Below are 51,032 nucleotides of genomic sequence, written 5' to 3'. Positions count from 1 at the left end.
CCGTGCCGCCTGCGACCTCGTCTTCGAAGGCCGCGCCCAGCCCAACGGCTACACCGAGCCGGTCCTCCACAAGCGCAGGTTGGAGCTCAAGGCCAGGGAAAGAGTTTAGAATTCTCGGGTATGATGCCCGATGTGATTTTGACAGCCTGATAGTTATGACAGCGCTCTACGTTGCCCCCCTCTGGCCTGCCGGCCATCTCCCCCACAAGGGGGGAGATCGACCAATCGCGACGGCGCAACCCCTTGCCCATGCTGTCCAGCGGGCGGCGCGTTCAACGCGGCTGATCTCCCCCCTTGTGGGGGAGATGGCCGGCAGGCCAGAGGGGGGCGACGTAGAGCTCCCCATATCCGCAAAGTACCGGGCGCCATGATCCTCCTCGCCATAGACTGTGCCGCAAGCCTCTGTGCCGCCAGTATCCACGATGCCGACGCTGGTCGCGAACTCGGCCGCTGCGTACGCGATCTTGGCAAGGGCCATGCTGAGCACCTGATGGCCGTCATTGAAGAGGCGCTGGCGCAGGCCGGCAAGGCCTATGCCGATCTCGGACGGATCGGCGTGTCCACCGGTCCCGGATCGTTCACCGGCGTGCGTGTCGGTGTCTCAGCCGCGCGCGGCTTTTCACTGGCGCTGAAAATCCCGGCAGTCGGGGTCACCACGCTTGAAGCGCTTGCTTATGAAACATACCAGGCGCTCGGGCCGATGAAGGTGCTGGCAGCCCTCGATGCGGGGCGCGAGGAGCTTCATGCGGCATTGTACGATGCGAACGGAAAGGCTCTTCGCGAACCTGCCGTCTTGTCGCTGGCCGAGGCTGTCGAGATCGCCTCTTCCGCGCCGATGGCGCTAGCAGGAACCGCAGCCCAGTCTATCGCCAATGCGGTCGGAGTGGACAAGGCATTGCAAATCGGCCCGCTCGCGGCGACTGCAGATATCGGCACTTATGCCCGGTTGGCCGCCGCCAAGCAGCCCGGCGACCGGCCCAAGCCCCTTTACCTCAGAGCACCGGACGCCAAGCCGCAAGCCGGCTTCGTGCTGGCGAGGGAACAGAAATGAAATTGCCGTTCTGGCCGCTGCGCCGCGACTTTGCGCTCCTGCCGCTCTCGGTCGACGACAGCGCGGCCATCGCACCCCTGCACCGCGAAGATTTCGTGCGCCCATGGTCAGGCGAGGAGTTTTCGTCGCTGCTCGCACAAGACACGGTTTTCGGTTTTGCCGTCCGTGAGGTCGGCCACGGCGCGGAAGCGCCGGCAGGTTTCGTGCTGGCACGGCTGGCGGCGGGCGAAGCCGAAATCCTGACCATCGCGGTGTCGCGGTCGCATCGTCGCCATGGCCTCGGCTGGCGCCTGATGGACGCCGTGTTGCGTGAATTGCACGCCCAGCGCGCCGAAGCACTGTTCCTCGAGGTCGACGAGACCAATGCGGCGGCGATAGGCCTCTACCGCAAGTTCGGCTTCCACGAGGTCGGCAAGCGCCCGAATTACTACCAGTCGGCGCAGGGGGCGACGGGCGCGCTTGTCATGCGGCTCGATCTTCGCTAGCCAGAGGCCCGTTCGGGGGCTTTGAGGGCTACATGATCGGAAAGATCCGCACGGGGCTCGCGCTCTTCTGGATGGTTGCGGCCTCGCTGGTGCTGGTACCGCTGCAGGTCATCTCGATGAAGACCGGCCTGTGGCCGGAAACGTTCATCCTCAAGATCTGGCATCGCGCCATGCTTTGGGGGCTCGGCATGCGCGTCCGCATCGTCGGCAAGATGGTCGAAACCCGGCCGCTGATGATCGCCGCCAACCATGTCTCGTGGACCGACATCATGGCGCTCGGCTCGCTGGTCGACGTCACCTTCATCGCCAAGTCGGAACTGAACGGCTGGCCGGTCTTCGGCTTCCTGTCGCGGCTGCAGCGCACCGTGTTCGTCGAGCGCGAGCGCAAGCGCAAGTCGGGCGACCAGGCGAGCGAGATCGCCCAGCGCCTTGCCGCCGGAAACGCCATGGTGCTGTTCGCCGAAGGCAGCACCGGCGACGGCAACCTGCTTCTGCCGTTCAAGAGCACGCTGTTCGGCGCCGCCTCGATGGCGATTGCCGAGGGGGCTGCCGCTCACGTCGTCATCCAGCCGGTTTCGATCGCCTATACCCGCATCCACGGCCTGCCGATGGGCCGCCAGCACCGGCCGATCGCCAGCTGGATCGGCGACATGGACCTGGTGCCGCATGTCGGCCAGCTCCTGGCCGAGGGCGGGCTCGACGTCGAGATCCGCTTCGGCGAACCGATCGATTTCTCGGCCAAGTCGAGCCGCAAGGAGGCGACGCGGCTGATGGAGGAGCGGGTGCGGACGATGATGCTGCAATCGCTCGCCGAGCCGCATCCGGCACGCTGAGCATTCGCCGAGGGAAACCCCTGAACGTTCCATCGAATGGCCGACGGCGCCGCAGCTTCGCCTGTGGGGCCTGGATAGCACCAGTTTAGAAAAGCAAAAAACCCCGGCGAGAGCCGGGATCCCCAAGGTCTGACTGTCTTGGAACCTGTACGCGACGCCGAGTCATCAGAGGATCTTCGGTACGCTTCCAATTTGGAGGTTCGTGGCGAGGTCCTTTGTGCTCACGATTGACGAACTTTGGTTTTTTCACCGAGATAGAGCAGCGCCGACAAGGCGCCAACGCCGAAGATCGGGTGAGTGGTCATGCCGGAGTAGGGAGATCACATGCGATCGGTTATCAAGATCACGGCTAGGGCAATGGCCGACGCGGCTGCGGTGATTGCCTGTTGCCATCTCTTATCTCTGGCGAATGACCCTGCAATGATCATGATCACAGGCACGCTGGCTAGTGATGCATACCAAGCGACGAGTTTTAGCGTTTCCATCGATCCTCCCGTAACGATCGGCTGCGTGTAACACTGCCAACGAATATGTTCACCTGGCAAACGACGAGGGATCGTAGGCATACTAAAGGTTGCCGCGGCCGGGTTTTATGGAGGGGGCCTTCAGCCATACCGAACGGGGAAGAGATGGTTAGACTAATGCTTGCCGGAGCGTTGATGCTCGCAGGCTCGATGTCTTTGCTGCCGGCATGGGCGTTTCATTTGATTGGGGTCCGACGAAAAAGTGCCTGGACCCGAAGTCTCCGCCGATTGCACTGTCGAATGTGCCGCAGGGAACGGTAAATCTTGAGATCAAGATGATCGATCAGAATGCAAGCTTCAGCCACGGGGGCGGCAAGGTGGCGTTCAAGGGACAGTCCCAGCTCCCCTATGATGCCTTCAAATACAAAGGGCCTTGCCCGCCTGCAGGCACGCATCACTACAAGATCACGGTGAAGGCGCTTGACGCGAGTGGCAAGGCCTTGGCCAGTGGGTCGGCTACCCAGCCCTTCTCAAAGAAGTAAGCATTAATCCTTGAAAGGATCGCCCCGCTGCCGAAAGGTGGTGGGGCTTTTTGCGTTCCAGGCACAAACAAAAACCCCGGCCGGAGCCGGGGTGTGAGGACGGCGGGAGCGTGCCGATCAGAACTTGTAAGCCGCCCCGATGCGGAAATCGTGTGTTCGGATTCGAGCGACAAGATTCTCATCCGAGGATGGGACAAAGTCCTTGTCATTGAATCGGACGTAACGATATTCGCCACGCAGGATCGAGTTGTCCGACAGCGCGTATTCGGCGCCGCCTCCAATTGTCCATCCCATAAGATCGACTTCGGCGTCGGAATAGAAGGCACCCCCCTCCCGCTCTTCGTAACTCAATCGACCGAATGCCACGCCCCCGGTGACGTAAGGTAGGAACCGGTCGATTGAATAACCAAGACGCGCTCTGATCGACCCGGTCCAATCGAAATCATTCGTGCTGCGATAGAGTGTGGAGCCGACCGGGTTGCCCGATGCACCTGCATTGCCAATAGCGAAATCGCCTTCGGCTCCCAATACGATACGGTTTGCGAATTGTTGATTGTAGCCAACATACAGACCGCCAAACATCCCATCGGGACTGAGATTGTAGCTGCCATTGGTGTCGGTGGCCAATGTGTGATCAACCGAGCCGCCTACCATATAGCCCGCTTGAAGGCCGATGTACCCACCGGTCCAGACGAAGCCGGCTGCCGCCTCCGGAACTGGTTCATAGACGACTGCATCTGCCGCGATGGCACCGCCTGCTACGGCAAGTGAGAATGTCGAAGCGAGAAGAATCGTTTTCATGGCAAGCCCTAAATTAGATTTATGCCGCAGCAGATCATTCGGCTCTGACACGGTCAGATAGTTCCGTCACCATTGCGACCGCACGTTGGGACGCAAAGTCATGAAGATGGGACGCACAGTCATCAGCCGAAAGGCGGTGGGGCTTTTTGCGTTCCAGGCACAAACAAAAACCCCGACTTGAGCCGGGGGCCAGGATGCGATGTGGTGGCCATGCCGTCCAAACGGCTCCCACGTCTTCCAGCCAAGGCTGGCGGCACCAAAGGCGTAAAGCGTCTGTTTTTTGCCGCCGAAAGGCGGTAATAGGCGCGGCATGGAACTCGACGATATGTTTGAAATCATGCCGGCAGCCTCTGGTGAGGTCGCCGCGGCAAGCACCAGCGCTGCCAAGAAGGTCTTCATCAAGACCTATGGCTGCCAGATGAATGTCTACGACTCGCAGCGCATGAGCGATGCGCTCGCGGCTGACGGCTATGCGGCGACCGAGGCCATAGAGGACGCCGACCTCATCTTGCTCAACACCTGCCATATCCGCGAAAAGGCTGCCGAAAAGGTCTATTCGCAGCTCGGGCGCCTGGGCAAGCTCAAGGCGGAGCGGGCGGAAAGCGGCCGCGAACTGATCGTCGGTGTCACCGGCTGCGTCGCCCAGGCCGAAGGCCGCGAAATCCTGCGCCGCGCTTCGGCGGTCGATCTCGTCGTCGGCCCGCAAACCTATCATCGCCTGCCGGAAGTGGTGAAGAAGGCGCGCGGTGGCCAGAAGGTCGTCGAGACCGAGTATTCGCTCGAAGACAAGTTCGAGCACCTGCCGCAGCCAAGGAAGTCCGAAGTCGCCAGGCGCGGCGTCACCGCCTTCCTGACCGTGCAGGAAGGTTGCGACAAGTTCTGCACCTTCTGCGTCGTGCCTTACACCAGGGGGTCGGAAGTTTCGCGTTCGGTCGCCCAGATCGTCACCGAGGCGGAAAGGCTGGCCGAGGCCGGCGTGCGCGAGGTGACCCTGCTGGGCCAGAACGTCAACGCTTGGCACGGCGAGGGCGCCGACGGCAAGGAATGGGGGCTGGGCCGCCTGCTTTACCGTCTCGCCGAAATCCCCGGCATTGCCCGGCTGCGCTACACCACCAGCCATCCGCGCGACATGGACGACGAGCTGATCTCAGCCCATCGCGACCTCGCGGCACTGATGCCCTATCTGCACCTGCCGGTGCAGTCGGGCTCCGACCGTATTCTCAAGGCGATGAACCGCCGGCATACGGCATCGGACTATCTCCGGCTGATCGAGCGCATCCGTACGGCACGCCCCGACATCGCCATGTCGGGCGATTTCATCGTCGGTTTTCCGGGCGAGACGGATGCCGATTTCGAGGCTACGATGGAGATCGTGCGCGCCACCAACTACGCCTCGGCCTATACGTTCAAATATTCGCCGCGTCCCGGCACGCCCGGCGCCGACATGGACGGCCATGTCGAGGAAAAGGTCAAGGACGAGCGCCTGCAGCGGCTGCAGCAGCTGATCACCAAGCAGCAGCACGCCTTCGCCGACGGGCTGGTCGGTATGACGATTTCGACGCTGATCGAAAAGCCCGGCCGCGAGCCCGGACAGATCGTCGGACGATCGCCTTGGTTACAACCGGTTATTGTTGATGAAAAGGCCGGCGAAATCGGTGACATTGTTGATGTGCGAATCACGAAGACAGGTACCAACAGCCTGTTCGCCGAAGCGGTCTGATCGGCCGTACGGCAGATGAGGAGAGACGGTTGAGCGCTGCTGAACTCAAGAACCTGCCCTCCGGGGCGTCTGACATGGCGCACATCGTACTGACCTTCGACAACAACAAGCTAGCCAGTGCGCTTTACGGCCAGTTCGACGAAAACCTGGCCCGTCTCGAACAGAAGCTCGGCGTCGACATTCGCTCGCGCGGCAACCAGCTGACCATCAAGGGCAGCGCCACCGCAGCCGAGCAGGCACGCCGCGCCCTCGACCATCTCTATGCCATCCTGCAGAAAGGCGGCGAATTGGCCCAGTCCGACGTAGACGGCGCCGTCCGCATGGCAGTTGCCCCCGACGATCAGCTGACGCTGCCGACGCTCGAGCGCAAGGGCAAGATGGCCGCCGCCCAGATTTCGACGCGCAAGCGCACGATCTATGCCCGCTCGCTCAACCAGGACGCCTACATGCGGGCGCTGGAGCGCTCCGAACTGGTGTTCGGCATCGGCCCCGCCGGTACCGGCAAGACCTATCTCGCGGTCGCCCACGCCGCCATGCTGCTCGAACGCGGCATGGTCGAGCGCATCATCCTGTCGCGACCGGCGGTCGAGGCGGGCGAGCGCCTCGGCTTCCTGCCCGGCGACATGAAGGAAAAGGTCGATCCGTATCTCCGCCCGCTCTACGACGCGCTCTACGACATGATGCCGGCCGACAAGGTCGAGCGTGCCATTGCCGCCGAGGTCATCGAGATCGCGCCGCTCGCCTTCATGCGCGGCCGCACGCTGGCGCATTCGGCCGTCATCCTCGACGAGGCGCAGAACACGACCTCGATGCAGATGAAGATGTTCCTCACGCGTCTCGGCGAGAACTCGCGCATGATCATCACCGGCGATCCGACCCAGATCGACCTTCCGCCCAACACCAAGTCGGGCCTGGTCGAGGCATTGCGGATCCTGGACGGCGTGCCGGGCGCGGTGACGGTGCGCTTCAACGACACCGACGTGGTTCGCCATCCGCTCGTCGCCGAGATCGTCAGGGCCTATGACCGCGACGGCAAGGTCGCCCGCGGCCTTGGCACCGAGGGTTGACCGGGAACGAATTTGGCAATGCCTGACAAGGATTTACCGCCGTCTTCCGGCGCGGAGGGCGGCCTCGACATCGACCTGATGGTCGAGGAGGGCGCCTGGCCGGGCGAGGATGCGCTCAGGGCGCTGGTCGACCGCGCCGTGCCTGCGGCTTTCGCGGAAGCCGAGGTCGAAGCTGCCGACGGCGTCGAACTGAGCCTGGTCTTCACCGACGACGCGGCGATCCGCAAGCTCAACGCCGAATGGCGCCAAAAGGACAAGCCGACCAACGTGCTGTCGTTTCCGGCCTTTCCGGTGGCGCCCGGCGATCCGCTGCCGCCGATGCTCGGCGACATCGTGCTCGCCTACGAGACGGTGGCTCGGGAGGCCGAGCTTGAAGGCAAGACGCTCGAAAACCACATCACCCACCTCATAATCCACGGACTCCTGCATCTTTTGGGGTATGATCACGAGACCGACGAGGAGGCCGAGGAGATGGAAGCGCTGGAACGCCGGGCGCTGGCGAGGCTTGCCATTCCCGATCCCTACGCGTAACAGGGACGAGCAATCGACCGGAAGAAGATGAACGACAAAACAGAGACTGCCGCCACGCCCGAACCGGGAACCGCGGCAAGGGCCTCCGACCAGACCGAGGACGGACCTAGTACCAGTGCGCCGTTAACCGCGACGCACGACACGCAGGCCGAGCGGCCATCCTTCATCGAGCGGCTGACCAGGCTTTTCCGGCACCGCAGCAACGGCACCAATATCCGTGAGGAAATCGTCGACGCGCTGGCCGAGACCGGCAGCGACGCCGACTCGTTCTCGCCCGGCGAGCGCGCCATGCTCAACAACATCCTGCGGCTGCGCGAAGTGCGCGTCGAGGACGTCATGGTGCCCCGCGCCGACATCGAGGCGATCGAGCTTTCCACCACGCTCGGCGAGTTGTTGTCTGTTTTCGAGCAGTCCGGCCACTCGCGCATGCCCGTCTATGTCGAGACCCTCGACGATCCGCGCGGCATGGTCCACATCCGCGACGTGCTTGCCCACATCACCCGTGGTGCCCGCGTCAAGAAGGGCCGCTCACGCAAGGCACAGGCAGCCGAAGCCCAGCTCGACCTGTCGCAGGTCGATCTCCAGCGCAGCATCGGCGATCTCAACCTCGTCCGGACCGTGCTGTTCGTGCCGCCCTCCATGCTCGCATCCGACCTGATGACCCGCATGCAGGCGACACGTACCCAGATGGCGCTGGTCATCGACGAATATGGCGGCACCGACGGGCTGGTCTCGCTCGAGGACATCGTCGAGATGGTCGTCGGCGACATCGAGGACGAGCACGACGACGACGAGCCGATGATCACCCAGGCCGGCGATGGTGTCTATGTCGTCGACGGCAAGGCTGAGATCGAGGAGGTCGCAAAGGTTCTCGGCGAGGAATTCTCTGCCGGCGAGCATAGCGAATATGTCGATACCATCGGCGGCATGATCTTCAACGCGCTCGGCCGCGTGCCCGCGCGCGGCGAGGTGGTGCAGGCGATACCGGGCTTCGAGTTCCACGTGCTCGACGCCGACCCGCGCCGGGTCAAGCGTGTCCGCATCGTCCACTCCGTCAAGAGCGAGCGCCGCCGCCGCGCCAAGGCTGAACAGGCGTGAGCCTGGCCGGCCGGGGCGGTCCGCCGTTTGGTGCCGCCTCGCGGTGCTGCTACACCTTCGATCCGTGATTCTTGGACGAGGGGACAGGATGGCGCGCCTTGCTGGGCGGATAATTCTGCTGTGGGGATGGAAAAGGGCGCTGGTGGCCTTTCTGGCCGGCGCCCTGGCAGTCCTGGGCCAGGCGCCCTACGATTTCTTCGCCGCCTGCTTTGTTTCGTTCCCGATCCTGGTCTGGCTCATCGACGGTGCCGTCGCCGATAGGCCGGCAGGCTTCCTGCGGCAGCTAAGGCCGGCCTTTGCCGTCGGCTGGTGGTTCGGCTTCGGCTATTTCCTTGCCGGGCTGTGGTGGGTCGGCGGCGCGCTTCTGGTCGAGGCCGACAGTTTTGCCTGGGCACTGCCCCTGGCGGTTGTCGGCATTCCGTTGATCCTGGCCTTCTTCCATGGTTTCGCAGCGGCCTTGGCACGACTGTTGTGGAGCGACGGCATCGGCCGCATTTTCGCGCTGGCCTTTGCATTCGGCCTCGCCGAATGGCTGCGCACCTTCCTGTTCACCGGATTTCCCTGGAACCCGCTCGGTTTTGCCGCGATGCCGGTGCCGCTGCTGATGCAGAGCGTGACGGTGATCGGCGTCGTCGGCATGAACGTGCTGGCCGTCTTCGTCTTCGCCATGCCGGCGCTGCTGGCTGACCGGCGCAATCTCAAGCTCGGTGCCGCGTTGGCCGTGCTGCTCGTCGCTGCTCACGCTGCCTACGGCTATTTCAAGCTGGCAGCGCCCGCCGCGGCGCCGGCGCAAACGATCAACGTTCGCATTGTCCAGCCGAACATCGACCTCAGCGAAAAATGGGATGGCAGCGTCCGCGACCGCATCTTCGCCGGCATGCTGCAGCAGTCGGCCGAAGCGCCGAAGCCGGGCGCCCCGAAGCCGGACCTCATCATCTGGCCCGAAACGTCGGTGCCGTTCCTGTTCACCGAGCGGCCGGATGCGCTTGTGGCGATCGGGGAGATGCTGTCCGCAGGACAGATGCTGATGGCCGGCATCGTCCGCGACGAGGGCGAATCGGTAGCCGGCACGGAAACGCGCTATTACAATTCCGTCGTCAGCATCAACGACAAGGGCGAGATCGTCGGTTCGATCGACAAGGTCCATCTGGTGCCTTTTGGCGAATACATCCCCTTCGCAGGCCTGATGGAGCGTGTCGGCCTGACGCAACTGGTGGCCGGCCCGATGAATTTTGTCGCCGGTACGGACCGGCGGCCGTTCGCCCTGCCGGGCGGCATCAAGGCCTCGGCCTTCATCTGCTATGAAATAATCTTTCCCGCTATCGTTGCAGTTGACGCGGCGTCAACTCAGATTATGGTGAATGTCACCAACGACGCGTGGTTTGGCGATACTCCGGGTCCCTATCAGCATTTCCGGCAATCGCAGGTCCGCGCGGTCGAAAACGGGTTGCCGGTCCTGCGCGCGGCCAACACAGGAATTTCCGGCATTGTCGACCCGAGCGGGCGAGTTGTGGATGCACTTGCGATGAATGTTCGCGGCACCATCGATGTCTCGCTTCCGGTGGCCGCCTCCGGCGCTGCCTCGCCGCCGTTTTCGCGCGTTAACGGTTTCCTGATCATGTTCCTTATTGCCGTAGCGGCAAGTGGCTTGAAGCTCAGACAGAGGCTCAGGGCGAATTGACACTGCTATTGTTAGAAACTCATATGCCACCGCGCGGCTTCAGGCTGTGCCAATCGGCGTTCATGCCCGGACGCTATAAATTGCCCTGAACGGGGCTACCTGCCCAATAATAAGCTGGAAAAATCCGGCGAGGAAAGACAGTGGAAAAAGAGAACAAGAAAAAACCAAACCCGACCGACGTATACGTCGGCGGGAGAATTCGCCTGCGACGCAACATGCTGGGAATGAGCCAAGAGAAGCTCGGAGAAAGCCTCGGTATTACATTCCAACAGATTCAGAAGTACGAAAAGGGGACCAATCGTGTTGGAGCGAGTCGTCTCCAGGCCATCGCCTCGATCCTCAGTGTGCCGGTCGCATTCTTCTTCGAAGACGCTCCAGGGGCCGATGGCGGTGAGCACAAGGGGCTTGCCGAGGACTCTTCCACCAGCTTCGTGGTCGATTTTCTTTCGAGCGCCGAAGGCCTGCAGCTCAACCGCGCCTTTGCCCGGATCTCGAACCCCAAGGTCCGGCGCAAGGTCATCGAATTGGCCAAGGTCCTCGCCGACGACGAAGAGCAATAATGCCAGCGAGCGCCGTGCGTCCGAAAGGGCGCACAACGGGCGCTCCAAGTGCCTGAACTGTGCATCGTGCTCTCCGGAAATCGGTTCCGATTTCCGGCCGATGCGCGAGAGCGGCGGCGGTGCGCCGTCGCCACGCCCTCGCAATAACCGGCCTTCCGCGACGAAAGCCTGCTTGACGAGTTCCGGCAGGCTTCGCTAACACGTGACGCGCCAAACCGATCGGCATAGCGCCGATCCTTTCCAAGAGGGGACATCCCGTGTCGCGGCAGAATTATCTTTTCACTTCCGAATCCGTATCCGAAGGTCACCCCGACAAGGTGTGCGACCGCATTTCCGACGAGATCGTCGATCTCGTCTACCGTGAGGCCAAAAAGACCGGCATGGATCCGTGGAAGGTCCGGGTTGCCTGTGAGACCCTGGCAACCACCAACCGCGTCGTGATCGCCGGCGAAGTTCGCGTGCCCGACACGCTGCTGAAGAAAGACAAGAACGGCCAGATCGTGAAGGACGCCGCTGGCCATCCGGTCGTCAATCCGTCGAAGTTCAAGTCGGTGGCCCGCAAGGCCATCCGCGCCATCGGCTACGAGCAGGCCGGCTTCCACTGGAAGACCGCCAAGATCGACGTGCTGCTGCACGGCCAGTCGCCCGACATCGGCCAGGGCGTCGACAACGCCGCCGACCGCCAGGGCGAAGAAGGTGCCGGTGACCAGGGCATCATGTTCGGTTATGCCTGCCGCGAGACACCGGACCTGATGCCGGCTCCGATCTACTACAGCCACAAGATTCTCGAACTGCTGGCCACCGCCCGGCACGAGAACAAGGGCGACGCCGGCATGCTCGGCCCGGATGCCAAGAGCCAGGTCACCGTCCGCTACCAGGACGGCAAGGCCCGCGAAGTCACGCAGATCGTGCTTTCGACCCAGCACCTCGACGGCAGCTGGGATTCGGGCAAGGTTCGCAAGGTGGTCGAGCCCTACATCCGCGAAGCCCTTGGCGATCTCGAGATCGCCAATGACTGTAACTGGTACATCAACCCGACCGGCAAGTTCGTCATCGGCGGTCCAGACGGCGACGCGGGTCTCACCGGCCGCAAGATCATCGTCGACACCTATGGCGGCGCTGCCCCGCATGGCGGTGGTGCGTTCTCCGGCAAGGACACCACCAAGGTCGACCGTTCGGCAGCCTATGCCGCGCGCTACCTGGCCAAGAACGTGGTTGCCGCCCGGCTTGCCGACCGCTGCACCATCCAGCTGGCCTATGCCATCGGTGTTGCCCAGCCGCTGTCGGTCTATGTCGACCTGCACGGCACCGGCAAGGTTGACGAAGCGGTGCTCGAAGACGCGCTGCGCCAGGTCATGGACCTGTCGCCGTCTGGCATCCGCCGCCACCTCGACCTCAACAAGCCGATCTATGCCAAGACCTCGTCCTACGGCCACTTCGGCCGCAAGGCTGGTCGCGACGGTTCCTTCTCCTGGGAGAAGACCGACCTGGTCAAGGCGCTCAAGGACGCCGTAGCCAGCAAGGAAGCGGTCGCCGCCTGAGGCGACTGTAGGTTACATGGAACAGGAACCGCGCCGCAGCCGCACGACGGAAGCCTTTTTCGGGCGGCGGCGCGGCAAGCCTGTCCGCCCGCATCAGGCGATCGCCCTTGAAAATGGGCTCGCCCGCATGGGCATAGACATCAAGACCCTGGCACCTGACGACCTGCGCACGCTGTTTGCGGCCCCGGTTTCCAGGGTCAGGCTGGAAATAGGCTTCGGCGGCGGTGAGCATCTTCGCCATATCGCCGCGAACAATCCCGACGACGGCTTCATCGGCGTCGAACCCTTCGTCAACGGCATGGCCAAGATGACGACGGCTCTTGACGGCCAGCCGCTCGCCAATATCCGCCTGTACGACGAGGATGCGACCCAACTGCTCGACTGGCTGCCGCAGGCGTCGCTCGCCGGCATCGACCTGCTCTATCCCGACCCGTGGCGGAAGAAGAAGCACTGGAAGCGCCGGTTCGTCAGCCCGGTCAATCTCGACCGCTTCGCCCGCGTGCTGAAGAGCGGCGCGAAGTTCCGTTTCGCCTCCGACATCGACACCTACGTCAACTGGACGCTGCTGCATTGCCGCGCCCACGCTGCCTTCGAGTGGCAGGCGGCCGACGCCGCCGACTGGCACACGCCTTACGAAGGCTGGACGCGCACCCGCTACGAGGCGAAGGCGATCCGCGAAAACCGGACGCCTGCATATTTGACCTTCGTCAGGGTGTAGGCGGCACTTCCCTTCTCCCACAAGGGGAGAAGGGGCTAACCGTCACGCCTCGGCTTTCCCAAACGACACCCGAACCCTGAGCCCGCGCCCATCCGCACCCGCCAGAAGCTCCAGCCGGCCGCCGAACAGCGAGGCGATCTCCTCGACGATGGGCAGGCCGAGGCCGGCGCCGGGTTTGTCGCCCTCCCGCCCACGCACGAAACGCTGGCGTACGTTTTCCAACTCGGTAGCCGGAATGCCTGGCCCGGTGTCTTCGACCTCCAGCACAACGTCGGCACCCTGGTCGAGCACCTTGACTGTCGCCTCCGTGCCTTGGCCCGCATAGGCAAGCACGTTTTCGATCAGATTGCGGATCATTTCGCTGAGCAGCATCGGCTCGCCGCGTACGAACAGAGCCTGTTCGCCTTCGAAACCCAGATCGATCCCTGCCGCATGGGCCTGGGTCACGCGGTCGGCGGTGAGTTGCTGGGCAAGCGCGGTGAGATCGACCGCGTCGAGGCTTTTCAGCCGGTCGGACGCGGCTTCGTCGACCTTGGCGAGCAGCAGGAGCTGGGCGATGACGCGTTCGGCATGGGCCACCGCCTCGTCGCCGATGCGCGCCGCCTGCCGGGCTTCCTCCAGCGAATGTGCGCGTGAGGCGAGCGCAAGCTGGGTACGGATGATGGTCAGCGGCGTGCGCAACTGGTGGCTGGCATTGCCGGTGAAGTGGCGCATCGCGCCGAGCGCCGATCCGAGCCGGCCCATGAAGGAATTGACGGTGTCGACGAGGCCGCGCACCTCCTTGGGCACCGACTGCTCGATCGGATGCAGGTCGTCGGGGTTGCGCTCGGCAATCGCGTCGCGCAGCCGGTAGAGCGGGCGCAGCGAGAAGGTGACGGCGAGCCAGACGATGGCTGCCGCACTGCCGATCAGGATGGCGAGGCGCAGCGCCGAGCGCAGAAGGATCGTCTGCGCCAGTTGGGTGCGGGCAATCGTCGTTTCTGCCACGGTGACCACGAAGGGGATCGAACTCGCGCCCGTCGAGGCGGCACGGGACAGCGAGGTCAGCCGGATCGGCTCGCCGCGGAAACTGGCGTCGGTATAGCCGCTTTCCTCCTGCTCCAGCCCTTCGATGATGGGCAGGGTCTGGTAGCCGGTGATGAAGCCGCTGGGGCCGTCGACGCGGTAGAAAACGCGGTCCTGCGCCGCCGAGGTCAGCATTTCCAGCGCGACATAGGGGATGTCGACCTCCAGCGCGCCATCTTCTGCCACCACCACCCGCTCGGCGATCGCCAGGGCCGAGCCGGCCAGCACGCGGTCGGAGACGGCGTTGGCGGTGTCGACCGCCTCGTTGTAGGTGTCGGCGAGCGCGACTAGGCCCAGGGCGACCAGCGGAACCAGCAGCCAGAGCAGCAGCCGCCTGCGCAGTGAATATGGTTTGGCTCGGGCCATCAGGCGCTGGGCAGCTTTTCGAGGTAGTAGCCGATGCCGCGGGCGGTGCGGACGGTCAGCCCATAGGGCGCCAGCCGCTTGCGCAGCCGGCTGACATACTGCTCGATAGCGTTGGCGCTCAAATCCTCGTCGAAGCCGGCGAGCGATTCGATGATCGCCTGCTTGGCGACCACCTTGCCGGCGCGCATGAACAGGGTCTCGAGCAGCGCCAGTTCGCGCGCCGGGATGTCGATGGCCGCCCCGTGCGACGAGAAGCTGCGCGTGGTGAGGTCGAGCGTCACGTCGCCGAACGACACGGTCGACGCCTTGAGCCCGGCGCGGCGGCGCAACAGCGTGCGCACACGCGCCTCCAACTCGCCGACGTCGAACGGCTTGACCATGTAGTCGTCGGCGCCGAGGTCGAGACCCTTGACCCGCTCGTCGAGCGAATGACGCGCCGACAGGATCAGCACCGCGGCGTCGTGCTGGCGCCCGCGCATGGTGCGCAGCACGTCGAGCCCGTCCATTTCCGGCAGGTTGAGGTCGAGGATGACGAGGTCGAAGCGCTCGGTGGCAAGCACTGCCACGGCAGAGGCGCCGTCGCCGACGACGTCGACGGCATAGCCGCTGCCCTTGAGCACCGCCGCCAGCCCCCCGGCCAGCGTCGCATTGTCCTCGACCACCAGAATGCGCACCCGAATTCTCCTTGCCCGCCCGTTCGAACGATGCCTATTCGCTAGGCAAAGGTCCAGTGCCCGTCATGCGCGTCGATAGCGCTTCGCCGTTGTGCGGCTCGCCCGGCTGTTGCATGGTCTGGCGATCATGCGTCTGGCCATTTTCACCGTCCTTGCCTGCCTCTCATCGCCCGCCTGGGCCGAAGTCACCGTCTTTCCGGCGCTGAATGGCGCCGCCGACGCCCGCACGCTGGTTGTCTATTCGTCGCTCGACGCGCCGTTGGCCAAGCCGATGATCGAAGGCTTCCAGAAGGCAAACCCCGGCGTGGCGGTGCGCTACGAGGATCTGCAGACGGTCGACATCTATGACCGCGTCGTCGCCGAGACGGATGCCGGCAAGGGCACCGCCGACATCGCCTTTTCCTCGGCCATGGACCTGCAGGTCAAGCTCGCCAATGACGGCTATGCCCAGGAAAGCCGGCTGCCGCTGTCGGATCGCTGGCCGCGCTGGGCCAACTGGCGCGACACCGCCTATGCGCTGACCTTCGAGCCGGCGGTGTTCGTCTACCACAAGCCGAGCTTCAAGGACGCGCCGCCGCCGGCGACGCGCGGCCAGTTCGTCGAATTCCTCAAGACGCAGGGCGACAGGTTCTACGGCCGCATCGCCACCTACGACATCGAGCGTTCCGGCGTCGGCTTCATGTTCATGGCGCGCGACCAGGAGCAGTACCCCGACATCTGGTCGGTGATCCGCGCCATGGGGGCGGCGGGCGTGAAGCTCTATTCGACCAGTGGCGCCATCCTCGAGCGCATCGCCGACGGCCGTTTCGTGCTCGGCTACAACATCTTGGGCTCCTATGCCGCCGACTGGGCGGCGCGGAACCCCGACGTCGGCATCGTCCTGCCCAAGGACTACACCGTCGTCATGTCGCGCATCGGCCTGGTGCCGGCTGCCGCCAAGTCGTCGGATCTCGGCCGCCGCTATCTCGAATATTTCATGTCGGCCGAGGGCCAGACGGTGATGGCGCGGCAATTGCATATCGCAGCCGTCAATCCGGAGGTCTCGGGCGAGAATACCGCCAACCGCATGCAGGAGGTTCTTGGCGGGCAGTTGCGCCCGGTGCCGGTCAGCCCGGGACTGATGGTCTATCTTGACCAGGTCAAGCGCTCCCGTGTCATCGAGCGCTGGAACGAGGCGCTGCGCAGCCCGTGATTCCGGCGATGTTCCCAAGCTGTTGCATCGGTGTCAGTCTGATGTCAGGTTGCTGCGATAGGGAAGTTTTGGCCCATCCGTTGGAGGCGGCGAGGCTCGGAAAGTTCGGGAGGATTTCGAACACGTTTCCGCAACGGCTACCCGACGGCGATCCTATCGCCGGGCAGAGGGGCCGGGAAACGCTGCTCTGATGGCAGGCCCCTTGGCCGGCCAGTTCCTTCCCCCGAAATGCCGAGACGCTGCCCTGGCGCTGGCCTCGAAACTGAAAAGCATCTGCCCCGCGCATGCGGGCAAGGGAGGAACAGCAATGAAGCAGTTCGTATTGGCCACCATCGTCGCAGGCGCGCTCGCCCTGCCGGCTGCGGCCGCCGACTACAAGATCATGGCACCTGCGGCCCCCGGCGGCGGCTGGGACCAGACCGCGCGCTCGATGCAGACCGCGCTCCAGGACGAGAAGATTTCCGCCTCGGTCCAGGTCAACAACGTTCCGGGCGCCGGCGGCACCATCGGCCTCGCCCAGTTCGTCAACCAGGCCAATGGCGACCCGGCCCAGCTCATCGTCGGCGGCTACGTCATGGTCGGCGCGATCCTGACCAACGCCTCGCCGGTGACGCTCGACCAGGTCACCCCGATTGCCCGCCTGACCGGCGAGTTTGAGGCGCTTGTTGTTCCGGCCGCTTCCGACATCAAGGACATGGCTGGCCTCGTTGCCAAGCTCAAGGCCGATCCGGGCGCGGTTTCCTGGGGCGGCGGCTCTGCCGGCGGCACCGACCACATCACGGCAGGCCTGATTGCCAAGGCCGTCGGCGTCGACCCGACCAAGGTCAACTACATCGCCTATTCCGGCGGTGGCGAGGCTCTTGCCGCCATCCTCGGCGGCCAGGTGACGGTCGGCATTTCCGGTTACGGCGAGTTCGCCGAGCAGATCAAGGCCGGCACGCTCCGCATCATCGGCATCTCGTCCGACGCCAAGGTCGAAGGCATCGACGCACCGACCTTCAAGGAAGGCGGCGTTGACGTCTCGATCCAGAACTGGCGCATGGTCGCTGCCGCTCCCGGCATCTCGGCCGAGCAGAAGGCGGCAGTGCTCGCCGACGTCGAAAAGATGGTCACCTCGGCTTCGTGGACGAAGATCCTCGCCGACAAGGGCTGGGCCAACACCTACCTCGCCGGCGATGACTTCGCAGCGCAGCTGAAGAAGGACACTGAGTCCACCGCAGCGATCCTGAAAGACATCGGCCTGGTGAAATGAGCCTGGACAACCAGCAACAAGAAAGGCGCCGCCCCGATTGGGCGGCGCTTGTCATCGCCGCTCTGCTTATGGCGGTGTCTGTCGTCATCGCCTGGAGCACCGCCAGCCATGGCGCCGGCGCCAGCTATGCCCGCGTCGGCCCGACAACCTTTCCCTACGTGATCGCCGTGGCGTTCTTCGGCCTGTCGATCTGGACGGTTTTCGAAGCTTTCCGCGGTGATTTCCCCGAGCGCGAGAAACAAGAGATCAGCCCGATCCTGTGGATCGTCGGCGGTCTTGCCGCCCAGATGCTGCTGCTCAAGGCAGCCGGCTTCTCGATCGCCACCGGATTGCTCTTCGCCGCGACAGCACGCGCGTTCGGACGCGGGCCGCTGTGGAAGACGATCCCGATCGGCATCGTGCTTTCGTTCGTCGTCTGGGTCATTTTCGCCAAGGGATTGCAGCTCTCGCTGCCCGCCGGCCCGCTCGAACACCTGCTGTTCTGAGCGATCATCAAGGGAGCTCGGCTCTAAATGGATACCTTTGGTCTGCTCGCGCAGGGGCTGCTCACGGCACTCGAGCCGATGAACATGCTCTATGCGCTGATCGGCGTGACGCTCGGCACGGCTGTCGGCGTTCTTCCCGGCATCGGCCCGGCACTTACCGTCGCCCTGCTTTTGCCCGTCACCTACAAGCTTGATCCCGCCGGTTCGCTGATCATGTTCGCCGGCATCTATTACGGTGGCATGTATGGCGGCTCGACGACGTCGATCCTGCTCAACACGCCTGGCGAAAGTGCCTCGATCGTCACGGCGCTCGAAGGCAACAAGATGGCGCGCGCCGGGCGTGGCGGCCCGGCACTGGCAACCGCCGCCATCGGCTCGTTCGTCGCCGGCCTGATCGCCACCATAGGTCTTGCCTTCGTTGCGCCGACTGTCGTCAAGATGGCGCTGTCCTTCGGTCCGGCCGAATATTTCGCGCTGATGATCCTGGCCTTCATGACCGTGTCCGCCGCCTTCGGCGACTCGACGCTGCGCGGACTGACGGCGCTGTTCATCGGCCTTGGGCTCGGTCTGATCGGCATCGACCTGCAGACCGGCCAGGCGCGCCTTGCCTTCGGCATTCCCGACCTGCTCGACGGCATCGAGGTGACGACGCTTGCGGTTGCGCTCTTCGCCGTTGGCGAGGCGCTCAGCGTCGCCGCCAGCAAGGGCGGCGATTCGACCATCCAGGCGATCAAGGGTTCGGTGTGGATGACTCGCGAGGACTGGCGCCGTTCATGGAAGCCATGGCTGCGCGGCACCGCGATCGGCTTCCCGATCGGTGCGATGCCGGCCGGCGGCGCCGAAATCGGCACCTTCTTGTCCTATTCTGTGGAAAAGAACCTGGCGCAAAAGCCTGAAGAGTTCGGCCATGGCGCCATCGAAGGTGTCGCCGGCCCCGAAGCGGCCAACAATGCATCGGCGGCCGGCACGCTGGTGCCGCTGTTGACGCTCGGCCTGCCGACCACGGCGACCGCCGCGATCATGCTCGCCGGCTTCCAGCAGTTCGGCCTGCAGCCTGGGCCGCTGTTGTTTGCGACCAACCCGCAACTGGTCTGGGGCCTGATCGCCTCGCTGCTGGTGGCAAACCTGATGCTGCTGGTGCTCAACCTGCCGCTGATCGGCGTCTGGGTCAGGCTCCTGACCATCCCGCTGCCCTGGCTCTATTCGGGCATCCTGCTGTTTGCGACGCTCGGCACCATCGGCGCCAATCCGTCGACTTTCGAGCTCGGCATGCTGCTGGCATTTGGCCTGCTCGGCTACGGCCTGCGCCGTTTCGGCTATCCGATTGCGCCCGTGGTGGTCGGTCTGATCCTTGGACCGATGGCGGAGCAGCAGCTACGCCGCGCGCTGGCCATCAGCCAGGGCGACCCGATGATCCTGGTGCATTCGCCGATTGCGATCGTGCTGCTGCTCTTGGCGGCAACGGCGGTGCTGCTGCCGCTCTACCTGCGCGCCCGTGGCCGCGGCAAGGTGCTGGCCCAGCTGGGCGCCAACGAGGACTGAGGCCTCTCGGTTGCGAAACAAAAAAAGCCGAGGCCCGGAATTCCGGCCTCGGCTCTTTCTTTGCCTCGACAGCGAGGCGGGATACCCAGGGACAGAGCGACGGTCAGATTGACCGGCCGCTCCGGAGCACCGCCCGGCTGGCAACGCCTTGGCAAGCGCCAATGACGCGGTCAGCGGTGCGCTCTCTACCCTGAATGCCTGTAATCAGTATTTGCGAATGCGGTCGAAGTGGAGCGGGTCGATGCCGAGCATCACCAGGTCCTGGTTGGTTGGGCGATGACCGCGCTCGACGGCTGCTGCGGCAGCGACGGCGCTACCAAAGGTGCGGACCAGTTCGCCAATGCGGCCAAGGGGCTTGCGGGTGTTCATCTCTTTATCCTCTTTTGCGCTGCATCATCATTTCTTGTGCAGCGCAACAAATATAGGTGACGCAAAGGGAAGCGGTAGGGGCATCTGCGCATGCTTGCCATGCATCCGCTGCATTGGTCGGCTAATTTACCGGTCGTGGACGCAACCGGCCACGGGACTTGAAAGGCGCGCCGCCTTCGGCTATATCAGCCTCAAATTCTTGGTCGGTATGACGAAGAGTGGGTCCACCCGGTCCCGCTCTTTTTTGTTACCTGCCGACCGTCTGGAGATTCTATGACCGAAAACGCAGTCGAACAGACAGGCGACGACCGCATCATCCGCGAGACCGGCATCGACGCCCGCATCGCCTTGATCGTCCAGCCCGTCCTTCGTGCGATCGGCTTCCGCCTCGTTCGCATCCGCCTTTCGGGGCAGAGCGGGCTGACGCTGCAGATCATGGCCGAGCGCGAAGACGGCACCATGACCGTCCAGGATTGCGAAGAAGTGAGCCGCGCGGTTTCGCCTGCTCTCGATGTCGATGATCCGATCGAAAAAGCGTATCATCTCGAAGTGTCGTCGCCGGGCATCGACCGGCCGCTGGTCCGCAAGTCGGATTTCGGCAACTGGATCGGTCACATCGTCAAGATGGAGACCTCGGTCATGGTTGCCGACCGCAAGCGGTTCCGCGGCAAGATCGCCGAGGTCGATGAAGAAGGCATCCTGATCCAGCGTGACCAGGCTGCCTACGGCGAGGAGCCGACCGTGCGCGTGCCTTTCGAGGCGATTTCCGAGGCGCGGCTGATCCTTACCGACGATCTCATTCGCGATGCCCTGAGCAAGGACAATCAGGCGCGCAAGGAAGCACGGAAACGTCGCGGCGAAGACGAAGATGCGCCGGAAGACGAAGAAACCGAAACGGAAGATTGATAGAGCCGCGCGGCTGGACCAGGTTCGGCCGAACGCTCCGGGAGAAAGACAATGGTTGTAAGCGCCAACAGGCTCGAACTGCTGCAGATCGCCGATGCGGTCGCCCGCGAGAAGTCGATCGACAAGTCGATCGTCATCGCCGCGATGGCCGACGCGATCCAGAAGGCAGCGCGCTCGCGCTATGGTCAAGAGACCAACATCCGCGCCGACATCAACCCCAACACGGGCGAGATGAAGCTGCAGCGCCTGATGGAAGTTGTCGAAAAGGTCGACGACTATGCCATCCAGATCGCGCTGAGCTCGGCTCGCGAACGCAACCCCGACGCCCAGCTCGGCGATTTCATCGCCGAACAGCTGCCGCCGATGGATTTCGGCCGCATCGCCGCCCAGTCGGCCAAGCAGGTCATCGTCCAGAAGGTGCGTGAAGCCGAGCGCGACCGCCAGTACGACGAATACAAGGATCGCATCGGCGAGATCGTCAACGGCACGGTCAAGCGCGTCGAGTATGGCAACGTCATCGTCGATCTCGGCCGCGGCGAGGCGATCATCCGCCGCGACGAGCTGATCCCCCGCGAAAACTACAAGTACGGCGACCGCGTTCGCGCCTATGTCTACGACGTGCGCCGCGAGCAGCGTGGCCCGCAGATCTTCCTGTCGCGTACCCATCCGCAGTTCATGGCGAAGCTGTTCACCATGGAAGTGCCGGAAATCTACGACGGCATCATCGAGATCAAGTCGGTTGCCCGCGATCCCGGTTCGCGCGCCAAGATCGCCGTCATCTCGCGTGACAGCTCGATCGATCCTGTCGGCGCCTGCGTCGGTATGCGCGGCTCGCGCGTCCAGGCCGTCGTCGGCGAGCTCCAGGGTGAAAAGATCGACATCATTCCGTGGTCGCCCTCGGCCGCTTCCTTCATCGTCAACGCCTTGCAACCGGCTGAAGTCGCCAAGGTCGTTCTCGATGAGGACGCCGAGCGCATCGAAGTGGTGGTTCCCGACGACCAGCTGTCGCTGGCCATCGGCCGTCGCGGCCAGAACGTGCGCCTGGCTTCGCAGCTGACCGGTTGGGATATCGACATCCTGACCGAGCAGGAAGAATCGGAGCGCCGCCAGAAGGAATTCGTCGAGCGTTCGACGCTGTTCATGGAATCGCTCGACGTCGACGAGATGGTCGGTCAGGTGCTGGCTTCCGAAGGCTTCACCTCGGTTGAGGAAGTGGCTTACGTCGATGCCGACGAAATTGCCTCGATCGACGGTTTCGACGAGGACACCGCTTCCGAGATCCAGACCCGTGCCCGCGAGTATCTCGAAAAGATCGAGGCCGAGCACGACGAGAAGCGCAAGACGCTCGGCGTGCAGGACGAACTGCGCGAAATCCCCGGCATTACCACCGCGATGCTGGTGGCGCTCGGCGATGACGGCGTGAAGACGATCGAGGACTTCGCCGGCTATGCCGCCGACGACCTCGTCGGTTGGAAGGAACGCAAGGACGGCGAGACCAAGTTCTTCCCGGGCGTGCTCGCCGACTACGGCGTGTCGCGCACCGATGCGGAACAAATGGTCGTTGCTGCCCGCCGCATGGTTGGTTGGATCGCCGAGGACGAAGTCGTGTCCGAGGAAGAGCCAGCCGACGTCGCCGGTGAGTGACGTGAGGCCGGCCGGAGAATCTGTTGGACGAGATGAACGATCGCACCTGCATCGTCACGCGCAAGAGCGCCGAACCGGATGATCTGATCCGTTTCGTCGTCGGCCCGGATTCGACCGTTTTTCCGGACCTCAAGAGAAATCTGCCCGGCCGCGGTTGCTGGGTGACGGCCGACCGCCTACATATCGACAAGGCGGAGGCCAAGGGCATGTTCGCCCGCGCTTTCAAGGCGCAGGTCGTCGTGCCGCCTGAATTGGGCGCCATGGTCGATAATCTGCTCGCCAGATCGGCGCTTGGCGCGCTTGGGCTTGCCCGAAAGGCCGGTCTGGTGGCACTAGGTGCCGCCAAGGTCGACTCCACGGTCCGCGCCGGCAAGGCGCTTCTTGTACTCCATGCTTACGAGGGTGCTGAAGACGGCGTCCGCAAGATCACCCAGGCCCGCAAGGCCACAGTGCATATCGGCGGGCCTGCAACGCCTGCCTATAAACTTTTTTCGGAAGCCGAATTGGGTTTGGCATTGGGTGCAACAAATGTGATACATGCTGCCGTCCTCGCGGGAGAAGCGGGCAAGGCGGTCGCGAAGCGCATGGTTGCGCTTGACCGATATCGGGGCGGATCCCCGGATGATCTGGCAATGATTGCGGCGATTGCCTACGACGATGATGCCGCAGAGGATATGGAATGAGCGACACTAAATCGGGCGATGACAACACGTTGAGCGTCACTCCGAAGAAGACCTTGACGCTGAAGCGCCCGGGATCGGAGCAGGGAACCGTACGCCAGAACTTCTCGCACGGCCGCACAAAGCAGGTCGTCGTGGAGACCAAGAAGCGTAAGTTCTCCATGCCCGGCGACAAGCACGAGCCGACACCGGCTGCAGCCGTCTTTGCGCCCAAGCCTCAGCCCGCAGCTCCGGTGGCCGTAGCTCCGGTGGTCGCAGCGCCAGCGCCAGCGCCCGCGCCGGTCGTCGTGCGCGAAACGCCGCGGCCCCAGCCCGAGCGTTCGGGCATGGTCCTGAATGAATTGTCGCGCAGCGAGATGGATGCGCGTCGCCGCGCGCTCGAAGGTTCTGTCGCTCGCGAGCACGAGGAGCGCCAGCGCGCTGCCGACGACGCACGCCGCCGCGCCGAGGAAGATGAACGCCGCGGCCGCGAGCGCGAGGAATCGGCTCGCCGCCAGGCGGAAGAGGAAGCCCGTCTCAAGGCGGAGTCGGAATCGCGCCGTCGCGCCGAGGACGAAGCCCGTCGCCGCGCCCCCGCTGCAGCGCTCGAAGCCAATGTACCCGACGAGGTGGACGCCAAGCCGAAGGGCCGCGTCGGTCCCGGCGTCGCTGCTGCAGCGCCGATCCGCCGCATTGCGACCCCCGAGGTTGCCCGTCCGGCCAAGACCAAGACGGAAGACGACCGCCGTCGCGGCAAGCTGACGCTCAATACGGCGCTGACTTCCGGGGATGGCGACGCCCGTTCGCGTTCGCTGTCGGCGATGCGTCGTCGTCAGGAGAAGTTCAAGCGTGCGATGCACCAGGAAACGCGCGAAAAGATCGTGCGTGAGGTTATTCTTCCTGAGACCATTACCATTCAGGAACTGGCCCAGCGCATGTCCGAACGCGCCGTCGAGGTCGTCAAGTTCTTCATGAAGCAAGGCCAGATGTTGAAGCCGGGCGACGTCATCGACGCCGATACGGCTGAACTGGTCGCTTCCGAATTCGGCCACACGGTTCGCCGCGTTGCCGAGTCCGACATCGAAGAAGGCCTGTTCGACATCGCCGATCACAGCGCGACCCTGGTTTCGCGTCCGCCTGTCGTCACCATCATGGGCCACGTCGACCACGGCAAGACCTCGCTGCTCGACGCCATCCGCAATGCGAATGTGCAGTCGGGTGAAGCCGGCGGCATCACCCAGCACATCGGCGCCTACCAGGTCGAGAAGAACGGTCAGAAGATCACCTTCATCGACACCCCCGGCCACGCCGCCTTCACGGCGATGCGTGCTCGTGGTGCCCAGGCGACCGACATTGCGATCCTCGTGGTTGCGGCCGACGACAGCGTCATGCCGCAGACGATCGAGTCGATCAGCCATGCCAAGGCTGCCGGCGTGCCGATCATCGTGGCGATCAACAAGATCGACAAGCCGACGGCTGATGCCCAGAAGGTCCGCACCGAGCTGCTGCGCCACGAAGTCTTCGTGGAATCGATGGGCGGTGAAGTGCTCGACGTCGAGGTTTCGGCCAAGAACGGCACCAATCTCGACAAGCTGCTCGAGGCGATCCTGCTGCAGGCCGAAGTGCTCGACCTCAAGGCCAACCCCGACCGTACGGCCGAAGGTGTCGTCATCGAAGCCAAGCTCGACAAGGGCCGCGGCCCGGTCGCGACCGTCCTGGTCCAGACCGGTACGCTGATGCCCGGCGACATTCTCGTCGCCGGCAACCAGTGGGGCCGTGTCCGCGCGCTGGTCAATGACCGTGGTGAACACCTCGAAGAGGCGCCGCCGTCCATGCCGGTCGAGATTCTCGGCCTCCAGGGCACGCCTCAGGCTGGCGACCGCTTTGCGGTGGTCAACAACGAGGCCCGCGCTCGCGAGATCACCGAGTACCGCCAGCGCCTGGCGCGCGACAAGGCTGTCGCCAAGCACGCCACCCAGCGCGGCTCGCTCGAGCAGATGATGTCGCAGCTGCAGTCGTCCGGCCTCAAGGAGTTCCCGCTCATCATCAAGGGTGACGTGCAGGGTTCGGTCGAAGCGATCGTGGCTGCCCTCGACAAGCTCGGCACCGACGAGGTGCGTGCGCGCATCGTCCATTCGGGCGCCGGCGCCATCACCGAGAGCGACGTCACGCTCGCCGAAACCTCGGGTGCGGCGATCATCGGCTTCAACGTGCGCGCCAACGCGCAGGCGCGCCACGCCGCTGAACAGTCCGGGATCGAGATCCGCTACTACAACATCATCTACAGCCTCGTGGATGACGTTAAGGATGCGATGTCGGGCCTGCTGTCGCCGGAACGCCGCGAAACCTTCATCGGCAACGCCGAAATCCTCGAAGTCTTCAACATCACGAAGACCGGCAAGGTTGCGGGTTGCCGCGTCACCGAAGGCAAGGTCGAGCGTGGCGCAGGCGTCCGCCTGATCCGCGAAAACGTTGTCATCCACGAAGGCACGCTCAAGACGCTCAAGCGCTTCAAGGACGAAGTCTCCGAAGTGCCGGTCGGCCAGGAATGCGGTATGGCCTTCCAGAACTACGAAGACATGCGCCAGGGCGATGTCATCGAGTGCTTCCGCGTGGAGATGGTGACCCGGAGGCTCTAAGCCTCTGGCATTTGTCTCATCGTTTGGACGGTGGCCGGTCGGCCGCCGTCCGTTTTCGTGCAGCAGGAAGCGCGGTCCCATTCCGCCTCCTGCGACATATGGATTTTCAGGACCATGTCGCGTTTTCAGAGTTCAGGCCCGTCACAGCGCCAGCTTCGCGTCGGCGAACAGGTGCGCCATGCGCTTTCCGAAATGCTCCCGCGCGGAGAGATCATCGATCCGGTGATTGAAACGACTGTCATTTCGATCACCGAGGTGCGCATGTCGCCAGACCTCAAGATCGCCACCGCCTTCGTGTCGCCGATTGGCGCCAAGGATCCCGATACGGTCATCGAGGCGCTCAACAAATACGCCAAGTTCATCCGTGGCCGCGTTTCCTTTGCCTTGCGGCAGATGAAATACATGCCGGAATTCCGTTTCCGGCTGGACACCAGTTACGACAATTTCGCCAAGATCAACGATCTGCTGCGCTCGCCCGAAGTGGCGCGTGACCTCGACGGCGAAGAAGACAAGGAAGACTGACATGTCGCGTCGCGGCAAGAAGAAAGGCCGGCCCGTCTCCGGCTGGCTGGTGCTGGACAAGCCCGTGGGCATGGGCTCGACCGAGGCTGTCTCCAAGATCAAGTGGCTGTTCAATGCCGAAAAGGCCGGTCACGCCGGAACCCTCGACCCGCTGGCCTCCGGCATGCTGCCGATCGCGCTTGGCGAGGCGACCAAGACGGTGCCTTACGTCATGGACGGCGCCAAGGTTTACCGCTTTACCGTCTCCTGGGGCGAGGAGCGTTCCACGGACGACCTCGAAGGCCCGGTGACCAAGAGCTCCGACAAGCGTCCTTCCGAGGACGAAATCCGTGCCATCATGCCGAACTACACCGGCGTCATCATGCAGACGCCGCCGCAGTTTTCGGCGATCAAGATTGCCGGCGAGCGCGCCTATGACCTTGCCCGCGAGGGCGAGACGGTCGACATTCCGGCCCGCGAGGTCGAGATCGGCCGCCTCGAGATCATCGAAAACAGTGCTGATCGCACCGTTTTCGAGATCGATTGCGGCAAGGGCACCTATGTCCGGTCGCTCGCGCGCGACATGGGCCGCGATCTCGGCTGCTTCGGCCATATCTCCGAGCTTCGCCGCACCGAGGTCGATCCGTTCACTGCCGAAGACTTCGTCACCATCGCTGAACTCGAAGCTGCTCGCGCCGCCGGCCAGCCGGACGGCGAAGAGGGGAGCTGGGATTTCACCGCTATTGACGAGTTCGTCGTCGACACCGCCGCAGCGCTCGATTGCCTGCCGCAGGTCGCCGTGACCGACGAGGCTGCCAACAAGATCAGGCTTGGCAACCCGGTCATCGTGCGCGGCCGCGACGCGCCCGTGGAGGCCGAGGAGGCCTGCGCCACCGCGCGTGGCAAGCTGGTCGCCATCGGCGCCATCGAGCAGGGCATGTTCAAGCCCAAGCGCGTCTTCACCGCCTGACACTTGTACGCGGCTGCCGTTTCCGCTTGGATCGTCCCAGGTGATTCCGCGGGCGGAACGCGAATGGCAGGGGCTGAGACGATAGCAGTACGTCCATCACGACACGTGCGGCGGGCCCCTGTAGGGGCCTCGCCTGGCACGTTGATTGCCGATCCGTCCGCACGGCAATCGGCGCTCAACCTGACGCTGATTTCGCCCGACGCGTGCGAATTCATTAACAACGCCAGTCTGGACGATGTCGCGGCCGCTTGCGAGAAATGGCCGCTGATCTGGCTCGACTGCGTCGGTCTCGCCGACATCGCGCTGATCGAGGAAATCGGAAACATCTTCAGCCTGCACACGCTGGCGCTCGAGGATGTGGTCAACACCGGCCAGCGCCCGAAGGCCGACTTCTTCGACGACCATGCCTTCTTCGTGCTCAGCATGATCGACGATGCCAAGAGCGGCCGCTACGAGCAGATTTCATTCTTCTTCGGCGAGAACTTCGTCGTCACCTTCCAGGAGCGTGAGGGCGATCCGTTCGAACCGGTGCGCCAGCGCATCCGCATCTCGAACCCGAGCCGGCTGCGCCATCGTAAGGCCGACTATCTCGCCTATGCCCTGATCGACGCCGTCGTCGACAGCTACTTCCCGATCGTCGATGCCACCGGCGACAAGGTGGATGCGATCGAGGACGAACTGCTGGCCGCCCCCAGGAAGCAGCACATCAGCCAGTTGCACGGCCTGCGTCGGGCGACCAATCTGCTCAAGCGCACGCTTTGGCCGCTGCGCGATGCCCTGACGACCCTCATCCGCTCCGACGCCGCCTTTATCTCGGCCGAGACAAAGGTCTATTTCAACGACACGCTCGACCACTCGATCAGGTTGGCCGAGACAGTCGAATCCCAGCGCGAAACGATGATCGGCCTTATCGAAATGCAGTTGTCGCTGTCGCAATCGCGCACCAACGAGATTATCGGCGTGCTGACGATCGTCTCGGCGATCTTCATCCCGCTGACCTTTCTCGCCGGCATCTGGGGAATGAATTTCGACCCCACCATATCGCCCTGGAACATGCCCGAGCTGTTGTGGCCTTATGGCTATCCCGTGGCCCTCGGCTTCATGGCCCTGGTCGCGATCTCGCTGGTGTTGTTTTTCCGCTGGCGGAAATGGCTCTGAACCCCGGCCCGGAGCCGGCTTGCGAAATAGCTGGCATTTGCCGCCAAATTCCACTATATGCGCCGCAACATCGCGTCTTTTGCCGCTTTGTTCATCGGCCCCAGCTGGACGACATCCCGGCCGTGGGCGTCCCGTTTCCTCCAGATCGAAAGGAAAAACACGATGTCGATCACTGCCGAGCGCAAGTCGGAACTCATGGGCGAATTCGCAACCGTCAAGGGCGACACCGGTTCTCCGGAAGTCCAGGTTGCCATCCTCTCCGAGCGCATCAAGAACCTGACCGAGCACTTCAAGGACCACAAGAAGGACAACCACTCCCGTCGTGGTCTTCTGGCGCTCGTCTCCCAGCGTCGCAGCCTGCTTGATTACCTCAAGCGCAAGGACGACGCACGCTATCAGACGCTGATCGAGAAGCTCGGTCTGCGCCGCTGACGAATTGACCGGCGGGCTCTCCTTGTGGGAGCCCGCCGGTCGCGCATTCAGGGCCATCAACCGGATGGTCCCTCGGCCCGATCCTGCCACAGGGTGCGGTCGCGTCGAAAAGGTTCCGGAGCGCCAAAGGGAAGCGCCCGAACCGCCCATGGACGGTCATGGGGCAGGATTGCAGGACGTTCGGTCGGCCGCCTTCGCGGCCAACATCCACCACCGAGCTTCTTGTTGTCTTGCCCGTGGCTGGCCAAACTGAAGCCAGGCACATGATCAGGAAGGCCCTGTGGTTTTCCCGGATCCCGTGCCTAACAAGCCAGGGAATGGGCGCGCCGCCGAGCGGCGTTGCCACTCCCGCTACGAAGGACAAGATATGTTCAAACACCACAAAGTCGAAATCGAGTGGGCCGGCCGTCCGCTCATCCTCGAGACCGGCAAGATCGCGCGTCAGGCTGACGCCGCCGTTCTCGCCACCTACGGCGAGACCGTCGTTCTCGCGACGGTCGTTTCGGCCAAGGAGCCGAAGCCCGGCTTCGACTTCTTCCCGCTGACCGTCAACTACCAGGAAAAGACCTACGCAGCCGGCAAGATCCCCGGCGGCTATTTCAAGCGTGAAGGCCGTCCGAGCGAAAAGGAGACGCTGGTCTCCCGCCTGATCGACCGCCCGATCCGTCCGCTCTTCGCCGCCGGCTACAAGAACGACACCCAGGTCGTCATCACGGTTGTCCAGCACGACCTCGAAAACGATCCTGATATCCTGTCGATCGTTGCCACCTCGGCTGCCTTGACGCTCTCGGGCGTGCCTTTCATGGGCCCGATCGGCGGCGCGCGCGTCGGCTACATCAACGGCGAATACGTGCTCAACCCGCACATCGACGAGATGCAGGAATCCAAGCTCGACCTCGTTGTCGCCGGCACCGATGCCGCCGTGCTGATGGTCGAGTCGGAAGCCAAGGAACTGGCCGAAGACATCATGCTCGGTGCCGTCATGTTCGGTCACCGTGGCTTCCAGCCGGTCATCGACGCCATCATCAAGCTGGCCGAAGTGGCCGCCAAGGATCCGCGCGACTTCACCGCGCCGGACTATTCCGAGCTTGAAGCCGAGATGCTGAAGATCGTCGAAGGCGAACTGCGCGACGCCTACAAGATCACCGACAAGCAGGCCCGCTACACCGCCGTCGACGCGGTCAAGACCAAGGTCAAGGCAGCCTTCGCCGCTGAAGGCGAAGAAGCTCCGAAGTGGTCGGCCGACAAGGTCGCAACCGTGTTCAAGGAACTCCAGGCCAAGATCGTGCGCTGGAACATCCTCGACACCGGTTCGCGCATCGATGGTCGTGACCTCAAGACCGTCCGCCAGATCGTTTCCGAAGTCGGCGTCCTGCCGCGTACCCACGGTTCGTCGCTGTTCACCCGCGGCGAGACCCAGGCGCTTGTCGTTGCCACGCTCGGCACCGGCGAAGACGAGCAGTATGTCGACGCGCTGACCGGCATGTACAAGGAGAAGTTCCTCCTTCACTACAACTTCCCGCCCTATTCGGTTGGCGAAACCGGCCGCATGGGCTCGCCCGGCCGCCGCGAAATCGGCCACGGCAAGCTCGCCTGGCGCGCTGTCCGCCCGATGCTGCCGGCTGCCGAGCAGTTCCCCTACACGCTGCGCGTCGTCTCCGAGATCACCGAGTCCAACGGCTCGTCGTCGATGGCCACCGTCTGCGGCACCTCGCTGGCGCTGATGGATGCGGGCGTTCCGCTGCAGAAGCCGGTTGCCGGCATCGCCATGGGCCTGATCAAGGAAGGCGAGCGCTTCGCCGTCCTGTCGGACATCCTCGGCGACGAGGATCACCTCGGCGACATGGACTTCAAGGTTGCCGGCACGACCAACGGCATCACCGCGCTGCAGATGGACATCAAGATCGACGGTATCACCGAAGAGATCATGAACATCGCGCTCGGCCAGGCCAAGGACGGCCGCCTGCACATCCTCGGCGAAATGGCCACGGCCCTGTCGGAAGGCCGCTCGGAACTGGGCGAATTCGCTCCGCGCATCGAGGTCATGCACATCCCGACCGACAAGATCCGTGAAGTCATCGGCTCGGGCGGCAAGGTCATCCGCGAGATCGTCGAAAAGACCGGCGCCAAGATCAACATCGAGGACGACGGCACGGTCAAGATCGCTTCGTCGAACGCCAAGGAAATCGAAGCGGCCAAGAAGTGGATCCACACCATCGTGGCTGAGCCGGAAGTCGGCGAGATCTACGAAGGCACGGTCGTCAAGACCGCTGACTTCGGCGCCTTCGTCAACTTCTTTGGCCCGCGCGACGGCCTCGTCCACATCTCGCAGCTTGCCAACGACCGCGTTGCCAAGACCTCGGATGTGGTCAAGGAAGGCGACAAGGTCTGGGTCAAGCTGATGGGCTTCGACGAGCGCGGCAAGGTCCGCCTGTCGATGAAGGTCGTCGACCAGGAAACGGGCAAGGAAATTGCTCGCGACAAGAAGGCTGAAGGCGAAGAATCCGCCGCCTGATAGCCTGATAGCCTGATAAGTTGATAAGAAGCGGGCGCGCCGTAAGGTCGCGCCCGTTTTCGTTTGTTGTGCGTCTTTCGAGGCTCGCTTCGCTCACACCTCAGGATGAGGTAGGTAGCGGCTCGGTGGCAGCATGACAGGTTCCATCAAGCCACAACATCTCCGGTTGGTGGCGCCACCAACCCTCATCCTGAGGTGCTTGCCGAGGGCGAGCCTCGCAGGACGCACGACTAGGATGCCAGAATGCGCGATGCCCTGAAAACCCTGTTCTATCCCTTCGAGGCCGACGTCCTGGCGATGCCGGGGCAGGGCGCGCGCGTGCTGTTCATCGGCGCCGAGCCGGGCTTCAGGACGCCGCAGGGCTTCGACGCAAAGCTTTCCCTGGTTCAGGGCTTTCGACCCCACGTGCTGGCCTTGGCGGCCGCGGGACATGATGTGACGGCCCGCGCCGAGGAAGACGGCTTCGACACCGCTCTCGTGCTCGCTGGCAGGCATCGCGGCCTCAACGAATTGCGAATTGCCGAGGCGATCGAGCGCGTGGCGGCCGGCGGCCTGATCGTTGTTGCCGGCGGCAAGGACGACGGCATTGCCAGCCTGCGCAAGCGGCTTGGCTCGATGGTCGAGATCGAGGACCATCTGCCCAAGTATCACGGCACCGCATTATGGTTTCGGCGCACCGCGCAGGCGGACGCTGCCGCTGCCACCTTGCGCGCTGACAATCCCGAGCAACTGGTCGAGGACCGCTTCCGCACCGCGCCCGGCATGTTCTCGTTCGAACGCGTCGACGCCGGCTCGCGCCTTCTGGCCGACAACCTGCCGTCCGACATCAAGGGCAAGGTCGCCGACTTCTGCGCCGGCTGGGGTTATGTCGCCGCCGAGGTGGCCGCGCGCGCCAAGGAACTCAAGGCGCTCGACTTGTTCGAGGCCGACTTCGACGCGCTGGAGGCGGCCAAGGCCAACGTGCCCAATACCCCTGTCCAGCCCGCGTTCCACTGGCAGGATCTCGCCAAGGAACCGGTCGAGCGGCGCTACGATTTGGTGGTGATGAACCCGCCGTTCCATCAGGATCGCGATGCCGATCCGGAGATCGGCCAGCGCATGATCAAGGCGGCATCTGCCGCGCTCAAGCCGGGCGGCAGGCTGTTCATGGTGGCCAACCGCCATCTGCCCTACCAGCCCGTGCTGGCGGCAACATTCTCATCGGTTCAGGAAATAGCCGTCGACAGCGCCTTCAGGGTCTATTCCGCCAAGCGCTGAGCGTACGTTTTCAGTGCAGGCTGGTGGGGCGGTCAGCGGGAACGACAAGCCCTGCGTCACCAATGACCAGCGGCGCCGGCCGTCCGAAGAAATAGCCCTGCACCACCTGGCAGCCAGCCGCCCTGAGCAGGGTGGCCTGGTTTTCCGTCTCGACGCCCTCGGCAATGGTGCGCACGCCGAGCGCCCTGGACAGGCCGACGATGGTCGAGACCACGGCGCCGGAATTGCTGTCGGTTTCCATGCGGCTGACGAAGGAACGGTCGATCTTGAGCTTGTGGAACGAGAAGTCGATCAGGTAGGCGAGGTTAGAGTAGCCGGTGCCGAAATCGTCGACGGCCACCGAAATGCCCATCGCCGTCAGCTGCTTCAAGATCAGGGCGGCGCGGTCGCGGTCCTGCATCATCGCCGATTCGGTCAGCTCCAGTTCGAGCCGCTTGGGCGCGATGCCGGTTTCCTTGATGATCTTCTCGACGATGCCGACGAAGTCGCGGGTCATGAACTGGACCGGCGAAATGTTGACCGCCACGAAGCAGTCTTCCGGCAGCAGGCGCGCATCGGTGCAGGCCTTGCGCAGCACCCATTCGCCGATCGGGGCGATCATGCCGGTTTCTTCGGCGACCGAGATGAACTCGTTGGGCGCGATCATGCCGCGCTCGGGGTGGTTCCAGCGGATCAACGCCTCGTAGCCGACGACGCGGCCGGTCGGCAGGTCGAGCTGCGGCTGGTAGTGAAGGTCGAAGTCGCCGCGCTCGAAGGCGACATGCAGTTCCGACTCGACCCACTGGCGGTGATCTGCGACGCGGCCCATCTCGGGCTGGAAAACGGTCCAGGCGCCGATGCCGCTGGCCCGCGCGTTCTGCAGCGCCAGGTTGGAGCGGCGCAGCAGCGTCACCGGATCGTAGCCGTCCTTGGGCATGGCGACGACGCCGACGGACACGTTGACCGACTGGAGATGCGATGCCAGCGGGTAAGGCCGCATGAGATCGTGGATGACGCGGTCGATGAGCGCTTCGAGCGACCCGTGCAAGGCCTGGTCGGGATAGAGGATGGCGAATTCGCCGGCGCCGATGCGGCCGACGACCACGTCGCGCGGCAGCGCCGCCTTGAGCCTTGCGGTGAAGGCACGGATCAGCGCGTCACCGTTGCTGTAGCCGATGGCATCGTTGATCTGCTTGAAGCGGTCGATGTCGATATCGATGAGGAACACCGGCTTGCCGGTTCGTGCCGTGGCCGACGCCGCCTCGGCGATCTTGCCGACCATTGCGGTACGGGCCAGAAGCCCGGTCAGCTTGTCGAAATGGGTCTCGTTGAAGACGTAATCGGCCGATTCGTCGATGCCGGCGAAGAACGACATGGCTGCAATCGACGCAGCGAGCGCGCAAAGCGCGGCGATGACCGCGCTGGCAACTTCCGTGGGCATGCCGCCGATGTTGTCGCCAAGGGCGAACTTCAGCCCCCACATGCCCAATGTGAAACTGCCCAACCCCGAACTGGCGATGGTGACGAGCCGAAACAGCGGGCTTCGACGGGGATTCCTGACGGCAGGCATGCGTGACTTTCCTAACTTGCGTGGCATCACTACCGATTCGCTCGTTAAGATCGCTTGCGGCGATTGTCTACAATTTTAATTTGGGCAAGAATTTTCACCCCGCCGCAAGTCTTCCCATAAGCGCAAAAGACGCTGCAAAAGCATGAATAGGTACATGGGATTTGCCGGAAATCGAATCCGATTTCCGGATACTACTCGCGGCCACCGTCCATCTGCTTGAGCTCGTCGAGCGTCGGCATCGAGACGATGTGATAGCCCGAATCAACGTAATGGATCTCGCCGGTGACGCCCGACGACAGGTCCGACAGCAGATACAGCGCCGAACCGCCAACCTCGTCGAGGGTCACGGTACGCCGCAGCGGCGAGTTGCGCTGCTGGTAGGAGAACATGTGGCGGGCATCCGAGATGCCAGCACCTGCCAGCGTGCGCACCGGGCCGGCCGAGATGCCGTTGATGCGGATGCCGCGCGGGCCGTAGTCGTTGGCAAGATACCGGACACTGGCCTCGAGGCCTGCCTTGGCGACGCCCATGACGTTATAGTTGGGCATGACGCGCACCGACCCGGCATAGGTCAGGGTGATCATCGAGCCGCCGTCGTTCATCAGGGCCGCAGCGTGCTTGGCGACTTCGGTGAACGAAAAGCACGAGATCACCATGGTGCGCACGAAATTTTCGCGCGTGGTGTCGGCGTAGAGACCCTTGAGCTCGTTCTTGTCGGAGAAGCCGATGGCGTGGACCAGGAAGTCGATGCCGCCCCACTTTTCCCTGAGCGTGTCGAAGGCGGCAGCCACCGAGGCGCTGTCCTCGACATCGCAGGGCACCAGGATCTCCGCGCCGACCTTCTCGGCCAGCGGCTTGACGCGGCGGCCAAAGGCCTCGCCCTGATAGGTGAAGGCAAGCTCGGCGCCGTGCTGGGCGAGCTTCTGCGCGATACCCCAGGCAATGGAGTGGTCGTTCGCGACGCCCATGATGAGCCCGCGCTTGCCCTTCATCAATCCATCCATGTCGGTGTCCCTATGCGGAGAGGCGCTGGAAAACGAGCGTGGCGTTGGTGCCGCCGAAGCCGAAGGAATTGGACAGCACCGTGTCGATCTTGGCGTTGTCGATGCGCTTGCGCACGATCGGCATGCCTTCGAATTCCGGGTCCAGCTCTTCGATATGGGCGCTCTCGCCGATGAAGCCGCCCTGCATCATCAGGATCGAGTAGATCGATTCCTGCACGCCGGCAGCACCCAGCGAGTGGCCGGTCAGCGACTTGGTCGAGGTGATGTTGGGGAGCTTGTCTGCAAAGACTTCGCGGATCGCGCCCATTTCCTTCGAATCGCCCACCGGCGTCGAGGTACCATGGGTGTTGATGTAGTCGACCGGACCCTTCACCGTCGACAGTGCCTGGCGCATGCAGCGCATGGCGCCTTCGCCCGACGGCGCGACCATGTCGTAGCCATCGGAGGTGGCGCCGTAGCCGACCAGTTCGCAATAGATCCTTGCGCCGCGCGCCTTTGCGTGTTCGAGCTCCTCGAGCACCAGCACGCCCGCGCCGCCGGCGATGACGAAGCCGTCGCGGTTGGCGTCATAGGCGCGCGAGGCGACCGAGGCGCGGTCGTTGTACTTGGACGACATGGCTCCCATGGCGTCGAACAGGTTCGACATGGTCCAGTCGAGGTCCTCGTGGCCGCCGGCGAACATGACGTCCTGCTTGCCCCACTGGATCATCTCGGCGGCGTTGCCGATGCAATGCGCCGAGGTCGAGCATGCCGACGAGATCGAATAATTGACGCCGTGGATCTTGAACCAGGTGGCGAGCGTTGCCGATGCTGTCGAAGACATCGCCTTCGGCACGGCGAATGGCCCAATGCGCTTGGGGCTGTTGTTCTTCAGAGTGATCTCGGCGGCTTCGACGATGGTGCGGGTCGAAGGACCACCCGAACCCATGATGATGCCGGTGCGTTCGTTGCCGGAAATGACGTTCTCTTCGAGACCGCTGTCGGCGATCGCCTGCTTCATGGCGACATGGTTCCACATGCCGCCCTGCGACAGGAAGCGCGCGGCGCGACGGTCGACAAGCTCGGTCGTGTCGAGATTCGGCGCGCCCCAGACCTGGCACTTGAAGCCATGTTCGGCAAAGGATTCGGAAAAGCTGATGCCGGACTTGGCGTCACGCAGCGAAGCCTGAACCTCGGAGGCGTTGTTGCCGATGGACGATACGATGCCAAGGCCAGTTACGACGACACGTCTCATGAGAATCTCCGGTCCAGTGTATGGGGCCGATCAGACGGCCGAGGCTTCCTGCTTCGAGAGCCCGACCTTCAGGTCGGTAGCCTTGTAGATAGGTTCGCCGTCAGCCTTCAGCCAGCCATCGGCGATGCCGAGCACCAGGCGGCCGCGCATGACGCGCTTGAAGTCGATGCCGTATTCGACTTTCTTCACCGAAGGCGTGACCATGCCCTTGAACTTCACCTCGCCGGTGGAGAGCGCCATGCCCTTGCCGGACTCGCCGAGCCAGCCGAGGAAGAAGCCGGTCAGCTGCCACATGGCGTCGAGGCCGAGGCAGCCCGGCATGATGGGATTGCCGATGAAATGGCAGGGGAAGAACCAAAGGTCCGGCTTGATGTCGAATTCGGCGCGGACGAAGCCCTTATCGAACTCGCCGCCGGTCTCGCTGATCTCGGTGATGCGATCGAACATCAGCATCGGCGGGGCCGGCAACTGGGCATTGCCGGGTCCGAACAGCTCGCCGCGGGCACATGCCAGCAATTCTTCGTAGCCGTAGCTGGATTTCTGATCGGCCATGAACACCTTCCCCGTAATAGTTCTCGGGCGGTGCCACGCCCTTCTTGTGTGCTCTCACTAGCACAGACTGTTTGCAGCCGGAAACCGGCGTTTGCGATTAACGTGCCCGTCCGCCTGGGTCAATGCGCGCTATTGATCGCATTTGAACGACAGAATATATGTCAGGCATAGCTTGCCGGCGTTCCATTCGGATTTGAGAGCGCCTGGCGGATATTATTGAGGCGAAGGCCAACTTCGACGAGGCAAACCGAGTGGATTCCCGCAAGGCCAGTATTGCTGTGGAAGCGCGTGTCCGCGACGCGGGGCTGAGGCCCACGCGGCAGCGCATCGCGTTGGCCGAACTCCTGTTCGCAAAGGGCGACCGCCATCTCTCGGCGGAGGAGCTGCACGAAGAGGCGCTGGGCGCCGGCGTGCCGGTGTCGCTGGCGACCGTCTACAACGCGCTGCACCAGTTCACCGAGTCCGGGCTGCTGCGTATTCTCGCGGTCGAAGGTTCGAAGACCTATTTCGACACCAACACCTCCGACCACCACCACTTCTTCATCGAAGGCGAAAACCGCGTGTTCGATATCGAATCGGGCCCGGTCACGGTCACCAACCTGCCGGAGCCTCCGGAAGGCATGGAAATCGCCAATGTCGATATCGTGGTGAGGCTCAGGCCCAAGCGCCAGGCCTGAGGTCGGCGATCCCGGCTGCGGCAGCCGGGAAGATAACTCAGTTCTCGATGCTTTCGCCGGGATATGCACCCCAGACCTGCGACTGGTTGAGCCAGCCGCTCGTGCCGGCAAAGGTCATCTCGCACCATTCGCCGTTGCACTGCTTGATCGAGCCGATCACGCCTGGGTCGATGACGGCGACGGTGCGCGCGCCCTGTTCGGGTTTGGCCAGCAGGTTGAGCTGTGCCGGCTTGCCGCGCTGCCAGGGAGCCGTCATCGCCGTGCGGTGGCCCGACAGCAGCGACTGGTTGATCCAGCCCTCGGCACCTTCCGAGTCGCGCACGCGGCGCCAGTTGTCATATTCCTGGATGATTTCCATCGGCAGGCCCGGCTTGAGATAAAGCCAGTCGACCGGATAGTTGACGCCGGGGCCGATGCGCGAATTGACCTTGCCGGATTTCAGGCTGACGAATCGCGGCAGCGGCAGCCCGCTCGGGCCGAGCCTGACGTCCTGGGCCGCCACGGCGGGGCCAACCAGACCGGCATTCGGCGAAACGAAAGCAATGCCGATCAGTGCTGCGCTGACGGCCAGGCGGAGCGACGCGAAACCAGACACTTCCGTAACCTCTGTTTGAACCTGGTGTCCTTTTGGCGGGCACCCTTTTTCTTTGTCTTCGGCGGCACTGCTTGTTACACAGATTACCGCTCAGTGATCGGTTCCCAGTTTCGCCGGTCTTGGTTAAAGAGGTCTCAACGAGATCTTCGTCGAGGATAGAATGGCCGGTCGAAAAAAGCCTCTCGTCGTCATTACGCGCAAGCTGCCCGACCAGGTCGAGACGCGCATGCGCGAATTGTTCGACGCGCGCCTCAATGTCGACGACCGACCGATGACCCAGCCGGAACTGGTGGCGGCGGTCAAGGAGGCCGACGTGCTGGTGCCGACGGTCACTGACACCATCGACGCAGCCCTGATCGAGCAGGCCGGGCCTAATCTCAAGCTGATCGCCAATTTCGGCAATGGCGTCGACAAGATCGATGTCACCGCTGCCGCGAAACGCGGCATCACCGTCACCAACACGCCGAATGTCTTGACCGAAGACACGGCCGACATGGCGATGGCGCTGATGCTCGCCGTGCCGCGCCGCCTGACCGAGGGCGCGAGCGTTCTCACCGGCGACAAGAAATGGGCTGGCTGGTCGCCGACCTGGATGCTCGGCCGCCGCATCGGCGGCAAGCGTCTCGGCATCGTCGGCATGGGCCGCATCGGCACCGCCGTCGCCCGCCGCGCCAAGGCTTTCGGCCTATCGATCCACTATCACAACCGCCACCGCGTGCTGCAGTCGGTCGAAGACGAACTGGAGGCGACGTACTGGGAAAGCCTCGACCAGATGCTCGCCCGCATGGACATCATCTCGATCAACTGCCCGTCGACGCCGGCGACCTTCCATCTGCTGTCGGGGCGCCGGCTGGCGCTGATGCAGCCGCACGCCTACCTCGTCAACATCGCCCGTGGCGACATCATCGACGAGGATGCACTGGTCAAGATGCTGCAGGATGGCAAGCTTGCCGGTGCTGCCCTCGACGTCTTCGAGCATGAGCCGGCGGTCAACCACAAGCTGCTCAAGCTCGCCGCCAAGGGCAAGGTGGTGCTGATGCCGCATATGGGCTCGGCCACCATCGAAGGCCGTATCGACATGGGCGAGAAGGTCATCATCAACATCCGTGCCCATGTCGACGGGCATCGCCCGCCGGATAGGGTACTGCCGCTCAGGACCTGATCAGCGAGGGCGCTGCACGTTCGCTGCGTCCTTCGAGGCTCGAAGGACGCACTGATGAATTCAGTCCGTCAGGTCCGAACCCCGAATCGTCACCTCGCCGTCAGCCCCGACCCGCACTTGCTGGCCTTCGAAGGCGCTGAACGCGTCGCGCGGCAACTTCACCGCCACCGGGGTCATCCAGCCCATCTCGCGCGCCACGATCAGCCCGAGCAGCAGGATGGCGTCGGGCTCGTGCAGCACCAGCGCCGTCGGCGCATGGCCGGCATGCACCAATTCCATCAGCACCGCCGACGCCGACGACGAGCCGATGGTGCCGGGCAGGAACAGCACTTTGCCGGCGATGCTCTCTCCGCATTCAGGATGGCGCACGTCGGCAATGCGTCCGGATTTCGGATCGACCCCACCCCAGAAGCTGATCGGCGCCGACAGGATCAGTGCCGGGCCTTCGCCCGCCTGGCCTGGTACCAGGATTGCGGCCTGGCTCATCGTCCGATCTCCGCAAACCGCGGCCTGCCGGCGACGGCGCTCTCGACGCAATCGGCGAGCGAGCCATAAAGCACGGCATAACCGGTATTGCCGGGCGCATAGTGGGCGAACTTGCCGGAATTGGTCATCAGCACGCCGCCCGACCGGTCGGGCAGGATCGGCGTCACGACCACGCAGGTATCAGCGACGATGACCACGCCCAGGTCTTCCAGCGCCTTGCGCCTGCCGTCGCGGTCGAGTTCGCCAAGAACATGCCGGCCGGTGCAGGCGTGGATCGGCACTGTGAGTCGCCGCCCTGATATCAGCCGCTCCAGCGCGTCGAATTCCGCCAGCGACAAATGCGGGCTGCCGATGGCGACGGCGTCGATTCGGTCGGTGCTTTCAGCGGTCGACAAGCGCGCCTGCGCCTCGGCGACCATGTCCGGCGTGACGCGGATCACAGTTTCGGCCTCCACGTCGCCCAGCGCCGTCTCGGCATCGGGTGCTTCCGGCGTCACGCTTGCGATATGAAACAGCCCGACCGCGCCCGACGAGGCCGCGGCGGCACCGAATGCCTTGAGCGCGTCCTCGCCGGGATCGCGCGCAACGCCTGCGACCACGCCGATGGCGTCGCCGACCTCGCGGCCATAAAGGCTGCCCAGCACCGGCCAGGCGATCTCGGAAGCCATGAAGGCCCGGGGCAGGGCGGAGACGTCGAACACCAGCCTGGCCAGGCGATTTTCCGGCCGGTGCAGGCCATAGTCGGGCGCCCGGCCCGATATGGCGCAGGCGATGTCGAGGAAATCGCCGTAGCGGTTGGTGCGCGCGCCGAGGACCGAATTGCAGAATACCACCGCGTTCGATTCGCCCCAGGCGACATCGGTGCCCAGAGTGGGCCGGTGGCCGGCCTGATAGGGAGCGCAGGTCCAGCTCTGTTCGCAGCCGAGCTTGCGGTAGGCCTCCATCATCCGCCGCGCCATCGAGCGTTGCGGCTCTTCGAGGCGCACGCGCGCGCAGCCCATGAGGTCGAGCGCGCCGACATTGAGCGTCGAACGCACCGCTACCCGCGCGCCGCCTTCGACCAGTCTTTCTGCGAACAGCGTGCCCGAATCGCCATGGTAGAGCGCGCCGTCGATATGCGCCGATGCGATCGGGAGCAGCCTGGGGGCGCCGAGCAGGGCGGCACTTTCGGCGACGATGCGCATCGCCATCGCCGCACCATCGGTGCCATTGGCGATTCGCCGCTCGTCGGCTGTGAGTTTAAGGCTCAATTGAGCGTCTTTCGGTAGGTGATCGAGGTCGGGCGGCCGTAACCTTCGTGTGCCGTGCGCTCGAATTCGACGAAACCCATCCGTTCGAAGGTCGCGTGATTGGCTTCGAGCTCGATTCGGGTCTGCAGTTCGAGTGTGGGTTTGCCTTGCGCGACGGCATGGTGTTCGGCCGCCTGCATCAGCGCCCGGCCGATGCCCATCCCGCGGGCACTGTCATCGACCGCCAGCTTGCCGACATAAAAGGCGTCGGCGCGCTCGGCGGCGAAGATGCAGCCGGCGAGCCTGCCGTCCAGCGTGGCGATGAAACAGATCTCGTTTCTGGCCTTGTCGCGAAGGTTGGCCGGCGTCAGCCGATGCGCCGAGGACGGCGGGTCGATGACACCGTCCATGTAGGCGAAGGACCGCATGATCAGGTCGTGCAATTCGGCCCAGGCCGAAAAATCCTCGGGGAGGCGGGTGACGATCAGGCCGGTCATCGTCAGGGCGCCTTGTAGCGGACCGTGTCGAACCGGGCGCCGAGCGCATCGTAGAGCAGCAGGCGGCCGACCAGCGGTTCGCCGATGCCGGTGATCAGCTTGATCGCCTCCATTGCCTGCAGCGTGCCGATGACGCCTGTCAGCGCGCCGAGCACGCCTGCCACCGCGCAGGAGGGCACAAGTCCCGCCGGCGGCGGTTCGGGAAACAGGTCGCGGTACGAGGGGTTTCGGCGTCCGTCGGCGCCGGACTCGAACGGCTTCAGCACGGTGATCGAGCCGTCGAAACGACCGACCGCGGCATGCACCAGCGGCCGTTTCACTTCGGCGCTGGCGTCGGCCACGGCGTAGCGTGTCTCGAAATTGTCGGAACCGTCGATGACCATGTCATAGCCGGCGATCAGATCCGCCGCATTGTCGGGCGTCAGCCTGAGCTTGTGCAGTTCGACCGTCACATGCGGGTTGATGCGCAGGATCGCGGTCCTTGCGCTTTCGGCCTTGGAGATGCCGATCGACTGGGTGTCGTGGATCACCTGGCGCTGCAGGTTGGACAACGAGACATGATCGTCGTCGACGATGCCGAGCGTGCCGACGCCTGCCGCCGCCAGATATTCAAGAACCGGCGCGCCGAGCCCGCCGGCGCCGATCACCAGCACGCGGGCGCGCTTCAGCTTCTGCTGGCCCGGGCCGCCGATCTCCGGCAGCACGATGTGGCGGGCGTAGCGTTCGAGTTCTTCTGAAGAGAGCGGGGCCGACTGGTTCATGACGCAACCATATCGCCGCGAGTTCTGCTTGTCAGTCCGGTAGCGGCGCGATCTATAGGTCCATGCCGTCCGGAGCGACTGTCGCTCGAACGCTGCCGTGGTCGACGGTCAGGAACTGCGCCCGCCCAGCAAGGCTCGAAAACAGGCTGGCTTCGGTGCCGGTCATAAAGGCCTGGCAGTTGAGCTCCTCGAGAATTTCGAACAGCGCCGCGCGGCGTCCGGCGTCGAGATGGGCGGCGATCTCGTCGAGCAGCAGGATGGGGGCGGCGCCCGCCATCTCGCCGGTCAGGCGCGCATGCGAGATGACGATGCCGACCAGCAGTGCCTTCTGCTCGCCGGTCGAGCACAGTTCGGCCGGCATCGATTTCGGCCGATGGCGGACCAGGAGGTCGGAGCGATGTGGGCCTTCCAGCGTGCGCCCCGCCGCACGGTCGCGGTCGCGGCCGCTGGCGAGCGCCTGGCGGAAGCGCTCTTCCAGTTCCACCGCCGGCATGTTGCCGATGCTTTCCTCCAGCGTTCCGGAAAGCGCCAGCTCGGCTTGCGGAAAGGGACCGGTCTCGGGCATGCGGCCGATCATGGCGGTAAGCAGCCGCACCATCTCGACGCGGGCGGCGGCGATAGCCGCACCGGTCTCGGCCATCTGGATCTCGATCGCATCGAACCAGGCGGTGTCGCGGCGGTCCTCTGAAAGCAGCCGGTTGCGGCCGCGCATCGCCTTTTCGTAGTCGAGCGCGCGCTGACCGTGTGCCGGGTCGATGGCCAGCACCAGCCGGTCGAGGAAGCGCCTGCGGTCGCCGGTCGGCCCGGTGAACAGCGCGTCCATCGACGGCGTCAGCCAGACCACGCGCAGCCAGTCGAGCATCTCGTCGGCCGACTTTGCATTGGCGCCGTTGATGCGAACGCGCCGGCCAGCTTCGTTGGCGGCTTCCGGTGCGGTGCCTGTGCCGATCTCGACATCGCCGAACGATCCTTCGATGCCGGCATGCACGGCAAAGCCGCCGGCACTGCCTTCGCGCGCCACGTCAGGATAGGGCGCACGGCGCAGCCCGCGCCCAGGCGTCAGAAACGAAATCGCTTCGAGCAGGTTGGTCTTGCCGGCGCCGTTGTCGCCGGTGAACACCACGGCACCGGGCCTGAGGTCGAGCGCAAGCGAGGCATAGTTGCGGAAGTCCGTAAGCGTGAGCTTACGGATATGCGTCGAGGGGGTGCGTTTTCGCTCGCCCCCCGGTTCCTGGTCTGGCACGGGCGTCGGGGCGCTACACGCGCATCGGCATCAGCACGTAGAGAGCGTTCTCGTCGGCTGTGTCGTGGATGAGCGTGGGGGAGCCGGCATCGGCCAGCATGAAGCGCGCTTCGCTGCCCGAGAGCTGGGCGGCGACGTCGAGCAGGTACTTGGCGTTGAAGCCGATCTCGATCGGGTCCGACGAGTAGTCGGCGGCGAGTTCTTCGGTCGCGCTGCCCGAATCGGGGTTGTTGACGGCAAGTGTCACCTGGCCGTCGGCGATCGTCAGCTTCACCGCGCGGCCGCGCTCGGACGAGATCGTCGAGACGCGGTCGACGGCCGCGGCAAAGCTCTGCCGGTCGATGATCAGCTGCTTGTCGTTGCCGCTCGGAATGACGCGCTGGTAGTCGGGGAAGGTACCGTCGATCAGCTTCGAGGTCAGGATCACGCCGCCGATGGTCAGGCGGATCTTGGTATCGGAAAGCTCGGTCGTCACCGCCACGTCGGGCGTGTCCATCAGCTTCTGCAACTCGCTGACCGTCTTGCGCGGGATGATGATGCCCGGCATGCCTTCCGATCCGGCCGGCGCCTCGACCTCCGCACGGGCGAGGCGGTGGCCGTCGGTGGCAACCGCACGCAGCATCAGCTTGCCGCCGCTCTCATGCGTGTGAAGGTAAATGCCGTTGAGGTAGTAGCGCGTCTCTTCGGTCGAGATGGCAAATTGCGTCTTGTCGATCAGGCCCTTCAGCGCCTGGGCGTCGAGCCGGAAGATATGCGAGAAGGTGCCGGCCGAAAGCTCCGGGAAGTCCGACTGCGGCAGGCACTGCAGCCGGAAGCTCGAACGGCCCGACACCACCGACATGGCGTTGCCGTCTTCGTCGGTCCTCAGCATCACTTCGGCGCCGTCGGGCAGCTTGCGCACGATGTCGTAGAGCAGGTGGGCGGGTACGGTGGTCGCGCCGCCTTGCTCGATATTTGCCGGCGTAGCTTCAGAGATCTCAAGGTCGAGGTCAGTGGCCTTGAGTTCGAGGCTTGCGCCGTTGGCCTGGAGCAGCACGTTGGAAAGAATCGGGATCGTGTTTCGCCGCTCCACCACGCGGTGCACGTGGTTCAGCGACTTCAACAGGTTGGAGCGTTCCAGGATAACACGCATGACGAAACAGGCTCGCTTATTTGAAGGTGCGGGCTCACGGGCTCGAATGCGCCCGGGAAAGCCCGCAACACGATCGGAATTGCGCCGAGTCTGACAGTAAAAACTATGGAAAGGCAAGCCCGCGCAGCCATTCCAGGGCGGTTGCGCGGGCGTTCTGGGGATAAGTGGCGGACGTCGATCGGTCGCCGCCGCCACCGAGCCGTCAGGCCTGGTCGTTGATCAGCCTTCTCAGCAGCTCGAGTTCCTGCGCCAGCGTGTTGTCGCCGCCCGAGAGGTCCTCGATCTTGCGCACGGCGTGCAGCACGGTTGTGTGGTCGCGGCCGCCGAAGCGCCTGCCGATCTCGGGCAGCGAGCGCGGCGTCATCACCTTCGACAGATACATGGCGATCTGGCGCGGCTTGACGATGGTGCGGGTGCGGCGGTTCGAAAGGAGCTCCGTCTTCGACACGTTGTAGTGGCGCGCGACGACGCGCTGGATGTCTTCGATACGCACGCGCTTGGGCTCGCCCGAGCGATAGATATGGCCGAGGATCTCGTCGATCCGCTCGATCGACAGCTGCGGTTCGAACGACTGGCGGAAGATCAACTGGTTGAAGGCGCCTTCCAGTTCGCGGCCGCTGCCGGTGACCGTGCGGGCGACATGGGCGAGGATCTCCTCGTCGATGGCAAGGTTCGGGTCTTCGTTCTTGGCGCCGGCAAAGCGCATCTTGAGCATGCCCAGGCGCATGCCGAAGTCCGGCGCCGACATTTCGAGCGCCACGCCGCCATTGAGGCGTGAGCGGACGCGGGGTTCGAGCGATTCCAGTTCTGCCGGCGGGCGGTCGGCTGCCACCACGACCTGCTTGGCCGAGTCGAGCAGCATGTTGATGAGATGGCAGAACTCGTGCTGGATCGACTTGCCCTGCAGGAACTGCATGTCGTCGATGATCAGCAGGTCGATGTCGCGCAGCTGTTCCTTGAGCGTCAGCGCGTTGTTGTCGCGGATCGCGGTCGCAAAACGCCACATGAAGTATTCGGCCGTCAGGTAGACGACACGCGACTTCGGGTTCTGGCGCAGCGACTCCGCGGCGATCGCCTGGAGCAGGTGCGTCTTGCCGAGACCGACGGTGGCGTGGAGGAACAGCGGGTTGAAGCGCGAGTTCGATTCCGCAACCGCACGGGCGGCGGCCAGCGCCACGCGATTGGACGGGCCTTCGACGAAGGACTGGAACGTGTAGCGCGGGTCGAGCGGCGAGCCGAGAACGCTCTGCTTGAACTCCGCATCCGCCGTGCCGTTGCGGGCAGGGGCGGGGCGTTCGGTGCGTCCGGCAGCCACGGTGCTGGTGGCCAGGGCCGTCTGAGCCTGGCGCACCGGCTTGCGCAGTGCTGCGGCCTCGGCTTCGACGCCGGGACGCATCTGGCGGGTGGCCGTGCGGATGATGATTTCGAGCTTCAGGAGCTCGGGTTCTTCCTGCCGCCAAAGCTCGGAAATCAGATCCAGATAGTGGCTGTTGATCCAGGAACGCAGGAAGGCCGTCGGCACCGAAAGGCGCACCACGCCCTTCGAAGTCTCGGCAAGCTTCATGCGGCCGAACCAACTCGAGAATACTTCGCTGCCCAGGCGAACCTGCAGCTGCGTCTTGACCCGGTCAAAATTCTTCTCTGCGGCGCTGGTTGCTGCCACTTCGTTCCCCTCGATCAGTTCGCCGGTAAAAAGAAAGCCCGCATTTGCTTCCCTTTCGATGCCGCTTTGCATGTCGCAATCCCTAACCTTCGGTCCTCGTTGCCGTATGGGGATGCGCCGCTCGCATCTCCACCGGTATGTTCATTCGGGATGCTGCCGTTTCCGGCGAGGCCCCGTATCGCCTTCCTCGGCGCCGTCAGGCGCTTTCGGAAGGCTGGTGCTGCGGGGGCAGCAGCACCAGGCAAATGCGTAGCCCTCCGGCGAAATCGCCGGTGCATTGCAAAGTCACCATGCCGTGTATCCCCACACGCCCCAAGTATAGCTCGAAGTGAGCACGCCTCCCCCGATCGCGGATTCCATCCACGCCGAGAACGCCGCCGATTTTTAGGCTTGGCAGAGGGCTTGGTGCCCGTCCCTTCGATGAAAAGACCTTACAAAAATCGCTGTGGACAGGGCAAGGCCGAGTCTAACGCGTTTTTAATGAATCTGCTTAGCCCCCGCCCGGATTCAAAGCCCGTTTGTGTCCCTCGCGCGGCCAAAGCCTTTGTGATTCAAACCCTTTTCCGGGGATCGAAAAAAACCGGGCCCTGCTGGAAAAAATTATAAAAGAATCCGCTTGACACCAACTTGTCCCCCAAGCCCCGTGGGTGACGTGAACAAGCTGTGGATGACCGTTCACAACTCTATGAATTTACAGGAGAATTTCTGCCAGGGTGAGTCTGCGGGGGAGGCCGCTTGCTGCAGTTGTACTTATGAGAATAGCCGCATATGCCGGCAAAGAACTTGGTGCCCCAAGGGTATGCTCGCACGGCCATTGCGGACTGCTTTTCCGGCTGTTTTCGGACAAAAGAAAAACCCGGCTGGTGAGGCCGGGTTGATCAGAAATCCAATTGCTTGCAGGGCTTAGGCGGAAAGCGCCTTGAGCCGCTGAGCCAGGCGCGAAACCTTGCGCGAGGCGGTGTTCTTGTGGACCACGCCCTTGCTGGCGGCGCGCATCAATTCCGGCTGAGCGGCGTTGAAGGCGGCTTCTGCCTTTGCCTTGTCGCCCGAGGCCAGTGCCTCTTCGACCTGGCGGATGTAGGTCCGGACGCGCGAACGGCGGTTCTTGTTGACCGCAGTGCGGGCGGCAATCTTGCGGGTAGCCTTCTTGGCCGAGGAGGTATTGGCCATGGTGCCTCTCTTTGATCTATGGTGGGCGCGAGCAGCTTCCCGCAAAGCGCAGAAATCATTCGGGCGTCCCTAGGGGCGCCTCGGTTGGTGCGGCTTATAGTTCAGCTTACTCCCAACGTCAACGCGATTCCGGTCAGCGGTTGCGGAAATTCGCAGTCCTCTTCTCCGCAAAAGCCGCCATGCCTTCCTTCTGATCTTCGAGTGCGAACATCGAATGGAACAGGCGGCGCTCGAAGCGCAGCCCTTCCGAAAGCGTCACTTCATAGGAGCGATTGACGGCCTCCTTGCACATCATGACCGCCGGCAACGAGAAATCGGCGATCTTGGCCGCCGCCTTCATTGCCTCTTCCATGAGGTCGGCCGCCGGTACGACGCGCGATACCAGCCCCGAGCGCTCGGCTTCGGCCGCATCCATCATCCGGCCGGTCAGGCACATGTCCATTGCCTTGGACTTGCCGACGAAGCGGGTGAGTCGCTGCGAGCCGCCCATGCCGGGCATGACGCCGAGGGTGATCTCGGGCTGGCCGAACTTGGCCGAGTCGGCGGCGATGATGAAGTCGCACATCATGGCGAGCTCGCAGCCGCCGCCCAGCGCATAGCCCGCGACAGCCGCGATCATCGGCTTGCGGTTGCGCGTGAAGGCTTCCCAGCCGGAGAAGAAATCCTCGAGATAGGCCTCGACATAGGTCTTGGCCTGCATCTCCTTGATGTCGGCACCGGCGGCGAATGCCTTTTCCGAGCCGGTGATGATTATGGCGCCGATGCCGTGGTCGGCCTCGAAGGCTGCGGTGGCGGCCAGCAGTTCGCCGAGCACCTGCGAATTCAGCGCATTGAGCGCCTTCGGTCGATTGAGCGTGATCAGCCCGACCTTGCCGCGTGTTTCCACGATGATCGTTTCATAGGCCATCTCAGGCTCTCCCTGTCTCGCAGCACCACCAATGAGACTTGATCTAGCTTAGCGCTGGCACTGGCGGCAATAGAAGGTTGATCGCCCACTCTGCACTATGCGCTCGACATGGCCGGCACAGCCGGTGTGCGGGCACGGGTCGCCCTCGCGGTCATAGACGGAGAACGAGTGCTGGAAGTATCCCAGCGAGCCGTCGGTGTGGACGTAGTCTCGCAGCGAGGAGCCGCCCGCCGCGATCGCATCGGCAATCACCTCGCGCACGCTGGTAGCGAGCAGCGCGGCACGTTCGCGTGCCACCTTGCCCTTGCCGGCGAGGGTGCCGGCAGCGCGCAGCGGCGACAGGCCGGCGCGCCAGAGAGCTTCCGAGACATAGATATTGCCGAGCCCGGCAATCAGGCGCTGATCGAGCAGTGCCGCCTTGAGCGGCGTCTTCTTGCCTTCGAACAAGCCGCCCAGCAATTCGCCGTCGAGCGTGTTGCCGGTCGGCTCGACCCCGAGGCCGGACAGCATCGGATGCTCGGTGCCGTTGCGCTCGGCAAACAGCATGAAGCCGAAACGCCGGGGATCGTTGAAGACGACGCGCGCCGGGGCGCCTCTTTGATCTGCGACGTGGAAGACGACGTGATCGTGCGCTTCCGACTTCGATCGTTCGTGGTGGAACTGGCCCGGCGTCGTTCCATCCTCGTCGGTTTCGACGCGGAACGAGCCGGACATGCCGAGATGGCAGATCAGCAGCGGGGCATCCTCGACATCGGCGAGCAGATATTTGGCGCGGCGGCCGAGCGAGGTGATCTTCTTGCCCGCAAGGCGTTCGCCGAAATGTTCGGGGAAGGGGTAGCGCAGATTCGGCCGGCGCGTTTCGACCCGTTCGATGCGCGCGCCTTCGAGCACCGGCTGCAGTCCGCGCCGGACGGTTTCGACTTCGGGCAACTCAGGCATGGGTGGCGATCGTTTCGAGGAAAGAGGCGCCGTGGCGCCCGCGCGGCAGGCCAAGATGCTCGGCGACGGTCTCGCCGATGTCGGCGAATGTCGGCCTGAGGCCGATATCGCCGCCGCGATGGCCCTGCACAACACCGATCACCGGGATGCGTTCGCGGGTGTGGTCGGTGCCGCGCCAGGTTGGGTCGTTGCCGTGGTCGGCGGTCAGGATCAGCAGGTCGCCCGGTTTCAGCCGTGCGAACGCTTCCGGCAGGCGCCTGTCGAAGGCTTCCAGCGCTGCGGCATAGCCTGGCACGTCGCGGCGGTGGCCGAATTCGGTGTCGAAGTCGACGAAGTTGGCGAAGACGAGATCGCCGTCGCCGGCATCGTCCATGGCGCCGAGTGCTGCGTCGAACATCGCCATGTTGCCGACGCCCTTGCGAATTTCGCTGATGCCGCGATGAGCGAAGATGTCGCCGATCTTGCCGACGGCGATGACCTTGCTGCCACGCTCGGTGAGCCTGTCGAGCAGCGTCGCCTCCGGCGGTGGCGTGGCATAGTCCTTGCGGTTCGGCGTGCGCTCGAACGTCTCCTTGCTTTCGCCGACGAAGGGTCGGGCGATGACGCGGGCGATGTTCAGCGGGTCGACGAGCCGGCGGACAGTCTTGCAAAGCTCATAGAGCCGCTCGAGCCCGAAGTGCTCTTCGTGCGCGGCGATCTGCAGCACGGAATCCACCGATGTGTAGCAGATCGGCTTGCCGGTGCGGATGTGTTCCTCGCCGAAGCGCTCGATGATCTCGATGCCCGAGGCGTGGCAATCGCCAAGGATGCCCGGCACATTGCCTTCGCGGGTGATGGCTTCGGTCAGCGATGCCGGGAAGGCCGGCACGGTCTGTGGAAAATAGCCCCAGGCGAAGGTGACCGGCACCGCGGCGATCTCCCAATGGCCCGACGGCGTGTCCTTGCCGCTCGAAATCTCTTGGGCGGCGCCGTGGAAGGCGCCGGCGCGCAGCTTGGCGTTCGCTTCGAATTCAAAGCCGGTTGCCAGCCTTGCCGCGCGGCCGAGCCCGAGTGCCGTCATGTTCGGAAGGTCGAGCGGACCTGAGCGCAGACCTTCGCGATTGCCGCGGCCCTCGGCGCAGGCGGCTGCTATGTGGCCGAAGGTATCGGACCCGACATCGCCGAAACGTTCGGCGTCGGCCGCGCCGCCAATGCCGAAGGAATCCAGGACGAACAGGAATGCACGCGCCATCTATGAAGGGCTCTCGGTTGCCAGCTTGCCGCACAGACATAGGATCAGTCGCGGTCGTTGGCAATTATCCCGCAAATGGCAACTGACGAGAGCAGATGGACCGGCTACCTAGATTTCGCAACCGGTGCAGGGGATCGTCTGGCTCATGCGCGGCCGCAGATAATAGGTCTCGTCCATCGTGATCGGATCGATTGCGGCAGCGAGGCCAAGCACGGGCTTGCTTTCGGCGGCCCAGGTGATCATCGGCTTGTAGTCGAGTTCGCTGACGACCCGGATCAGGAAG

At 64.0% G+C, this 51,032-nt stretch carries 50 protein-coding genes (1 of these 50 running past the window's edge); 28 read left to right on the top strand and 22 right to left on the bottom strand.

Annotated features, from left to right (window positions below):
* Positions 1-367: 367 nt before the first annotated feature.
* From tsaB to olsA, 3 genes are read left to right on the top strand one after another with little or no spacing between them, the layout of a single operon-like run.
* Positions 368-1,051, top strand: coding sequence for a tRNA (adenosine(37)-N6)-threonylcarbamoyltransferase complex dimerization subunit type 1 TsaB (gene tsaB / locus GGQ99_RS22055; RefSeq protein WP_183264181.1), 684 nt, complete (start codon positions 368-370; stop codon positions 1,049-1,051).
* On the top strand, positions 1,048-1,536 hold the full coding sequence (locus GGQ99_RS22050) for a GNAT family N-acetyltransferase (protein ID WP_108605416.1): 489 nt from the start codon (positions 1,048-1,050) through the stop codon (positions 1,534-1,536). Before tsaB ends, GGQ99_RS22050 begins: the two co-directional genes overlap by 4 nt.
* 32 nt (positions 1,537-1,568) lie before the next feature.
* Positions 1,569-2,369, top strand: coding sequence for a lyso-ornithine lipid O-acyltransferase (gene olsA / locus GGQ99_RS22045; RefSeq protein WP_183264180.1), 801 nt, complete (start codon positions 1,569-1,571; stop codon positions 2,367-2,369).
* 320 nt (positions 2,370-2,689) lie between these two features.
* On the opposite strand, the gene GGQ99_RS22040 is transcribed toward olsA, so the two are convergent.
* On the bottom strand, positions 2,690-2,854 hold the full coding sequence (locus GGQ99_RS22040; protein WP_159091502.1) for a hypothetical protein: 165 nt from the start codon (positions 2,852-2,854) through the stop codon (positions 2,690-2,692).
* 206 nt (positions 2,855-3,060) lie between these two features.
* Between GGQ99_RS22040 and GGQ99_RS22035 the strand changes: the two genes are divergently transcribed.
* Positions 3,061-3,375: a YbhB/YbcL family Raf kinase inhibitor-like protein gene (locus GGQ99_RS22035; RefSeq protein WP_183264179.1), complete on the top strand. Its 315-nt coding sequence runs from the start codon at positions 3,061-3,063 to the stop codon at positions 3,373-3,375.
* Between the two features lie 117 nt (positions 3,376-3,492).
* Here the strand turns inward: GGQ99_RS22035 and GGQ99_RS22030 are convergent, their stop codons facing one another.
* Positions 3,493-4,176, bottom strand: coding sequence for an outer membrane protein (locus tag GGQ99_RS22030; protein WP_183264178.1), 684 nt, complete (start codon positions 4,174-4,176; stop codon positions 3,493-3,495).
* A gap of 310 nt (positions 4,177-4,486) precedes the next feature.
* On the opposite strand from GGQ99_RS22030, the gene miaB reads away from it, so the two are divergent.
* The 8 genes from miaB (at position 4,487) to trmB (ending at position 13,092) form a co-directional block, all read left to right on the top strand.
* Positions 4,487-5,896, top strand: coding sequence for a tRNA (N6-isopentenyl adenosine(37)-C2)-methylthiotransferase MiaB (miaB, locus tag GGQ99_RS22025; RefSeq protein WP_183264177.1), 1,410 nt, complete (start codon positions 4,487-4,489; stop codon positions 5,894-5,896).
* 74 nt (positions 5,897-5,970) lie between these two features.
* A complete protein-coding gene (locus GGQ99_RS22020; protein WP_404801294.1) occupies positions 5,971-6,963 on the top strand; it encodes a PhoH family protein in 993 nt (330 codons plus the stop codon).
* A gap of 18 nt (positions 6,964-6,981) precedes the next feature.
* Positions 6,982-7,494: an rRNA maturation RNase YbeY gene (gene ybeY / locus GGQ99_RS22015; protein WP_183264176.1), complete on the top strand. Its 513-nt coding sequence runs from the start codon at positions 6,982-6,984 to the stop codon at positions 7,492-7,494.
* 27 nt (positions 7,495-7,521) lie between these two features.
* The gene (locus GGQ99_RS22010) at positions 7,522-8,592 is read left to right on the top strand and encodes a hemolysin family protein (RefSeq protein WP_108605409.1); all 1,071 of its coding nucleotides are present in this window, start codon (positions 7,522-7,524) and stop codon (positions 8,590-8,592) included.
* Positions 8,593-8,680: 88 nt separating this feature from the next.
* The gene (gene lnt / locus GGQ99_RS22005; protein WP_183264175.1) at positions 8,681-10,273 is read left to right on the top strand and encodes an apolipoprotein N-acyltransferase; all 1,593 of its coding nucleotides are present in this window, start codon (positions 8,681-8,683) and stop codon (positions 10,271-10,273) included.
* A gap of 140 nt (positions 10,274-10,413) precedes the next feature.
* Positions 10,414-10,833, top strand: coding sequence for a helix-turn-helix domain-containing protein (locus GGQ99_RS22000; protein WP_055980869.1), 420 nt, complete (start codon positions 10,414-10,416; stop codon positions 10,831-10,833).
* Between the two features lie 257 nt (positions 10,834-11,090).
* Positions 11,091-12,374 carry a methionine adenosyltransferase gene (metK, locus tag GGQ99_RS21995; protein WP_108605407.1) on the top strand — a complete coding sequence of 428 codons (1,284 nt, stop codon included), beginning with the start codon at positions 11,091-11,093 and terminating at the stop codon, positions 12,372-12,374.
* 16 nt (positions 12,375-12,390) lie between these two features.
* Positions 12,391-13,092, top strand: a complete 702-nt coding sequence (gene trmB, locus GGQ99_RS21990; RefSeq protein WP_108605406.1) for a tRNA (guanine(46)-N(7))-methyltransferase TrmB — start codon at positions 12,391-12,393, stop codon at positions 13,090-13,092.
* Between the two features lie 42 nt (positions 13,093-13,134).
* Here the strand turns inward: trmB and GGQ99_RS21985 are convergent, their stop codons facing one another.
* The gene (locus GGQ99_RS21985) at positions 13,135-14,523 is read right to left on the bottom strand and encodes a sensor histidine kinase (protein WP_183264174.1); all 1,389 of its coding nucleotides are present in this window, start codon (positions 14,521-14,523) and stop codon (positions 13,135-13,137) included.
* Positions 14,523-15,197 (bottom strand): response regulator, encoded by a 675-nt coding sequence (locus GGQ99_RS21980; protein ID WP_183264173.1) that lies wholly within the window; start codon positions 15,195-15,197, stop codon positions 14,523-14,525. Before GGQ99_RS21980 ends, GGQ99_RS21985 begins: the two co-directional genes overlap by 1 nt.
* A 127-nt stretch (positions 15,198-15,324) precedes the next feature.
* Here GGQ99_RS21980 and GGQ99_RS21975 point away from each other — a divergent pair, with 127 nt between their 5' ends.
* From GGQ99_RS21975 to GGQ99_RS21960, 4 genes are all read left to right on the top strand, one after another.
* Positions 15,325-16,389, top strand: a complete 1,065-nt coding sequence (locus tag GGQ99_RS21975; RefSeq protein ID WP_183264172.1) for an ABC transporter substrate-binding protein — start codon at positions 15,325-15,327, stop codon at positions 16,387-16,389.
* A 307-nt stretch (positions 16,390-16,696) separates the two neighbouring features.
* Entirely contained in the window at positions 16,697-17,641 is a 945-nt protein-coding gene (locus GGQ99_RS21970; RefSeq protein WP_108605403.1) for a Bug family tripartite tricarboxylate transporter substrate binding protein, read from the top strand.
* Positions 17,638-18,126, top strand: coding sequence for a tripartite tricarboxylate transporter TctB family protein (locus tag GGQ99_RS21965; protein ID WP_183264171.1), 489 nt, complete (start codon positions 17,638-17,640; stop codon positions 18,124-18,126). Before GGQ99_RS21970 ends, GGQ99_RS21965 begins: the two co-directional genes overlap by 4 nt.
* Before the next feature lie 27 nt (positions 18,127-18,153).
* Positions 18,154-19,668, top strand: coding sequence for a tripartite tricarboxylate transporter permease (locus GGQ99_RS21960; protein ID WP_108605401.1), 1,515 nt, complete (start codon positions 18,154-18,156; stop codon positions 19,666-19,668).
* Between the two features lie 204 nt (positions 19,669-19,872).
* Here the strand turns inward: GGQ99_RS21960 and GGQ99_RS21955 are convergent, their stop codons facing one another.
* A complete protein-coding gene (locus GGQ99_RS21955) occupies positions 19,873-20,037 on the bottom strand; it encodes a hypothetical protein (protein WP_165916076.1) in 165 nt (54 codons plus the stop codon).
* A gap of 273 nt (positions 20,038-20,310) precedes the next feature.
* Between GGQ99_RS21955 and rimP the strand changes: the two genes are divergently transcribed.
* The 10 genes from rimP to GGQ99_RS21905 all read left to right on the top strand — a co-directional run bounded on the left by rimP (position 20,311) and on the right by GGQ99_RS21905 (position 32,718).
* Entirely contained in the window at positions 20,311-20,943 is a 633-nt protein-coding gene (gene rimP / locus GGQ99_RS21950) for a ribosome maturation factor RimP (RefSeq protein ID WP_108605400.1), read from the top strand.
* Between the two features lie 51 nt (positions 20,944-20,994).
* A complete protein-coding gene (nusA, locus tag GGQ99_RS21945) occupies positions 20,995-22,587 on the top strand; it encodes a transcription termination factor NusA (RefSeq protein WP_108605399.1) in 1,593 nt (530 codons plus the stop codon).
* 32 nt (positions 22,588-22,619) lie between these two features.
* Positions 22,620-23,270 carry an RNA-binding protein gene (locus tag GGQ99_RS21940; RefSeq protein WP_183264187.1) on the top strand — a complete coding sequence of 217 codons (651 nt, stop codon included), beginning with the start codon at positions 22,620-22,622 and terminating at the stop codon, positions 23,268-23,270.
* On the top strand, positions 23,267-25,885 hold the full coding sequence (gene infB, locus GGQ99_RS21935; RefSeq protein ID WP_183264170.1) for a translation initiation factor IF-2: 2,619 nt from the start codon (positions 23,267-23,269) through the stop codon (positions 25,883-25,885). The genes GGQ99_RS21940 and infB overlap by 4 nt, the downstream gene beginning before the upstream one ends.
* Positions 25,886-25,999: 114 nt before the next feature.
* Positions 26,000-26,407, top strand: coding sequence for a 30S ribosome-binding factor RbfA (rbfA, locus tag GGQ99_RS21930; RefSeq protein WP_108609539.1), 408 nt, complete (start codon positions 26,000-26,002; stop codon positions 26,405-26,407).
* 1 nt (position 26,408) lies between these two features.
* Positions 26,409-27,356, top strand: a complete 948-nt coding sequence (truB, locus tag GGQ99_RS21925; protein ID WP_108605397.1) for a tRNA pseudouridine(55) synthase TruB — start codon at positions 26,409-26,411, stop codon at positions 27,354-27,356.
* Between the two features lie 63 nt (positions 27,357-27,419).
* Positions 27,420-28,514, top strand: a complete 1,095-nt coding sequence (corA, locus tag GGQ99_RS21920) for a magnesium/cobalt transporter CorA (protein WP_108605396.1) — start codon at positions 27,420-27,422, stop codon at positions 28,512-28,514.
* Between the two features lie 57 nt (positions 28,515-28,571).
* On the top strand, positions 28,572-28,946 hold the full coding sequence (rpsO, locus tag GGQ99_RS21915) for a 30S ribosomal protein S15 (protein WP_275543110.1): 375 nt from the start codon (positions 28,572-28,574) through the stop codon (positions 28,944-28,946).
* Between the two features lie 367 nt (positions 28,947-29,313).
* Positions 29,314-31,461 (top strand): polyribonucleotide nucleotidyltransferase, encoded by a 2,148-nt coding sequence (pnp, locus tag GGQ99_RS21910; protein ID WP_108605395.1) that lies wholly within the window; start codon positions 29,314-29,316, stop codon positions 31,459-31,461.
* A 243-nt stretch (positions 31,462-31,704) separates the two neighbouring features.
* Positions 31,705-32,718 carry a class I SAM-dependent methyltransferase gene (locus tag GGQ99_RS21905; RefSeq protein ID WP_108605394.1) on the top strand — a complete coding sequence of 338 codons (1,014 nt, stop codon included), beginning with the start codon at positions 31,705-31,707 and terminating at the stop codon, positions 32,716-32,718.
* 10 nt (positions 32,719-32,728) lie between these two features.
* Here GGQ99_RS21905 and GGQ99_RS21900 read toward each other — a convergent pair whose 3' ends face one another.
* The 4 genes from GGQ99_RS21900 to fabA form a co-directional block, all read right to left on the bottom strand.
* Entirely contained in the window at positions 32,729-34,267 is a 1,539-nt protein-coding gene (locus GGQ99_RS21900; protein WP_183264169.1) for a putative bifunctional diguanylate cyclase/phosphodiesterase, read from the bottom strand.
* A 191-nt stretch (positions 34,268-34,458) separates the two neighbouring features.
* On the bottom strand, positions 34,459-35,271 hold the full coding sequence (fabI, locus tag GGQ99_RS21895) for an enoyl-ACP reductase FabI (RefSeq protein ID WP_183264168.1): 813 nt from the start codon (positions 35,269-35,271) through the stop codon (positions 34,459-34,461).
* 10 nt (positions 35,272-35,281) lie between these two features.
* A complete protein-coding gene (gene fabB, locus GGQ99_RS21890) occupies positions 35,282-36,505 on the bottom strand; it encodes a beta-ketoacyl-ACP synthase I (protein ID WP_183264167.1) in 1,224 nt (407 codons plus the stop codon).
* 30 nt (positions 36,506-36,535) lie between these two features.
* The gene (gene fabA / locus GGQ99_RS21885; protein ID WP_108605390.1) at positions 36,536-37,057 is read right to left on the bottom strand and encodes a 3-hydroxyacyl-[acyl-carrier-protein] dehydratase FabA; all 522 of its coding nucleotides are present in this window, start codon (positions 37,055-37,057) and stop codon (positions 36,536-36,538) included.
* A gap of 251 nt (positions 37,058-37,308) precedes the next feature.
* Between fabA and irrA the strand changes: the two genes are divergently transcribed.
* Positions 37,309-37,734 (top strand): iron response transcriptional regulator IrrA, encoded by a 426-nt coding sequence (gene irrA, locus GGQ99_RS21880; protein ID WP_183264166.1) that lies wholly within the window; start codon positions 37,309-37,311, stop codon positions 37,732-37,734.
* A 37-nt stretch (positions 37,735-37,771) separates the two neighbouring features.
* On the opposite strand, the gene GGQ99_RS21875 is transcribed toward irrA, so the two are convergent.
* Positions 37,772-38,329, bottom strand: coding sequence for an SH3 domain-containing protein (locus GGQ99_RS21875; protein ID WP_108605388.1), 558 nt, complete (start codon positions 38,327-38,329; stop codon positions 37,772-37,774).
* 160 nt (positions 38,330-38,489) lie between these two features.
* Here GGQ99_RS21875 and GGQ99_RS21870 point away from each other — a divergent pair, with 160 nt between their 5' ends.
* A complete protein-coding gene (locus GGQ99_RS21870; protein WP_108605387.1) occupies positions 38,490-39,491 on the top strand; it encodes a 2-hydroxyacid dehydrogenase in 1,002 nt (333 codons plus the stop codon).
* A 60-nt stretch (positions 39,492-39,551) separates the two neighbouring features.
* Here GGQ99_RS21870 and GGQ99_RS21865 read toward each other — a convergent pair whose 3' ends face one another.
* From GGQ99_RS21865 to GGQ99_RS21810, 12 genes are all read right to left on the bottom strand, one after another.
* Positions 39,552-39,977 (bottom strand): aconitase X swivel domain-containing protein, encoded by a 426-nt coding sequence (locus tag GGQ99_RS21865; RefSeq protein ID WP_183264165.1) that lies wholly within the window; start codon positions 39,975-39,977, stop codon positions 39,552-39,554.
* Positions 39,974-41,227: an aconitase X gene (locus GGQ99_RS21860; protein ID WP_183264164.1), complete on the bottom strand. Its 1,254-nt coding sequence runs from the start codon at positions 41,225-41,227 to the stop codon at positions 39,974-39,976. Before GGQ99_RS21860 ends, GGQ99_RS21865 begins: the two co-directional genes overlap by 4 nt.
* Entirely contained in the window at positions 41,224-41,703 is a 480-nt protein-coding gene (locus GGQ99_RS21855) for a GNAT family N-acetyltransferase (protein WP_183264163.1), read from the bottom strand. Before GGQ99_RS21855 ends, GGQ99_RS21860 begins: the two co-directional genes overlap by 4 nt.
* Positions 41,704-41,705: 2 nt before the next feature.
* Positions 41,706-42,464, bottom strand: a complete 759-nt coding sequence (locus GGQ99_RS21850; RefSeq protein WP_108605383.1) for a molybdopterin-synthase adenylyltransferase MoeB — start codon at positions 42,462-42,464, stop codon at positions 41,706-41,708.
* Positions 42,465-42,516: 52 nt separating this feature from the next.
* Entirely contained in the window at positions 42,517-43,707 is a 1,191-nt protein-coding gene (recF, locus tag GGQ99_RS21845; RefSeq protein WP_183264162.1) for a DNA replication/repair protein RecF, read from the bottom strand.
* 13 nt (positions 43,708-43,720) lie between these two features.
* On the bottom strand, positions 43,721-44,839 hold the full coding sequence (gene dnaN, locus GGQ99_RS21840; protein ID WP_183264161.1) for a DNA polymerase III subunit beta: 1,119 nt from the start codon (positions 44,837-44,839) through the stop codon (positions 43,721-43,723).
* A gap of 202 nt (positions 44,840-45,041) precedes the next feature.
* Positions 45,042-46,574 carry a chromosomal replication initiator protein DnaA gene (gene dnaA / locus GGQ99_RS21835; protein ID WP_108605380.1) on the bottom strand — a complete coding sequence of 511 codons (1,533 nt, stop codon included), beginning with the start codon at positions 46,572-46,574 and terminating at the stop codon, positions 45,042-45,044.
* An 831-nt stretch (positions 46,575-47,405) separates the two neighbouring features.
* A complete protein-coding gene (gene rpsT, locus GGQ99_RS21830; protein WP_055980783.1) occupies positions 47,406-47,672 on the bottom strand; it encodes a 30S ribosomal protein S20 in 267 nt (88 codons plus the stop codon).
* A 133-nt stretch (positions 47,673-47,805) separates the two neighbouring features.
* Positions 47,806-48,579 (bottom strand): enoyl-CoA hydratase, encoded by a 774-nt coding sequence (locus GGQ99_RS21825; protein WP_108609537.1) that lies wholly within the window; start codon positions 48,577-48,579, stop codon positions 47,806-47,808.
* Between the two features lie 48 nt (positions 48,580-48,627).
* Positions 48,628-49,518, bottom strand: coding sequence for a bifunctional DNA-formamidopyrimidine glycosylase/DNA-(apurinic or apyrimidinic site) lyase (gene mutM / locus GGQ99_RS21820; RefSeq protein WP_183264160.1), 891 nt, complete (start codon positions 49,516-49,518; stop codon positions 48,628-48,630).
* Complete coding sequence (locus GGQ99_RS21815; RefSeq protein ID WP_183264159.1) at positions 49,511-50,749, bottom strand: phosphopentomutase; 1,239 nt, start codon at positions 50,747-50,749, stop codon at positions 49,511-49,513. The genes mutM and GGQ99_RS21815 overlap by 8 nt, the downstream gene beginning before the upstream one ends.
* 108 nt (positions 50,750-50,857) lie before the next feature.
* Positions 50,858-51,032 carry the 3' portion of a TadE/TadG family type IV pilus assembly protein gene (locus tag GGQ99_RS21810; protein WP_246389691.1) on the bottom strand. Its footprint extends 428 nt past the window's final position, so only the last 175 of its 603 coding nucleotides appear in the window; the start codon falls outside the window, past its right edge; its stop codon occupies positions 50,858-50,860.

Origin of the sequence: Aminobacter niigataensis (assembly GCF_014200015.1) — a bacterium.
Taxonomy (GTDB): domain Bacteria; phylum Pseudomonadota; class Alphaproteobacteria; order Rhizobiales; family Rhizobiaceae; genus Aminobacter; species Aminobacter niigataensis.
This window is presented reverse-complemented; position numbering and strand designations above follow the sequence as displayed.

What these genes read in the sequence shown, in the direction of transcription:
- tsaB (WP_183264181.1), top strand. Translation starts at nt 368, where the DNA reads ATGATCCTCCTCGCCATAGACTGTGCCGCAAGCCTCTGTGCCGCCAGT.
- GGQ99_RS22050 (WP_108605416.1), top strand. Translation starts at nt 1,048, where the DNA reads ATGAAATTGCCGTTCTGGCCGCTGCGCCGCGACTTTGCGCTCCTGCCG.
- olsA (WP_183264180.1), top strand. Translation starts at nt 1,569, where the DNA reads ATGATCGGAAAGATCCGCACGGGGCTCGCGCTCTTCTGGATGGTTGCG.
- GGQ99_RS22040 (WP_159091502.1), bottom strand. Translation starts at nt 2,854, where the DNA reads ATGGAAACGCTAAAACTCGTCGCTTGGTATGCATCACTAGCCAGCGTG.
- GGQ99_RS22035 (WP_183264179.1), top strand. Translation starts at nt 3,061, where the DNA reads ATGGGCGTTTCATTTGATTGGGGTCCGACGAAAAAGTGCCTGGACCCG.
- GGQ99_RS22030 (WP_183264178.1), bottom strand. Translation starts at nt 4,176, where the DNA reads ATGAAAACGATTCTTCTCGCTTCGACATTCTCACTTGCCGTAGCAGGC.
- miaB (WP_183264177.1), top strand. Translation starts at nt 4,487, where the DNA reads ATGGAACTCGACGATATGTTTGAAATCATGCCGGCAGCCTCTGGTGAG.
- GGQ99_RS22020 (WP_404801294.1), top strand. Translation starts at nt 5,971, where the DNA reads ATGGCGCACATCGTACTGACCTTCGACAACAACAAGCTAGCCAGTGCG.
- ybeY (WP_183264176.1), top strand. Translation starts at nt 6,982, where the DNA reads ATGCCTGACAAGGATTTACCGCCGTCTTCCGGCGCGGAGGGCGGCCTC.
- GGQ99_RS22010 (WP_108605409.1), top strand. Translation starts at nt 7,522, where the DNA reads ATGAACGACAAAACAGAGACTGCCGCCACGCCCGAACCGGGAACCGCG.
- lnt (WP_183264175.1), top strand. Translation starts at nt 8,681, where the DNA reads ATGGCGCGCCTTGCTGGGCGGATAATTCTGCTGTGGGGATGGAAAAGG.
- trmB (WP_108605406.1), top strand. Translation starts at nt 12,391, where the DNA reads ATGGAACAGGAACCGCGCCGCAGCCGCACGACGGAAGCCTTTTTCGGG.
- GGQ99_RS21985 (WP_183264174.1), bottom strand. Translation starts at nt 14,523, where the DNA reads ATGGCCCGAGCCAAACCATATTCACTGCGCAGGCGGCTGCTGCTCTGG.
- GGQ99_RS21975 (WP_183264172.1), top strand. Translation starts at nt 15,325, where the DNA reads ATGCGTCTGGCCATTTTCACCGTCCTTGCCTGCCTCTCATCGCCCGCC.
- GGQ99_RS21970 (WP_108605403.1), top strand. Translation starts at nt 16,697, where the DNA reads ATGAAGCAGTTCGTATTGGCCACCATCGTCGCAGGCGCGCTCGCCCTG.
- GGQ99_RS21965 (WP_183264171.1), top strand. Translation starts at nt 17,638, where the DNA reads ATGAGCCTGGACAACCAGCAACAAGAAAGGCGCCGCCCCGATTGGGCG.
- GGQ99_RS21960 (WP_108605401.1), top strand. Translation starts at nt 18,154, where the DNA reads ATGGATACCTTTGGTCTGCTCGCGCAGGGGCTGCTCACGGCACTCGAG.
- GGQ99_RS21955 (WP_165916076.1), bottom strand. Translation starts at nt 20,037, where the DNA reads ATGAACACCCGCAAGCCCCTTGGCCGCATTGGCGAACTGGTCCGCACC.
- rimP (WP_108605400.1), top strand. Translation starts at nt 20,311, where the DNA reads ATGACCGAAAACGCAGTCGAACAGACAGGCGACGACCGCATCATCCGC.
- nusA (WP_108605399.1), top strand. Translation starts at nt 20,995, where the DNA reads ATGGTTGTAAGCGCCAACAGGCTCGAACTGCTGCAGATCGCCGATGCG.
- GGQ99_RS21940 (WP_183264187.1), top strand. Translation starts at nt 22,620, where the DNA reads ATGAACGATCGCACCTGCATCGTCACGCGCAAGAGCGCCGAACCGGAT.
- infB (WP_183264170.1), top strand. Translation starts at nt 23,267, where the DNA reads ATGAGCGACACTAAATCGGGCGATGACAACACGTTGAGCGTCACTCCG.
- rbfA (WP_108609539.1), top strand. Translation starts at nt 26,000, where the DNA reads ATGTCGCGTTTTCAGAGTTCAGGCCCGTCACAGCGCCAGCTTCGCGTC.
- truB (WP_108605397.1), top strand. Translation starts at nt 26,409, where the DNA reads ATGTCGCGTCGCGGCAAGAAGAAAGGCCGGCCCGTCTCCGGCTGGCTG.
- corA (WP_108605396.1), top strand. Translation starts at nt 27,420, where the DNA reads ATGGCAGGGGCTGAGACGATAGCAGTACGTCCATCACGACACGTGCGG.
- rpsO (WP_275543110.1), top strand. Translation starts at nt 28,572, where the DNA reads ATGCGCCGCAACATCGCGTCTTTTGCCGCTTTGTTCATCGGCCCCAGC.
- pnp (WP_108605395.1), top strand. Translation starts at nt 29,314, where the DNA reads ATGTTCAAACACCACAAAGTCGAAATCGAGTGGGCCGGCCGTCCGCTC.
- GGQ99_RS21905 (WP_108605394.1), top strand. Translation starts at nt 31,705, where the DNA reads ATGCGCGATGCCCTGAAAACCCTGTTCTATCCCTTCGAGGCCGACGTC.
- GGQ99_RS21900 (WP_183264169.1), bottom strand. Translation starts at nt 34,267, where the DNA reads ATGCCTGCCGTCAGGAATCCCCGTCGAAGCCCGCTGTTTCGGCTCGTC.
- fabI (WP_183264168.1), bottom strand. Translation starts at nt 35,271, where the DNA reads ATGGATGGATTGATGAAGGGCAAGCGCGGGCTCATCATGGGCGTCGCG.
- fabB (WP_183264167.1), bottom strand. Translation starts at nt 36,505, where the DNA reads ATGAGACGTGTCGTCGTAACTGGCCTTGGCATCGTATCGTCCATCGGC.
- fabA (WP_108605390.1), bottom strand. Translation starts at nt 37,057, where the DNA reads ATGGCCGATCAGAAATCCAGCTACGGCTACGAAGAATTGCTGGCATGT.
- GGQ99_RS21870 (WP_108605387.1), top strand. Translation starts at nt 38,490, where the DNA reads ATGGCCGGTCGAAAAAAGCCTCTCGTCGTCATTACGCGCAAGCTGCCC.
- GGQ99_RS21865 (WP_183264165.1), bottom strand. Translation starts at nt 39,977, where the DNA reads ATGAGCCAGGCCGCAATCCTGGTACCAGGCCAGGCGGGCGAAGGCCCG.
- GGQ99_RS21855 (WP_183264163.1), bottom strand. Translation starts at nt 41,703, where the DNA reads ATGACCGGCCTGATCGTCACCCGCCTCCCCGAGGATTTTTCGGCCTGG.
- GGQ99_RS21850 (WP_108605383.1), bottom strand. Translation starts at nt 42,464, where the DNA reads ATGAACCAGTCGGCCCCGCTCTCTTCAGAAGAACTCGAACGCTACGCC.
- dnaN (WP_183264161.1), bottom strand. Translation starts at nt 44,839, where the DNA reads ATGCGTGTTATCCTGGAACGCTCCAACCTGTTGAAGTCGCTGAACCAC.
- dnaA (WP_108605380.1), bottom strand. Translation starts at nt 46,574, where the DNA reads ATGCAAAGCGGCATCGAAAGGGAAGCAAATGCGGGCTTTCTTTTTACC.
- rpsT (WP_055980783.1), bottom strand. Translation starts at nt 47,672, where the DNA reads ATGGCCAATACCTCCTCGGCCAAGAAGGCTACCCGCAAGATTGCCGCC.
- GGQ99_RS21825 (WP_108609537.1), bottom strand. Translation starts at nt 48,579, where the DNA reads ATGGCCTATGAAACGATCATCGTGGAAACACGCGGCAAGGTCGGGCTG.
- mutM (WP_183264160.1), bottom strand. Translation starts at nt 49,518, where the DNA reads ATGCCTGAGTTGCCCGAAGTCGAAACCGTCCGGCGCGGACTGCAGCCG.
- GGQ99_RS21815 (WP_183264159.1), bottom strand. Translation starts at nt 50,749, where the DNA reads ATGGCGCGTGCATTCCTGTTCGTCCTGGATTCCTTCGGCATTGGCGGC.